This window comes from Paenibacillus dendritiformis (assembly GCF_015845845.1).
GTDB classification, from domain to species: domain Bacteria; phylum Bacillota; class Bacilli; order Paenibacillales; family Paenibacillaceae; genus Paenibacillus_B; species Paenibacillus_B dendritiformis_C.
The window spans coordinates 1-57671 of record NZ_LDIG01000153.1; the positions used below are offsets into that span (position 1 = coordinate 1).

At 57.0% G+C, this 57671-nt stretch carries 49 protein-coding genes, 1 pseudogene and 2 CRISPR repeat arrays (1 of these 52 running past the window's edge); of the genes and pseudogenes, 46 read left to right on the top strand and 4 right to left on the bottom strand.

The annotated features are described in order from the left end of the window. Positions 1 to 211: pseudogene (locus ABD76_RS14890) on the bottom strand (IS1380 family transposase); the annotation flags it as partial. Between the two features lie 128 nt (positions 212 to 339). On the opposite strand from ABD76_RS14890, the gene ABD76_RS14895 reads away from it, so the two are divergent. From ABD76_RS14895 to cmr6, 35 genes are all read left to right on the top strand, one after another. Continuing rightward, positions 340 to 1020 (top strand): CPBP family intramembrane glutamic endopeptidase, encoded by a 681-nt coding sequence (locus tag ABD76_RS14895; protein WP_197258055.1) that lies wholly within the window; start codon positions 340 to 342, stop codon positions 1018 to 1020. Beyond that, on the top strand, positions 1020 to 2528 hold the full coding sequence (locus ABD76_RS14900; RefSeq protein ID WP_197258056.1) for an LTA synthase family protein: 1509 nt from the start codon (positions 1020 to 1022) through the stop codon (positions 2526 to 2528). Before ABD76_RS14895 ends, ABD76_RS14900 begins: the two co-directional genes overlap by 1 nt. Beyond that, positions 2521 to 2685, top strand: coding sequence for a hypothetical protein (locus tag ABD76_RS14905; RefSeq protein WP_197258057.1), 165 nt, complete (start codon positions 2521 to 2523; stop codon positions 2683 to 2685). Before ABD76_RS14900 ends, ABD76_RS14905 begins: the two co-directional genes overlap by 8 nt. Then, positions 2658 to 2990 (top strand): sensor histidine kinase, encoded by a 333-nt coding sequence (locus ABD76_RS14910; protein WP_197258058.1) that lies wholly within the window; start codon positions 2658 to 2660, stop codon positions 2988 to 2990. The genes ABD76_RS14905 and ABD76_RS14910 overlap by 28 nt, the downstream gene beginning before the upstream one ends. Further along, the gene (locus ABD76_RS14915; protein ID WP_197258059.1) at positions 2990 to 3625 is read left to right on the top strand and encodes a response regulator transcription factor; all 636 of its coding nucleotides are present in this window, start codon (positions 2990 to 2992) and stop codon (positions 3623 to 3625) included. The genes ABD76_RS14910 and ABD76_RS14915 overlap by 1 nt, the downstream gene beginning before the upstream one ends. A 654-nt stretch (positions 3626 to 4279) precedes the next feature. Continuing rightward, a complete protein-coding gene (locus ABD76_RS14920) occupies positions 4280 to 5284 on the top strand; it encodes an ABC transporter substrate-binding protein (protein ID WP_197258060.1) in 1005 nt (334 codons plus the stop codon). A 27-nt stretch (positions 5285 to 5311) separates the two neighbouring features. Further along, the gene (locus ABD76_RS14925; RefSeq protein WP_197258061.1) at positions 5312 to 6262 is read left to right on the top strand and encodes an ABC transporter permease subunit; all 951 of its coding nucleotides are present in this window, start codon (positions 5312 to 5314) and stop codon (positions 6260 to 6262) included. Continuing rightward, complete coding sequence (locus ABD76_RS14930) at positions 6249 to 7037, top strand: ABC transporter ATP-binding protein (RefSeq protein ID WP_197258062.1); 789 nt, start codon at positions 6249 to 6251, stop codon at positions 7035 to 7037. Before ABD76_RS14925 ends, ABD76_RS14930 begins: the two co-directional genes overlap by 14 nt. Positions 7038 to 7123: 86 nt before the next feature. Next, the gene (gene pdhA / locus ABD76_RS14935; RefSeq protein ID WP_242069586.1) at positions 7124 to 8212 is read left to right on the top strand and encodes a pyruvate dehydrogenase (acetyl-transferring) E1 component subunit alpha; all 1089 of its coding nucleotides are present in this window, start codon (positions 7124 to 7126) and stop codon (positions 8210 to 8212) included. Beyond that, positions 8209 to 9192: an alpha-ketoacid dehydrogenase subunit beta gene (locus ABD76_RS14940; RefSeq protein WP_197258064.1), complete on the top strand. Its 984-nt coding sequence runs from the start codon at positions 8209 to 8211 to the stop codon at positions 9190 to 9192. Before pdhA ends, ABD76_RS14940 begins: the two co-directional genes overlap by 4 nt. Positions 9193 to 9214: 22 nt before the next feature. Beyond that, positions 9215 to 10510: a dihydrolipoamide acetyltransferase family protein gene (locus ABD76_RS14945; protein ID WP_197258065.1), complete on the top strand. Its 1296-nt coding sequence runs from the start codon at positions 9215 to 9217 to the stop codon at positions 10508 to 10510. Continuing rightward, on the top strand, positions 10511 to 11953 hold the full coding sequence (gene lpdA / locus ABD76_RS14950; RefSeq protein WP_197258066.1) for a dihydrolipoyl dehydrogenase: 1443 nt from the start codon (positions 10511 to 10513) through the stop codon (positions 11951 to 11953). Beyond that, entirely contained in the window at positions 11946 to 12929 is a 984-nt protein-coding gene (paaA, locus tag ABD76_RS14955) for a 1,2-phenylacetyl-CoA epoxidase subunit PaaA (protein ID WP_197258067.1), read from the top strand. Before lpdA ends, paaA begins: the two co-directional genes overlap by 8 nt. Beyond that, positions 12926 to 13267, top strand: a complete 342-nt coding sequence (gene paaB, locus ABD76_RS14960) for a 1,2-phenylacetyl-CoA epoxidase subunit PaaB (protein ID WP_197258068.1) — start codon at positions 12926 to 12928, stop codon at positions 13265 to 13267. The genes paaA and paaB overlap by 4 nt, the downstream gene beginning before the upstream one ends. A 1-nt stretch (position 13268) precedes the next feature. Further along, entirely contained in the window at positions 13269 to 14102 is an 834-nt protein-coding gene (paaC, locus tag ABD76_RS14965; RefSeq protein WP_197258069.1) for a 1,2-phenylacetyl-CoA epoxidase subunit PaaC, read from the top strand. A 15-nt stretch (positions 14103 to 14117) separates the two neighbouring features. Next, positions 14118 to 14618, top strand: a complete 501-nt coding sequence (gene paaD, locus ABD76_RS14970) for a 1,2-phenylacetyl-CoA epoxidase subunit PaaD (protein ID WP_420901950.1) — start codon at positions 14118 to 14120, stop codon at positions 14616 to 14618. 131 nt (positions 14619 to 14749) lie between these two features. Continuing rightward, positions 14750 to 16210, top strand: a complete 1461-nt coding sequence (locus ABD76_RS14975; protein WP_197258070.1) for an NAD-dependent succinate-semialdehyde dehydrogenase — start codon at positions 14750 to 14752, stop codon at positions 16208 to 16210. Positions 16211 to 16263: 53 nt separating this feature from the next. Next, positions 16264 to 16566: an EthD family reductase gene (locus ABD76_RS14980; RefSeq protein WP_087443198.1), complete on the top strand. Its 303-nt coding sequence runs from the start codon at positions 16264 to 16266 to the stop codon at positions 16564 to 16566. Next, entirely contained in the window at positions 16563 to 16994 is a 432-nt protein-coding gene (locus ABD76_RS14985; protein WP_197258071.1) for a hotdog fold thioesterase, read from the top strand. The genes ABD76_RS14980 and ABD76_RS14985 overlap by 4 nt, the downstream gene beginning before the upstream one ends. 178 nt (positions 16995 to 17172) lie before the next feature. Next, entirely contained in the window at positions 17173 to 17967 is a 795-nt protein-coding gene (locus ABD76_RS14990) for an enoyl-CoA hydratase-related protein (protein WP_197258114.1), read from the top strand. A gap of 11 nt (positions 17968 to 17978) precedes the next feature. Beyond that, positions 17979 to 19334: an AMP-binding protein gene (locus ABD76_RS14995; RefSeq protein ID WP_197258072.1), complete on the top strand. Its 1356-nt coding sequence runs from the start codon at positions 17979 to 17981 to the stop codon at positions 19332 to 19334. Continuing rightward, complete coding sequence (locus ABD76_RS15000) at positions 19331 to 20110, top strand: enoyl-CoA hydratase-related protein (RefSeq protein ID WP_197258073.1); 780 nt, start codon at positions 19331 to 19333, stop codon at positions 20108 to 20110. The genes ABD76_RS14995 and ABD76_RS15000 overlap by 4 nt, the downstream gene beginning before the upstream one ends. Before the next feature lie 14 nt (positions 20111 to 20124). Beyond that, entirely contained in the window at positions 20125 to 20916 is a 792-nt protein-coding gene (locus ABD76_RS15005) for an enoyl-CoA hydratase-related protein (RefSeq protein ID WP_197258074.1), read from the top strand. Positions 20917 to 20918: 2 nt separating this feature from the next. Further along, on the top strand, positions 20919 to 21797 hold the full coding sequence (locus ABD76_RS15010) for a 3-hydroxyacyl-CoA dehydrogenase NAD-binding domain-containing protein (RefSeq protein ID WP_197258075.1): 879 nt from the start codon (positions 20919 to 20921) through the stop codon (positions 21795 to 21797). Beyond that, positions 21787 to 22557, top strand: a complete 771-nt coding sequence (locus ABD76_RS15015; protein ID WP_197258076.1) for a 3-hydroxyacyl-CoA dehydrogenase family protein — start codon at positions 21787 to 21789, stop codon at positions 22555 to 22557. Before ABD76_RS15010 ends, ABD76_RS15015 begins: the two co-directional genes overlap by 11 nt. Next, on the top strand, positions 22535 to 23734 hold the full coding sequence (locus tag ABD76_RS15020) for a thiolase family protein (protein WP_197258077.1): 1200 nt from the start codon (positions 22535 to 22537) through the stop codon (positions 23732 to 23734). The genes ABD76_RS15015 and ABD76_RS15020 overlap by 23 nt, the downstream gene beginning before the upstream one ends. 59 nt (positions 23735 to 23793) lie before the next feature. Next, positions 23794 to 24216 (top strand): thioesterase family protein, encoded by a 423-nt coding sequence (locus ABD76_RS15025; RefSeq protein WP_197258078.1) that lies wholly within the window; start codon positions 23794 to 23796, stop codon positions 24214 to 24216. 129 nt (positions 24217 to 24345) lie between these two features. Next, positions 24346 to 25200: a phenylacetic acid degradation operon negative regulatory protein PaaX gene (paaX, locus tag ABD76_RS15030; protein ID WP_197258079.1), complete on the top strand. Its 855-nt coding sequence runs from the start codon at positions 24346 to 24348 to the stop codon at positions 25198 to 25200. A gap of 574 nt (positions 25201 to 25774) precedes the next feature. Then, positions 25775 to 27999: a CRISPR direct-repeat array (repeat unit 32 nt). Positions 28000 to 28358: 359 nt separating this feature from the next. After that, positions 28359 to 30984: direct repeats of the CRISPR family, unit length 32 nt; unit sequence GTCGCATCCTACGCGGATGCGTGGATTGAAAT. Between the two features lie 615 nt (positions 30985 to 31599). Then, positions 31600 to 32532 carry a DUF6602 domain-containing protein gene (locus tag ABD76_RS15035; protein ID WP_197258080.1) on the top strand — a complete coding sequence of 311 codons (933 nt, stop codon included), beginning with the start codon at positions 31600 to 31602 and terminating at the stop codon, positions 32530 to 32532. Beyond that, positions 32529 to 33470 (top strand): type III-B CRISPR module RAMP protein Cmr1, encoded by a 942-nt coding sequence (cmr1, locus tag ABD76_RS15040; protein ID WP_197258081.1) that lies wholly within the window; start codon positions 32529 to 32531, stop codon positions 33468 to 33470. The genes ABD76_RS15035 and cmr1 overlap by 4 nt, the downstream gene beginning before the upstream one ends. Next, positions 33467 to 35230 (top strand): type III-B CRISPR-associated protein Cas10/Cmr2, encoded by a 1764-nt coding sequence (gene cas10 / locus ABD76_RS15045; RefSeq protein ID WP_197258082.1) that lies wholly within the window; start codon positions 33467 to 33469, stop codon positions 35228 to 35230. Before cmr1 ends, cas10 begins: the two co-directional genes overlap by 4 nt. Further along, positions 35206 to 36360 (top strand): type III-B CRISPR module-associated Cmr3 family protein, encoded by a 1155-nt coding sequence (locus ABD76_RS15050; RefSeq protein ID WP_197258083.1) that lies wholly within the window; start codon positions 35206 to 35208, stop codon positions 36358 to 36360. The genes cas10 and ABD76_RS15050 overlap by 25 nt, the downstream gene beginning before the upstream one ends. Next, complete coding sequence (gene cmr4 / locus ABD76_RS15055; RefSeq protein WP_338125127.1) at positions 36348 to 37307, top strand: type III-B CRISPR module RAMP protein Cmr4; 960 nt, start codon at positions 36348 to 36350, stop codon at positions 37305 to 37307. Before ABD76_RS15050 ends, cmr4 begins: the two co-directional genes overlap by 13 nt. Then, positions 37297 to 37701 carry a type III-B CRISPR module-associated protein Cmr5 gene (gene cmr5 / locus ABD76_RS15060; RefSeq protein WP_197258084.1) on the top strand — a complete coding sequence of 135 codons (405 nt, stop codon included), beginning with the start codon at positions 37297 to 37299 and terminating at the stop codon, positions 37699 to 37701. The genes cmr4 and cmr5 overlap by 11 nt, the downstream gene beginning before the upstream one ends. Before the next feature lie 280 nt (positions 37702 to 37981). After that, complete coding sequence (gene cmr6 / locus ABD76_RS15065; protein WP_197258085.1) at positions 37982 to 38560, top strand: type III-B CRISPR module RAMP protein Cmr6; 579 nt, start codon at positions 37982 to 37984, stop codon at positions 38558 to 38560. A gap of 132 nt (positions 38561 to 38692) precedes the next feature. Here cmr6 and ABD76_RS15070 read toward each other — a convergent pair whose 3' ends face one another. The 3 genes from ABD76_RS15070 to ABD76_RS15080 form a co-directional block, all read right to left on the bottom strand. After that, the gene (locus ABD76_RS15070) at positions 38693 to 39673 is read right to left on the bottom strand and encodes an electron transfer flavoprotein subunit alpha/FixB family protein (protein WP_197258086.1); all 981 of its coding nucleotides are present in this window, start codon (positions 39671 to 39673) and stop codon (positions 38693 to 38695) included. A gap of 90 nt (positions 39674 to 39763) precedes the next feature. Then, entirely contained in the window at positions 39764 to 40522 is a 759-nt protein-coding gene (locus ABD76_RS15075) for an electron transfer flavoprotein subunit beta/FixA family protein (protein WP_197258087.1), read from the bottom strand. Positions 40523 to 40721: 199 nt separating this feature from the next. After that, the gene (locus tag ABD76_RS15080) at positions 40722 to 41306 is read right to left on the bottom strand and encodes a TetR/AcrR family transcriptional regulator (RefSeq protein WP_111153158.1); all 585 of its coding nucleotides are present in this window, start codon (positions 41304 to 41306) and stop codon (positions 40722 to 40724) included. Positions 41307 to 41514: 208 nt separating this feature from the next. Between ABD76_RS15080 and ABD76_RS15085 the strand changes: the two genes are divergently transcribed. From ABD76_RS15085 to ABD76_RS15135, 11 genes are all read left to right on the top strand, one after another. Next, positions 41515 to 43689 (top strand): (Fe-S)-binding protein, encoded by a 2175-nt coding sequence (locus ABD76_RS15085; RefSeq protein WP_197258116.1) that lies wholly within the window; start codon positions 41515 to 41517, stop codon positions 43687 to 43689. Positions 43690 to 43965: 276 nt separating this feature from the next. Beyond that, positions 43966 to 46362 carry a 3-hydroxyacyl-CoA dehydrogenase/enoyl-CoA hydratase family protein gene (locus ABD76_RS15090; RefSeq protein ID WP_197258088.1) on the top strand — a complete coding sequence of 799 codons (2397 nt, stop codon included), beginning with the start codon at positions 43966 to 43968 and terminating at the stop codon, positions 46360 to 46362. A gap of 35 nt (positions 46363 to 46397) precedes the next feature. Beyond that, positions 46398 to 47579: an acetyl-CoA C-acyltransferase gene (locus tag ABD76_RS15095; protein WP_197258089.1), complete on the top strand. Its 1182-nt coding sequence runs from the start codon at positions 46398 to 46400 to the stop codon at positions 47577 to 47579. A gap of 30 nt (positions 47580 to 47609) precedes the next feature. Continuing rightward, positions 47610 to 49394, top strand: coding sequence for an acyl-CoA dehydrogenase family protein (locus tag ABD76_RS15100; protein ID WP_197258090.1), 1785 nt, complete (start codon positions 47610 to 47612; stop codon positions 49392 to 49394). Between the two features lie 39 nt (positions 49395 to 49433). Beyond that, positions 49434 to 51113 carry an AMP-binding protein gene (locus ABD76_RS15105; RefSeq protein ID WP_197258091.1) on the top strand — a complete coding sequence of 560 codons (1680 nt, stop codon included), beginning with the start codon at positions 49434 to 49436 and terminating at the stop codon, positions 51111 to 51113. Positions 51114 to 51169: 56 nt separating this feature from the next. Beyond that, positions 51170 to 51598, top strand: a complete 429-nt coding sequence (locus tag ABD76_RS15110) for a PaaI family thioesterase (RefSeq protein WP_197258092.1) — start codon at positions 51170 to 51172, stop codon at positions 51596 to 51598. An 88-nt stretch (positions 51599 to 51686) separates the two neighbouring features. Next, positions 51687 to 52946 carry a cellulase family glycosylhydrolase gene (locus ABD76_RS15115; protein ID WP_197258093.1) on the top strand — a complete coding sequence of 420 codons (1260 nt, stop codon included), beginning with the start codon at positions 51687 to 51689 and terminating at the stop codon, positions 52944 to 52946. A gap of 196 nt (positions 52947 to 53142) precedes the next feature. Further along, entirely contained in the window at positions 53143 to 53697 is a 555-nt protein-coding gene (locus ABD76_RS15120) for a delta-aminolevulinic acid dehydratase (RefSeq protein ID WP_197258094.1), read from the top strand. Positions 53698 to 54497: 800 nt separating this feature from the next. Further along, positions 54498 to 55625, top strand: coding sequence for a mandelate racemase/muconate lactonizing enzyme family protein (locus ABD76_RS15125; protein ID WP_197258095.1), 1128 nt, complete (start codon positions 54498 to 54500; stop codon positions 55623 to 55625). A 228-nt stretch (positions 55626 to 55853) separates the two neighbouring features. After that, the gene (locus ABD76_RS15130) at positions 55854 to 57218 is read left to right on the top strand and encodes an ABC transporter substrate-binding protein (protein ID WP_242069582.1); all 1365 of its coding nucleotides are present in this window, start codon (positions 55854 to 55856) and stop codon (positions 57216 to 57218) included. A gap of 124 nt (positions 57219 to 57342) precedes the next feature. After that, on the top strand, positions 57343 to 57671 hold the 5' portion of the coding sequence (locus ABD76_RS15135; protein WP_197258096.1) for a carbohydrate ABC transporter permease. Its footprint extends 598 nt past the window's final position; 329 of the gene's 927 nt are visible here — the first part of the coding sequence; its start codon is at positions 57343 to 57345; its stop codon lies off the right edge, out of view.

Sequence of the window (57671 nt, forward strand, 5' to 3'; positions counted from 1 at the left end):
CAAAGTCACTTTTCCCTTGACAAAGTAGCCCCAGGTACGCGTAGACCACATCCGGGTGAGTGACCGTGGGTTGATGTACACCGGGAAGCGAGGAACGAGTCAAGCGCTTGGCAATCTGGGTATGGGAAAGGAGCAAGCCAATGAGGGCAAGACCGGAATGAGCGGTCAGCATCTCCACGGACTGATCCAGTTGAAAACGTACGGGTTTCATCAATGGCACCTCCGGGGTGAGTTAAAGAAATACGGGAATTCTTCCCTTTTTCCTTATTTTACTTTACCGGCGGCTCATTTTCTAACTTTTCTATGATTTCATTTCACGGATTCAGGTTTCCGTTGTTCATGCTACGATTTGCAGATAAGCTGACCTGGAAGGAAACTCTAACTTATCTGGGCTTCAGAAGGGAGTCTTTAAAAGGACTGCTGCTGGTCCTGCCGCTAATAACCCTGCTGTTCACCGCCTTATCCCTGCCTTACATGAAGTGGGTATTCCCGTCTTTATCCTCATTCCTGAACTCGATTCCGGCGCTTCATATGGGAGAGCGGCATATTTTCAACCAAGGATACTATGATTTTCCCTGGCCTTTGCTGCTGATTGGAATCATCGGGAATTTCATCGGAGAAGAAGTCTATTTCCGCGGTTATTTACTGAAGAAGATAGGCAGGCTGCGCTTTGATTGGCTGATCCTCAGCATTTTGTTCCAGTTCTATCATATGTGGCAAGCGCCGATGAACTGGGCTTTTATTCCGCTGGCGGTTATCATTCCTTGTGAAATCCTGGTCAAGCTGCGCAAAAACATATATGGAGCAATCCTGTTTCACATATTTGTTAATACGATATGGGGGCTATTACCCTTTATCTGGTCGGGGTGTAATTCGCCCTCATTGACATTATATTACCGGCGGACAAGCAATTTGCCGATATGTCGAAGGCGTCTCTGGTTAGAGCAAGCACGGCAGAGTTCATGCGCGGCGATGGCTCTGTCTATGAAATTCAGATCAAAACAGAAAGCAGAGATGTAATGCAAAGTGTATTCTCCATTGTGGCGGCAGCATTGTTGCAGATCATCGGCTTGCTGGCTTACTATAAAAATCCGGCTTCATCCACGGTTCGCCTATTTTGCTTGCTGAATTACGTAATGGCCATGGTTATTCTGACTGTATATTCTACCGAATTGCTTGTATCGGATTTGATTTTGTCGATCTGCTCGGTCTGGCTCCCTTATTTGCTGCTCTCTTTTTGCGTTTCGTTTGTACTGCGTGCGGTGCCTGCTTTGTGGTCAAAGGCCCTCTTTTTCTTCCGTCTGGCCTGCATTCTATTTTCTTGTTATACCATTTGGGCCGTAAGCCAGCATGAGATTCCCGGCTGGATTCGAGAAACGGTACATCTCGTTTTTATGATGACGCTGCTGTTTATCTTGCTCATGATCCGGCTATATTGGAGATCGCTGGATCGGGTGGAGAAAAATCATGCCCTGGGGCTGGGCGCCGGTCTATGCTTCAGCTTTCTGCCCTATCTGCTCCTGTATGCGATCCCGGATTTGCTGTGGAACGGGTACATTCTGGCTCCCGAATATGCGCTCATTGGTCTTGTGCCGTTGTCTGGCGTTTTTCTGTATATCCTTGACAAGCGCAGCATGGTGGATATGAACATCTATCTTCCCCGGCTGCTGGTTCACATCCTTTATTATGGAGGTGTCTTTCTTCTCATCGCCTTTGCCAATCGAATGGATCGTCCGGTTTGGACCGCAGTCTTATTTGGAGGCTTTGCTGCGGGGACCTTGGTGTACCGGAGAAGGCTTCGGCGGTCAAGACAACAGGCGGAAGGGCGCAAGGAGTGGTTGGAGCAGCAGAAGCTGAAGTTATCCATCCAGATTGCGGAGACCCGGAATATCCAGGATATTCTCAGCCTGATCAGCGACATGCTTCACCGTGTCGTAGATGTGGAAGGAGTCTGTATGGTCTGGCATGACGGGACTCGACTGGTTGTACACGGCACAGGCCGATACAAAGACATGATTGGCAAAGAACAAGACGCTCGCTGGATCGATCGCAGCTTCTGGGAAAGAGGCTTCGATTTCGAATATGTTGCCTCCATTTCCGACTTCGCCGGATTTTCCTGTACAGGATATTTGTGCATGGGTCCCAAGGGCAATTTGTCGCTGTTCTCCGTGGAAGAGAAGAGGCTGATCGACGAGATTGGCAGGGAAGCAGCACGGCTATTGACCAATGCCAGACTGCTGACCGGATTGCAGAAAGAGTTTCAACATACAAAAGAGCAGCACGCGTGTGATGCTCATCCTGTTCATGATGACATTCGGCAGATGAACTGTCTGTTAATGGAGGCTCAGCAAGCCGAGCGGGTTCGCCTTTCCTATTATCTGCATGATCGGCTGTTGCAGAATCTGATTTTCCTATCGAGAGATCTGGAGGAGATGGCGAATCACGGACGAGCTGATGACCGGCAGATCGCGTCCTGGCTGAAATGCCTCTATGAATCGCAGCAGGATATCCGGGCACTGTGTGGATGAGTTGTATCCGCATATTGTGGATAAAGCCGGGCTGGAGGAGTCCTTGCGCTGGCTGCTGCGGACTGCCGGAGAGAAGGGGGGCTGCGTGCAGCGCTATATTACGATTGGCCGGGAGAAGCGCCGGCCCCCTTGCTCAAGTCCAATCTTTTCCGAATGATCCGCGAGCTTGTCCATAATGTGCTGAAGCATGCCGAAGCCACGCAGCTTGATGTTCGCGTCAAGCGGGTAGAGAATGAGGGAATATGCTGCACGGTAAGCGATGACGGCAAAGGCTTCGATGCAGGTGCTTTTCAGGAACACATCGGATCCCGGGAAGGCGCGCATCTTGGACTTATCTCGGTCAACAGCCAGATCGATTATCTTGGCGGAGAGATGGAGCTTCATTCTGCACCGGGAGAGGGTGCCAGGATTACACTGCGGCTGCGGACTCCAGCTTCATGTGAAATAGGAGGGAACGCATAATGGCAACGGAAATCAAGGTTGTCTTGCTTGATGATCATCCCCTTGTGATAGATGCATTGAAACACCGACTGGAGCAGGAAGAAGATATTCGCGTAACGGGAACGTTTGCCGATCCGCGCCTCTTGCTGGAGCAAATCCGCCGGAATAAGCCGGATGTGCTGGTGATGGATATTTCCATGCCGCATATGGACGGCTTTCAGTTGGCTGTTCTGTTGAAGAAGGAATATGGTTCTGCTCTTAAAATCATCATGCTGTCTGGTTATACGTATGAAGAGTTTTATTTGAAGGCCTATGAGATTGGCGTGAACGCTTATTTGTCCAAGCAGGCTTCCTACGTGCAAATTATTAATGCGATTCGGCAGAGCCTGGCAGGTCATATGCTGGTTCCTGAACGTCTGTTCGGAGCTTATGGGCAGGATAAGCTGACGCCCACGGAGCGTGAGGTGCTGGTTAGGGTTTCACGGGAGATGAGCAATAAGGAGATTGCCAGAGAACTCGGCATCAGCCAGCGGACAGTGGAATACCATCTAACCTCCATTCTTCAGAAACTGCGGGTCAAATCGCGAGTGGGGGCGGTGGCCAAAGGATATGAGCTGGGGCTGATTGGAGCTGCCGGTTCAAATCATCAACAATAGAATGGGTGTACGAGAAACATTGCGGCATCATTTTGATGACGTGTTGGCAAGAGGATTTTGAAACAGGGGATACCATTCTAGTAGCCGAATCTTTGGAAACTCTGATCAGAGACTTACGAATCTGTATATAAGTATATGTTCAATCGACCTTGATTGGCTCTAAGCCTTTCAAGTTTTTTTGTTTTATAACGTATGCTATAACATAAATCACATTTTCTATTTTAAATGTGTCCAAATATTGACACTCATTATAACACCATGATATTATAAGGTTAAAATAACGCACCATCGAAAAAACGTATTATAATTTTGCGATGGACCTCATGAAGAACCTCGATATCCGATTGCAAGCTCCAGCTCGACAACGCGCATCTACGATAACTTTACACGTTTACGCAACATCACCGCATCTAAGCTATCAGGCAGCAGCGCTAAGCCTCGGAGGCAAGCGCAGTCACATCATCCTTCCATGCGAACGCGCACACAGACCTGCACGAACGAACTTTCCATGAAGCATCAGAGGAACACATTTCATGTCTCGATGACCGCAAGAGAGCTTTTACACTCAGACAACTCGCCAATACGCTTTTTTATCTATTTCTTATCTTGAAAGCGCAAACAATTACAATCCTTATTGTAAAGGAGCGAGATTGGATGAAACCGTTTTTTTCGATTGTTATGGTTTGTTCGCTCCTGCTGCTGGCGGCATGCGGGAACTCGAGCGAACCGAAGGACATGGGCAAGAATGACGACGGCAAGAAGATGGTCAAGATCGGCATTGCGCAGTACGCGAATCACCCTTCGCTGGATGGGGCGAGGGAAGGCTTTTTGCAGGCGCTGAAGGATGCCGGTTACGAGGAAAATGTCAATTTGCAAGTGGACTTCCACAATGCGCAGGGTGACATGAACAACAACCTCACGATAGCCCAAAAGCTGGTCGGCGACAAAAACGACCTGATCCTGGCGATCGCCACGCCGACCGCGCAGGCGGTTGCGAAGGCGACGAAAGACATCCCCGTTCTGTTCACGGCCGTGACGGATCCGGTCGCGTCGAAGCTGGTCGACAGTCTCGAGAAGCCGGGAGGGAATGTGACAGGGACGCGCGACACGAATCCGGACGCGATCAAGAAGACGATGGAGACGATCAAGAAATTTTTCCCCGAGGCCCGCAAGATAGGCGTCATTTACAATTCCGGCGAGCAGAATTCCGTCGTCAACATCGCTAACGTCAAGCAGGTGCTGCAAGAAGGCGGATTGGAGACGATCGAGGCCACCGTGACGAACAGCTCCGAGGTGAAGCAGGCCGCCGATTCGCTGGTAGGGCGCGCGGATATCATCTATCTCACGTCGGATAATACGGTCATTTCGGCGCTCAGCTCCGTTGTGTCGGTCGCGAATGACAAGGACATTCCGCTGATCTGCGAGAGCAGTGAATCGGTGGGGGAAGGCGCGTTCGCATCGATCGGATTCCAGTACTACGATCTGGGCTACACGACAGGCAAAATGGCGGTGGAGGTGCTGAAGGGCGCATCGCCGGCAGACATCCCCGTCCAGTTCTCCGAGAAGCTCGATCTGATGATTAATCCGAAGGCGGCGGAGGCGCAAGGAATTACATTGACGGATGAGATGACACAAGGCGCAATCCTGATTGAGAAATAAGTCGTTCCAAATTAGGAGGATGCTATCGTGCTGTATGCGCTGACGGGTTCTTTGGAAGCAGGGGTCATTTACGCGTTGATGGCCCTGGGCGTTTACTTGACGTTTCGGATTCTTGACTTTCCCGATTTGACCGTCGACGGCAGCTTTGCCACCGGCGGCGCCGTGGCGGCGCTCATGATTACGTCCGGCTATTCCCCGCTGCTCGCCACATTGGGCGCGCTGCTCGCGGGATGCGCAGCAGGAACCGTAACCGGCCTGCTGCATACGAAAGGGAAAATCAATACGCTGCTATCCGGCATTATTTCGATGATTGCTTTATATTCGATCAATTTGCGGATTATGGGCAAGGCGAATACGCCGCTTTTGGGAGAAACCACCTTGTTCACGCAGCTTGACTCCTTCTTGTCCAGCCTGCAGCCGCTTGCCATTTTGGCCGCTGTAGGAATATTCGTCCTGCTCATCAAATGGGCCATCGACTGGTTCCTGGATACGGAGATCGGCTTGGCGATTCGCGCCACCGGCGATAATGCGAAAATGATCCGCAGCCTCTCCGCGAACACCGACAATATGAAAATTATCGGGCTGAGCCTGTCCAACGGATTGGTAGCGCTATCCGGCGCTCTTATCGCCCAATATCAAGAATTTGCGGATGTCTCGATGGGGATCGGAATTATTATCATCGGCTTGGCTTCCGTCATTATGGGGGAAGCCGTCTTCGGCCACGCCTCCATTCGGCGGGCGACCTTCGCCGTAATCGGAGGAGCCATCGTCTATCGTCTCATTATTATGCTCGCTCTCCGCATCGGGTTGGATCCGAATGACCTGAAGCTGCTGACCGCCGCGATTGTGGTCGCCGCCCTTGTCATGTCGCGGGTTCTCGCTACATGGAAAGACAGACGGGTGAAGTCCTCTCCGGAAGATGTTCCGCATGTGGCCATCGACCAGGGAGCAAGGGGGGAAAGCCATGCTGAAACTTGACGGGGTTCGGAAAGTGTTCAACCGCAGGACGGCGAGCGAGAAAATCGCTCTGCAGCATATAAATCTGACGCTTCGCGAGGGCGACTTCGTGACGATTATCGGTTCCAATGGAGCCGGCAAGTCCACGCTGATGAATATTATCTCCGGCGGGATGGCGCCGGATAGCGGGACCATCGAAATTGACGGCGAGAACGTGACCGGTCTCTCCGAATTCGAGCGCTCGCGCAAGATCGGACGCGTGTTCCAGGATCCGATGGCCGGGACGGCGCCGACGATGACGATCGAGGAGAATCTGGCGGTCGCCTTCTCTCGCGACAAAAGACGCACCTTGCACCGGGGCGTGAACAAGAAGCGGAAGGAGTTGTTCCGGGAAAGCTTGGCTTCGCTGCATCTCGGCCTTGAGGACCGGCTGTCGGCCAAAGCGGGACTCCTGTCGGGCGGCGAGCGGCAGGCGCTCAGTCTGCTGATGGCGACCTTCACGCAGCCGAAGGTGCTGCTGCTGGATGAGCATACGGCCGCGCTTGATCCGGCCAGGGCGCAGTTGATTACGGCGCTGACGAAGGAGGTCGTCGAGCGCTCCAACTTCACGACGCTGATGGTTACCCACAATATGCAGCAAGCCATCGAGCTCGGCAATCGCCTGATCATGATGGACGCCGGGGAAATTATTTTGGATGTGCGGGAAGAGGAGAAGAAGCAGCTGACGATCGAGGTGTTGTTGAAAAAATTCGCCCAGTTGAAGGGAGTGGCGGATGACCGCTTGCTATTGGGATAGCTAAAAAGGGGAAGGGAGCGGTAATGATGATTCAAAGTCAGGGGCATCCGTCTGCCCCGCCAATCGAAGAGCAGCCAGGAGCGGAGATGCGGCATGAAGACATGCGCGGGCTGCTTGAGCCCTATCAGGTGCTGGCGCCGGACGGTGAGCTTCGCCACCCTATCGAGGGGGCCATTGACGAGGATCTGATGATACAAATGTACGAGAACATGGTGCTGACGAGAATGTTCGATCGGAAGGCGGTCAACCTGCAAAGGCAGGGCCGAATGGGCACGTACGCCCCTTATGAAGGCCAGGAAGCCTCGCAGGTGGGGAGCGCGCTGGCGCTGTCCCCCCATGATTGGCTGTTCCCCAGCTATCGCGATCACGCTGCCGCGGTGACGCATGGGCAGTCGCTTACCCGCGTCCTGCTCTATTGGATGGGGCATATGGAAGGCTCCATCAGTCCGGAAGGCCGCCATATTATGCCGCCGTGCGTGCCGATAGCCACGCATTTGACGCATGCCGTAGGCACGGCTTGGGCCGCCAAGCTGAAGGGGGAGAGGCAGGCGAGCATCGTGTACTTCGGCGAAGGGGCGACCTCGGAAGGAGACTTTCACGAGGCTTTGAATTTTGCCGGGGTGTACCAGACGGCCACCGTCTTCTTCTGTCAAAATAACGGCTACGCGATCAGCGTGCCGTTCCATGCGCAGTCCGCTTCCCGGACGATCGCCCAGCGCGCGGCCGCCTACGACATGCCGGGGGTGCGGGTGGACGGCAACGATGTGTTCGCCGTATGGCTGACCGTGCGCGAGGCGCTTGAGCGCGGCTTGAACGGCGGCGGGCCGACGCTTATCGAGGCGGTCACGTTCCGTTACGGGCCGCATACGACCAGCGACGATCCGCGCAAATACCGCGACCAGGCCCGGATCTCCGCCGAATGGAGGGAGCGGCGCGATCCGATAGAGCGTCTGAAGCTGTATCTCGTGAAGCGGGGCGCGTGGAGCGAGGAGCATGAGGCGCGCCTGATGGAGCGGGTCAGCGCCCTGATCGAAGCCGCGGTCGACGAGGCCGAGAGCTATCCGAAGTCCCGGCCCGAAGATATGTTCATGCACGTAAGCGCCGATATGCTGTGGCCTGTGGCCGAGCAGCGGGAACAGAGCGGCCTGTGTGCGGAAAGGCAGGGTGAAGCATGAGCCGGAGCTTAACGATACTGCAAGCGATTCATGAAGCGCTCGATCAGAAGCTGGCGGACGATCGGCGCGTCATGCTGACGGGCGAAGACATCGGCGTCAACGGCGGCGTGTTCCGGGCGACCGACGGGCTGATCGACAAGTACGGCAAGGAACGGGTCGTCGACACGCCGCTGGCCGAAGCCGGCATTATCGGCTCGGCTATCGGGCTGGCGCTGAACGGGTTCATTCCGGTCGTCGAAATTCAATTTTTGGCTTTCATTTACCCCGGCTTCGAGCAGATTGTGACCCATGCGGCCCGCATGAGGTACCGGACGCGGGGGCAGTACAGCGTCCCGCTCGTCATCCGCACGCCGTACGGGGCGGGTATCCGCGGGCCGGAGCTTCATTCGGAGAGCGTGGAAGCGTTCTTCGTTCATACGCCCGGACTCAAGGTGGTCGTGCCGAGCAATCCATACGATGCCAAAGGCCTGCTCATCAGTGCCATCGAGGCTCCCGATCCGGTTGTGTTTCTGGAGCCGGCCCGGATCTACCGCGCCTTCAAGGCGGAAGTCCCGGAGGAGATGTACCGCATTCCGCTGGGCAAGGCGAATATCGTCCGGGAAGGCGAAGACGTGACGATGATCGCATGGGGGGCCATGATGCGGGTGGCGCTGGAAGCGGCCCGGCAGCTGGAGCGGGAGAAGGGCTGGTCCTGCGAGGTCATCGATCTTCGCTCGCTCTATCCGCTCGATCGGGATACGATTGCGGCGTCCGTGAAGAAGACGGGGCGGGCCGTAATTGTTCATGAGGCGCATAAGACGGCCGGCGTCGGCGCGGAGATCGTCTCGCTGATCAATGACGAAGCCCTGATGTATTTGCGGGCTCCGATTCAGCGGATTACCGGCTTCGACGTGCCGGTTCCGCAGTTCTCGCTCGAGGACGTCTATGTTCCGACGGTCGAGCGGGTGAGAGAGGGAATCGCCGCAGCGATTCAGTTCTGACCGTTCAGGAGGAGGAACGCGAATGATAGAGTTCAAGCTTCCCGACGTGGGAGAAGGCATTCACGAAGGGGAGATCGGGAAATGGCTGATTAAGGAAGGGGAGCGGGTGGCCTGCGATCAGCCGATCGTCGAGGTGCTGACCGACAAAGTCAACGCCGAGCTGACCGCTCCGGCGGGGGGCGTCGTGCGCAAGCTGATGTTCGCCGAGGGGGACGCTGTCCGGGTAGGCGAGGTGCTGTTCGTTCTCGAAGCGGAGGGACGCATCCCTGTGGAGGAAGCGGGGAAAGCGGAGCAGGCCGCTTCCGCGGTCGCCGCCCCTCCGCCTCCGCTTGCGTCGTCCGTGCCGCCGGCGGCCCCCGCGGCCCCGGCAGGAAGAGTTCGCGCGGCCCCCTATGTTCGCCAGCTTGCGCGGCAGTTGAATGTCGACATTGAGCAGGTGAAGGGGGGCGGAGCGGACGGCCGCATTACCGAAGAGGATGTGCGGCGCCATGCCTCGGCCGGCACTGCCAAGGAAGCGGAAGGCCCTGATCTGCCGCAGGCGAATGCGGTTCCGCCTGCGCGGGAGCGGATGGAGGCCGCTGCCCGGCCGCAAGGTTCCGCATCGGCCTCCGCTTCCGCCGAGGAACGGATTCCGCTGCGGGGCGTGCGCCTGAAGATCGCCGAAAGGCTGGTCAAGGCGGCGACCATCATCCCGCATGTCACGCAGGTGGATGAACTGGAGGCCGATGCGCTGAAGGCGCTCCGGGAACGCCTTCAGCCGCTGGCGGCCGAACGGCAGGTGAAATTGACGTACTTGCCGTTTTTTATCAAGGCGATCGTCATCGCGCTCAAGGAATTTCCAACCTTCAACGCCTCGCTCGACGATGAGACGAAGGAAATCGTCTTGAAGCGCTATTACCATATCGGAATTGCGACCGATACGCCGGACGGCCTGATCGTCCCGGTCATCCGGGACGCCGACCGGAAAACGGTCTTCGAGCTGGCGGAAGAGATCGGGCGCCTGGCGGAGCGGGCCCGCGCCGGGAAGCTGGCGCTGGAGCAGATTACCGGCGGCACCTTCACGATTAGCAACGTCGGCCCGATCGGCAGTCTGCTCGCGACGCCGATCATTAATCATCCGGAGGCGGCCATTCTGGCGCTGCACAAGATGGAGCCGCGCATGGTCGTCCGCAACGGGGAAGGCGTCATTCGCCTCATGATGAATATGGCGCTCTCCTTCGACCACCGGCTGATCGACGGGGCGGAGGCGATTCGGTTCACGAACCGGATCAAGCGGCTGCTGGAGCAGCCAGAATTCCTATGGGCGGAGATGGTATAGATGGTCGTCGGCGAAATTGCAGTAGAAACGGATGTTGTTGTCATTGGCGGCGGCCCGGGCGGGTATGCGGCCGCCATCCGGCTGGGCCAATTGGGGAAATCGGTCGTGCTGGCGGAGAAAGAGGAACTCGGCGGCGTCTGTCTTCATTCGGGCTGCATTCCATCCAAAGCGTTGATTCATGCGGCCGGACTGTATGACGACGCCCGGTCGGCCTCCAAGCTGGGGCTGCGGCTGGACCCGGAGGCGCTTGCCTTCGATATGTCCGTCTGGCAGCAGTGGAAATCCGGCATCGTCGGCAAGCTGCGAAGCGGAGTGGCGCACTTGTGCGCCGCTAACGGGGTTACGGTCGTGAAGGGGAGTGCCGTCTTCCTGTCCCCCGACCGCGTCGGGGTGGAGACGGAATCCGGCTTCGAGACCTACAAGTTCCGGGAGGCGATCATCGCGACGGGATCGCGGCCATATATCCCGGCATTCGCGGCGGAGGGCGGTCCCCGTATCCTCACCTCGACGGAGGCGCTGGAGTTGGAGAATCTGCCGGAGCGGCTGGCCATTATCGGGAGCGGCTATATCGGCATCGAATTGGGCATGGCCTTCGCCAAGCTCGGATGCCGCGTGACGCTCATCGAGCGGGAGGAACGCATCCTCCCGCTGGTGGACGGCAGCCTCGCTGCGGAAGTGAAGCGGCGCGCCGGCAAGCTGGGGATGGTCATCAAGACGGGGACGGAAGTGCGCGCGGCTGTCGAACAGGACGATCATGTCGAACTCCGCCTCGAATCGCGGCGGCATGGAGAGGAGAGCGTCCTCTGCGACAAGGTGCTGGTAACGGCCGGACGCGTGCCGAACACGGAGGGGCTCGGCCTCAGCCAGGCGGGGGTGCAGGTGGATGAGCGCGGCTATGTTCCGGTCGATGCGGAGTGCCGGACGAATGTGAGCCACATCTTCGCCATTGGGGATATTACGCCGGGGCCCGCGCTCGCCCATCGCGCCGCGAGACAGGGCACGGTCGCCGCGGAGGTGATCGGCGGACTGCCTAGCGCCTTCGACTCGCCTTATGTGCCATACGTTATTTTCTCCGATCCGCAGATTGCGGGCGTGGGGCTGACGCGGGCGGAAGCCGAGCGGCAGGGCATGAAGGTGAAGACGGGCCGCTTCCCGTTCCGCGCCAACGGTTACGCGCTGGCGGCCGGGAAGACGGACGGCTTCGCGGAAGTAGTCGTCGAAGCGGATTCCGGCCTGCTGCTGGGCATGCACGCGGTCGGCGCGGATGCCGGCAGCTTAATCGGCCAGGGCGCGCTCGCCCTCGAAATGGCGGCGAGAGCGGAAGACGTCGCCATGACGGTACATCCGCACCCGACGCTTAGCGAAGGCTGGCTGGAAGCGGCCGCCGCCGCCTTGGGGCATGCCATACACATTGTGAACGAGAGGAGGCTGGAAGATGAGTAATCGGACGGACCCGGATAGAGCACCGGACGACGAGCGTCTGGCGCATTTTCTGAACCGAATTGACCGGGGCGACAAGATTGAAGCGGACGATTGGATGCCAGACGATTACCGCAACCAGTTAATCAAGCTGATATCGATGCACGGCGTGAGTGAAATTATGGGGGCGCTCCCGGAGAAGGAATGGGTCCCGAAGGCCCCGACGCTGCGCCGCAAGCTGGCGATCATGGCCAAGGTGCAGGATGAGATGGGGCATGGACAACTGCTGCTGCGCGTCGCGGAGGATCTGATGGCGCCGCTCGGCCAGACCCGCGAGGATCTGCTGCGCAATCTGTTCTCGGGGAAGCTGAAGTTCCACAACGTGTTCCATATGGAGGCGCCTACATGGGCGGATGCCGGCGTTATCGCCTGGCTCGTCGACGGCGCGGCGATCATTACCCAGACGATGTCGCTGGAGACGTCCTACGCGCCGTACGCCCGCGCGCTCCAGCGCATCTGCGCGGAAGAGAAATTCCATGCGCAGCACGGGGAGAGCATCGTGCTGGAGCTGGCCGAAGGGACGCCGGCGCAGCGCCGGATGCTGCAGGAGGCCGTGAACCGCTGGTGGCCTTCCTTGCTGATGTTCTTCGGCCCGCCGGAAGGAGGCACCGTGTCCAGCAATCAGCAGCTGAACATGCGCTACAAGATTCGCACGCAGACGAACGAGGAGCTGCGGCAGGCCTTTTTCGATAAATATGTGAACCGGATTTTTCATCTGGGCTTGACGCTTCCGGACGATACGATCCGCTATGACGAAGCGGAGGGTATCTGGCATTACCGGCAGCCCGACTGGGACCGGTTCGTGCAGATTGTGCGCGGGAACGGGCCCTGCTCGGCACAGCGGCTGCGGCTGCGGAAGACATCCTACGAAGAGGCGAAATGGGTGCGCGACGCGATGCTGGCGCCCCGCACACTCTATGCGGCGGGAGGGGCGATATGAACAGCGAACGGAAGGAGCAATTTTCTATTTACGAGGTATTCAGCCAGAAGAGCCCCTCTGCCGGCTTCGCGCACCAGTTCAGCTTGCTGGCGCCCAATCCGGAAGCCGCGCTCCTGATGGCGCGGGAGAACTTCATGCGGCGCGAGCCCTGCATCAATATCTGGGTCGTGAACCGCGACGATATTCACGGGCTGACGCCGGAGGAACGGGCGAGTCTCGAACGGTTGGACAACAAAAGCTACCGCGAGACGAAGGGCTACGGCGATGTGCAGTCGAGGTGGCGCCGCCACAAGGAAGCGTACGAGAGCAAGGCGGATATCGCACGGAAGGAGGGCTGACATGGCAGGGCATATTGGTGCAAAGTCGGCGGAAGAGGCCAAGCGCAGCCCGGAATATGCGCGGGCCTTGCAGGAATTGTTGTTTCAGATTGCAGACGATGACTATATTTTGGCTTACCGGGGATCGGAATGGCTGGGGCTGGCCCCTCACATCGAAGAAGATGTCGCCTTTTCGTCGATGGCGCAGGACATGATGGGGCATGCGGCGATGCTGTACGGGATGCTGGAGGAGCTGGGAGCCGGCAAGGCGGATGATCTGGCGCATTTGCGCAGCCCGGAGGCGTTCCGCAATGCCATTCTGGCCGAGCGTCCGAACGGACCGGGCGAATATGCGGATGAGCCGCATTATGACTGGGCTTACGCAATTGCCCGCTGCTGCCTGTACGGCCTGTTCAAGGACATCCGGCTGGAAGCGCTGACCCGCTCTTCGTATGTGCCGCTGGCGCAGACGGCATGCAAAATGCGGCGCGAGCATCACTATCACCGGCGGTATTGGCGCTCTTGGTTCATGCGGCTGGCAGACAGCACGGACGAGGCGCGTTTGCGCTTGAACGCGGCCGTGGCCCGGGTGTGGGGCGATGTCGGAAGCCTGTTCCCGCTTGGCAGCGAGGAAGAGGCGATCGTCCGCTTCGGGCTGAGCATAGGCGGGGACGAATTGGCCTGGCGCTGGAAGGCGGCGGCGCAGAGCTTGTTCGAAGCGAGCGGACTCGCTTGGCCGGGAGACTGGGCCATCCCTGCCAGGAATGGACGGGATGGGCAGCATACCGATGATCTGGCGCAAGCCGTCGCCACCTTGTCGGAGGTGTACCGGATTGACCCGGCGGCTGGCTGGTAAAGGAGGCGGTTCGTGGTGACGCAGCATACCCGGCAGATGCCGACGGGGCTCGAAGAACGAATCTGGACCCTGCTGCAGGAGGTTAAAGATCCGGAAATCCCCGTCATCAGCATGAGCGAGATGGGCATGATTCACAGGGTGGTGATCGGCGAGGGGGCGGTGGAAGTGGAGGTGCTGCCGACCTTTATCGGTTGTCCCGCTCTGGAGATGATGAAGAGCGAAATTCAGGAGAAGCTGCTCTCCATCGCGGGCGTGGGCGAGGCAAACGTCCGGTTCCTGCAGGAGCCGGCCTGGACCTCGGATCGGATCAGCGACGAAGGCCGGGAGAAGCTGCGTTCGTTCGGCATTGTTGCCCCGCCGCGCGACTGTGCGCCGGGCGAGGAGTGGGAAGTGCGTTGCCCCTACTGCGATTCGCCGCACACCCGCATGGACAATATGTTCGGTCCTGCGGCTTGCCGCAGCATTTTATATTGCAAGCACTGCAAAAATCCATTTGAAGCCTTGAAAGTGTTATGAGGATTAAGCGCAAACCTAGGCGAGTAACAGCCAAGGAAGGGCAAGCAACGGGCAAGAAAAATATCGCGCACGAATGCGCGGCCTCTGAAGCGCATCCGGCTGCAGAGGAAGAGGGAGGGTATCCGGTTACGATGGAAAAAAGCATGCAGACCGTGGAAGTGAAGTCGATGTTCATCAACGGAGAATGGATGCAGGCGCAGGGCGGCGGCACGCTCCGCGTCATCAATCCGGCCACCGGGGAGGAGGTCGGTACGGTAAGCTATGGCGACGGCACGGACGCGAGAGCCGCTATTGAGGCGGCCCATCAAGCCTTCCCAGGCTGGTCCCGTCTGACCGCCCGCGAGCGATCGAAATATTTGTATCAACTATATGAATTAGTGCGGAGCCACCGCGATGAGCTGGCAGGCATCATCTCGGCCGAGATGGGCAAGCCGCTGCGGGAGGCCAAGGGCGAAGTGCTGGGGGCTGCCGACAACTTCATGTGGTATGCGGAGGAAGCGAAGCGGGTGTACGGCGAGACGATTCCGTCTTCCGTGCCGAACAAGCGGATTATGGTCAGCCGTCAGCCGGTCGGCGTCGTCGGGGCCATCACGCCATGGAACTTCCCGGTCAATATGGTGGCGCGGAAGATTGCGCCCGCGCTGGCCGCAGGGTGCACCGTCGTCTTGAAGCCGGCGGAGAGCACGCCGCTGAGCGCGATTCGGCTGTTCGAGCTGATTGCGCAAGCCGGCTTCCCTGCCGGAGTCGCCAACCTGGTCATCGGCCAGCCGGAGGCGGTCGGCCAGGAACTGCTCGACAATCCGAAGGTGCGCAAAATCGCCTTCACCGGCTCGACGCGCGTCGGCAAGCTGCTGATGGAAGGGGCGGCCAAGCACGTCAAGCGGGTGAGCCTGGAATTGGGCGGGCATGCGCCATTCATCGTGTTCGAGGATGCGGATCTGGATGCGGCGGTGGCGGGCTTGTTCGAAAGCAAGTTCCGCAACTCGGGGCAGATGTGCATCTGCACGAATCGCCTGTATGTGCACGAATCCGTGGCGGAGGCGTTCAGCGCCAAGCTGGTCGAACGGCTGAGCAAGGCGAAGGTCGGCGACGGCCGCAGCAAAGAGACGGAAATCGGCCCGCTCGTCAATCAACGGGCGCTCGATAAAGTGCTCCGCCATATCCAGGATGCCCGGGACAAAGGCGGGCAGGTCGTATTCGGCGGCAAGCGCTTGACGGAGGGCGAATACGGCAAAGGCTTCTATTGCGAGCCGACCGTGATTGCCGGCGTGACCAAGGAGATGGAGATTGCAGCCGAGGAGACGTTCGGTCCGGTGGTGCCGATGATGACGTTCACGGACGAAGCCGCGGTCATCGAGCTGGCGAATGACACGCCATACGGCTTGGCCGCCTATGTGTATACGCGTGACAACAGCCGCTGTTTCCGTCTCGCGGAGGCGCTGGAATACGGCATCGTAGGCATTAACGACGGTTCGCCGACGCAGACGCAGGCGCCGTTCGGCGGCTGGAAGGAGAGCGGGCTCGGCCTGGAGGGCGGACGATACGGGATGGACGCCTTTTTGGAGACGAAGTTCGTCTCGTTCGGGATGTAAGGAGATTGATGGATTTGATGAATTGATTTCGATAGATAAGGGAGGACAAATTCATGGTCAAATTAATTGCTATTTATCGCAAGCCCGAGGATGTCGAAGCGTTTAACGAGCATTATTTCCAGACTCATGCCCCGCTGGCGGCGAAGATGCCCGGCCTCGTGAAGATGGAGGTGGGAACGATTTATGGAACGCCTATGGGCGAGAGCGATCTGCACCTGATTTGCGAGATGTATTTCGAATCGAAGGAGGCCTTGAAGGCAGCCTTGTCGTCCCCGGAAGGCAAGGCGTCGGGCAAGGATCTGATGGGATTCGCCGGCAAAGTGGTGTCGATGCATATGGCGGAGGTTCACGAGTGAGCCAGCCGACGCATCGCAACCGGTTCAACGATCTGCTCGGAATCGAGGTCGTTCAGCTTCAGCGCGACGGCTGCGTCATGCAATTGCATATCCGCCCCGATCTCCATAATAGTCTCGAAGGCGTCGTGCATGGCGGCGTGACGAATACGCTGGCCGACGTCGCCATGGGCCATGCGGCTGTGCCCCCGGTTGATGGGGTGCAGCAGTGCGTGACCGTGGAGAGCAAAATCAATTATTTGTCCCCGGCCATCGGCGAACTGCTCGTGGTGGAGGCCCGAGTGCTGAAGCGAGGGCGCAATCTGATCGTGACGGACGCGCGCATCACCTGCGACGGGAAGCTTGTCGCCGTCGCTTCGGGAACCTACGCGCGGGTCAACCCGGAACGGTGGGGACGGGGCGGGGAAATGCCGGCCCCGGATCAGACATAGGGCGAGGGGACAGAAGGAGTATACCGAGCCGATGGAGCAGCGGGAAGAAAGGGGGCTGAACGAATCGATGGAGATGCAGGAGCAAGCGCGGGAGCAGGAACGGGAGGCAGAGCAGTCCATGAAGCAGGCCATGGCTCACTCCACGGATCAGTCCAAGGATCAGTCCAAGGATCAGTCGATGGAGCAGTCCGTGGGGCAGTCCGTGAAGCTGGAGCGTCACGGTCAGGTCGCCATCATTACGCTGAACCGGCCTGGCGAACTGAATGCCTTCAATTATGAGGCCTTGGTGCGGCTGGGCGGGATCGTCGAGGAGATCCGGCAGGCCCGCCAGCGGATTCGGGCCGTCATCGTGACGGGCGCGGGCCGCGCCTTCAGCGCGGGGGCGGATCTGAAGGAGCGGCGCACGCTGAACGAGCAGCAGGTGCGCCGCAACGTGCGCGCAATCCGCGAAGTGTTCACCGCCGTCGAGGAGCTTCCGCAGCCGACGATTGCGGCGGTGAACGGATATGCGTTCGGCGGCGGCTTCGAATTGACGCTGGCCTGCGACTTCCGCTTTGCGGTCCGGGATGCCCGCATGGGACTTACCGAGGTGAGCCTGGGCATCATTCCCGGGGCGGGCGGAACGCAGCGGCTGCCGCGGCTCATCGGACCGGCGCGGGCGAAGGAGCTCATCCTGACCGCGCGGAAGATTACCGCCGAAGAGGCGCTTCAATACGGGCTGCTGAGCGGAATAGCCGAGGATGCGGAGCAGCTCCGCCGGATGGCGCTCGAATTGGCGAATGAGATTGCCGCCAATGCGCCGCTCGCGGTCTATCAGGCCAAATACGCGGTGAACCGGGGCGGCAGCGTTGATCTGCACTCCGGCCTGGAGGTTGAGGCGCAAGCCTACGAGATGATTATCCCGACGAAGGATCGGGCAGAGGCGTTGGCAGCCTTTGCGGACAAACGAAAGCCTGTCTTCCGTGGGGAGTAGGAGGGTAGCGCGTGATATTCAATGTCGAAATGGAAACGATGCCGCGCGAGCGGATGCGGGCGCTCCAGTTGGAGAGACTCCGGCAGACCGTCAAGCGCGCATATGACCGGGTGCCTTTTCATCGTGCCGCGCTGGATCGGGCCGGCCTGGCGCCGGAGGACATTCGCGTTCTGGAGGACCTCCGCCGTCTGCCGTTCATGCAGAAATCCGATCTGCGCGATCATTATCCGTTCGGATTGTTCGCGGCCGAGATGAGCGACATCGTGCGCATCCATGGCTCATCCGGCACGAGGGGCAAGCCGATTGTTGTCGGTTACACGAAGCGGGACATTGAAGCCTGGGCGGACATTGTCGCGCGCGCCATTTGCTGCGCGGGCGGCCGGCCCGGGGATATTTTTCACAACGCGTACGGTTATGGCTTGTTCACGGGCGGATTGGGCCTGCATTACGGCATCGAGCGTCTGGGCGCGGTCGCCGTGCCCGTGTCGGGAGGGAATACGCCCCGCCAGATTACGCTCATTCAGGATTTCAAGCCGCGCGGCCTGTCGGGCACGCCGTCCTATATTTTGAATCTGGTGGAGGAGATGCGCAAGCAGGGCATCGACACGCGGGCGACAAGCGTCGAGTACGGCATTTTCGGCGCGGAGCCGTGGTCGGAGGAAATGCGCCGCCATCTGGAGGATGCCTTAGGCATCAAGGCAATCGACATTTATGGCTTGAGCGAGGTGCTCGGGCCCGGGGTCGCGATCGAATGTCAGGAAGCGCAGGATGGCCTGCATATTGCGGAGGATCATTTTTTGGCGGAGGTGGTCGATCGCGATACGGGCGAACCGCTGCCGTACGGGCAGGAAGGCGAGCTGGTGTTCACCTCGCTGACCAAGGAAGCGTTCCCGGTCATCCGGTACCGGACGGGCGATATTGCATCGCTTCACCCCGGAACATGCAAGTGCGGCCGTACGACGATGCGGATGTCGCGGATTAAGGGAAGAGTGGACGACATGCTGATTATCCGCGGCGTCAACGTCTTCCCGACCGAGCTGGAGGCGGTGCTGCTCAACTTCTCCCAGCTCGCTCCCCATTATCAAGTCGTTATCGAGCGGGACAATGCCCTCGATCGCTTCGAGGTTCATTGCGAGCTTACGCCCGAATTCCGGAGCCGGGTAGGCGGAGTGCGGGAGAGCCGGGAAGTGGACGAATTGGTGAAGGAGATCGGCAAGGCGATCAAATGCTCGCTCGGCGTCTCGGTCCTGCTTCATGTGAACGAGCCGAATTCGATCGCGCGCAGCGAAGGCAAAGCCGTTCGCATCGTCGATAACCGCAAGCGGGCGGCAGCCGTTCAAAAAAGCGAAGGAGTGGAGGCGGGATGACGAAGCCTGGAAGCTATGTGACCGTGTCGTCGGACGGAGCGGTGGGCGTGCTTGCCCTGAACCGGCCCGACGTGCTGAATGCCTTGAATCGCGAGCTGATGCAGGAGCTCGTGGCGGAGCTGGAGCGAATGGACCGGGACGATGCCGTGAAGGCGATCGTCATTACGGGAAATGATCAGGCCTTCGCCGCCGGAGCGGATATTAAGGAAATGGCGGATGAATCCGCCGTATCGCTGCTGCTGAAGCGGCAGTTCGATGTCTGGGATCGCATCGGCGGCATTGCCAAGCCGATCATCGCCGCCGTGAGCGGGCATGTGCTCGGCGGAGGCTGCGAACTGATGATGAACTGCGATCTCGTGGTCGCCTCGGATACGGCGCGCTTCGGGCAGCCGGAGATTCGGCTTGGCGTCATGCCCGGCGCCGGCGGGACGCAGCGGCTGACGAGGGCCGTGGGGCTGCGCAAGGCGATGGAGCTGCTGCTGACCGGGGACACGATGCCGGCGGAAGAGGCCCTGCGGTGCGGCTTGATTAACAAGGTGGCGCCTGTCGAGCTCTATCTGGAGGAGGCGCTGAAGCTGGCGCGCCGCATTGCCGCCCAGCCGCCGCTGGCGGTTCGCCTCATCAAGCAGGCGGTCCGCAAGGCGCAGGATCTTCCGCTGGCCGAAGGGCTGGATTATGAGCGCCAGTGCTTCCATCTGCTGTTCGCGAGCGAGGATCAGAAGGAAGGCATGCGCGCTTTTCAAGAGAAACGAAGTCCCCAATTCAAGGGCAGATAGGAGGAGACATGGCCGTGTACGAGACGATTCTGTATGAAGTAACGGCGGGCGTGGCCCGGATTACGATGAACCGGCCGGATAAGTACAATGCCTTCACCGGGCGGATGATCGCCGAGCTGATCGATGCGTTCCGCCAAGCGGGCAAAGACGCGGCGGTGCGCTGCGTAGTCCTGACCGGGGCGGGTAAAGCGTTCAACGCAGGCCAGGATCTGGGCGACGTGCCGGGAGCAGACGGGCAAGCCGCGGCCGGGAATCATGGCGACATGCTGCGTTCGCGCTACAATCCGCTGATTCGGCAAATCCGCAACACGGAACTGCCGGTGATTGCGGCCGTGAACGGGGTGGCGGCAGGAGCGGGGATGAGCCTCGCTCTCGCTTGCGATCTGCGCGTGATGTCCGAGCGGGCTTATTTCGTCAGCGCGTTCGTCAATATCGGGCTCGTCCCCGACTCGGGGGGCTGCTACTTCCTGCCCCGTCTCGTGGGCCTGGCCAAGGCGATGGAGATTGCCACGATCCGGGATCGCGTCACGGCGGAAGAGGCGCATCGAATCGGTCTCGTCAATCGCATTTGCTCCGCCGAACGGCTGGACGAGGAAGCGGACGCGCTTGCGGCCAAGCTGGCACAGCTTCCGACGCGGGCTATCGGGCTGATGAAGCGGACGATGAACCGGGGGCTGGAGACGGATCTCGCGCAGACGCTGGAGCAAGAGGCGTATGCCCAGGAGATCGCCGGGCGCACGGAGGATCACCGGGAAGGCATGCAAGCTTTTCTGGAAAAGCGGCCGCCCGTGTTCAAGGGGGTGTAGCGGTGGAAGGCCATGTTCCCGGGGGCAGCCCCAGCCCGGTCGGCATTGTCGGCGCCGGCACGATGGGAGCGGGAATCGCTCTCGTCTGCGCCCGGCGGGGCCGCCGCGTCTATTTGCAGGACATTAAGCCGGTGGTGCTGGATGCCGCGCAAGCCTATATCGACTCCATCCTGGCGAAGGACGTCGCGAAGGGGAGGATCTCCGAGGAGGAGAAGCGGAAGACGTATGAACTCGTCGAGCCGGTGCAGGATATGGCAGCGTTAAGCTCATGCCCGATCATCATCGAGGCGGTTCCCGAAAAGCTGGAGCTGAAGCGTTCCGTGTTCGCCCGCTTAACGGAGCTGTGCGGCAGCGATGCGCTGCTGCTGAGCAATACGTCTTCCCTCTCCATTACGGAGCTTGCGGCAGGCTTGCCCCATCCGGAGCGCATCATAGGCTTTCACTTTTTCAACCCCGCGCCGGTTATGCCGCTCGTTGAAGTCATTCGCGGGCACAAGTCGGGGGACGCTTGCGTCGCCGCCGCGCGCCGGTTCGCGGAAGAGCTGGGCAAGGCGCCCGTGCTGGCGGAGGATTCGCCCGGCTTCATCGTGAATCGGGTCGCGCGTCCTTACTATAATGAAGCGCTGCGCATCATGGGCGATCGGGTGGCCTGTCCGGAGCAGATCGACCGCATTATGAAGCAGGCCGGCGGCTTCAAGATGGGGCCGTTCGAGCTGCAGGACCTGATCGGCCTCGACGTGAATCTGGCGACGACGGAATCGGTCTACACCCGCTTTTATCACGAGAGCCGCTTCAAGCCGAGCCGCATCCAGCAGCGCATGGTGCAGGCGGGGAGTTTGGGCAGAAAGACAGGGGAGGGATTTTATCCATATGACCAATAATGCGGTCCTGTTGGCTGGAGTCAGCCCCTTGCGCGACGGCCTGTACGCGCTGCTGGAACGAAGCGGTTACCGGGTCGTGTCCCTGGCGGAGGCGGAGGAGAGCGGGGGTTCCCTGCCGGTGCGGTATGGCGTGGAAGTAACCAATGATGATGCGGCGGAAAAGCAGGCCAACATCATGAGGATGGATCGGCTGCTCGGCCCGGCGGTGCCGATCGCGGCCACCTCGCTCGCTCTCGCGGCCACCGAGATTGCGTCATGGGCTGGACGGCCGGAGCGCATATGCGGCTTCGGCACGTTCGCTCCGCTGGAAGAGCGCGACCTGATCGAAGTGGCTCCTGCCCTGCAGACGTCGCAGGAAGCGCTCCGAGGTTTGGAGGAGCTGTTCCGCACCCTGGGGAAGCAGGTGGAGATCGTGCAGGATGAGGCGGGGCTCGTCTTTCCGCGCATTCTCGCCTTGATCGTCAATGAAGCCGCCTTCGCCCTGATGGAAGGGACGGCTTCCGCCGCGGATATCGATACGGCCATGAAGCTGGGAACCGGTTATCCGCACGGACCGCTCGAATGGGCCGACCGCATCGGGCTGGACGACGTGCTGGCGGTCCTGCGCGGGCTGCACCGCGATCTGGGCGAAGAGCGGTATCGCCCGGCGCCGCTGCTGCGCAAGCTGGTGCTGGCAGGGCGGCTCGGCCGGCGCAGCGGCCAAGGCTTCTATTCCTATGATATTGGGGGGGAACGAGATGGGAACACCCGTAATCATTGATGCGGTGCGGACGCCGATCGGACGCTACGGCGGAGCGCTCAAAGATGTGCGTGCCGACGATCTGGGCGCGCTCGTCATTCGCAGCCTGCTGGAGCGGAATCCGGTCGGCCCGGAGCGGATGGATGGCGTCATCCTCGGCTGCGCGAACCAGGCGGGGGAGGATTGCCGCAATGTGGCGCGAATGTCGCTGCTGCTGGCCGGGATGCCTGTAGAGGTGCCGGGCGTGACGGTGAACCGCCTGTGCGGCTCCGGCATGGAGGCTGTCCATCAGAGCGCCTATGCGATTATGGCGGGGGCGGGACACGCTTATATTGCCGGCGGAACCGAGAGCATGACGCGTGCTCCGTATGTAATGATGAAGCCGGAAGCCGCCTTCCAGCGGGGGCATCAACAGATCTATGACACCACTTTGGGCTGGAGGATGACGAATGACAAACTGGCCGTCCTCTATCCGCCGATCAGCCTGGGGGAGACGGCGGAGAATGTCGCGGAGCAGTACGGCATCAGCCGGGAGGCACAGGATGAGTTCGCGCTCTCCAGCCAGCGGAAATATGCCGAAGCCCAGGCGGCGGGAAAATTCGCGGCCGAGCTCGTGCCCGTGGAAGTGACCGGGCGCAAGGGCGAGATCGCGCGGTTCGAGCAGGATGAACACCCGCGCCCCGAGACGACGCTGGAGCAGCTCCGGAAGCTGAAGCCGGCCTTCAAGCAAGGGGGAACCGTGACGGCCGGGAACTCGTCGGGGCTGAACGACGGGGCGGCGGCGCTGCTCATAATGGAACAGGAGACGGCGCATTCGCTCGGACTTCGGCCGCGCGCCCGCGTGGTGGCTTCGGCGTCTGCCGGGGTCGATCCGTCCGTGATGGGTATCGGACCCGTGCCGGCCGCGCGCAAGGCGCTCCAGCAGGCGGGGCTGACGATCGGGGATATCGATCTGTTCGAGCTGAATGAAGCGTTCGCCGCACAGACGGTGGCCAGCCTGCGCGAGTTGAACATCGAGCCGGAACGGGTGAACGTGAACGGCGGCGCGATTGCGATCGGCCATCCGCTCGGGTGCAGCGGGGCCCGGATTTTAACGACGCTGCTCTATGAGATGGAGCGCCGGGAAGCCCGTTACGGCTTGGCCGCGATGTGCATCGGCGTCGGTCAAGGCATCGCCACCATCATCGAGCGGGTCTGAACCTGACCCGCAATGCGAATGGACACGTTTGATTTTTGGCCAGGCGAGGAGGAATCGAGATGAAGCCAGGATTGATTCCGGGCGCCGAAATTTCTTTTGTCGTGACCGTCACCCCGGATATGCGCCCGGCATTTGACGGTATCGTCATTCACGATGTGATGTCCACCGTCACGATGATCTACTATATGGAGAAGGCAGGCCGCGAGATGATTGTCCCTTTTCTGGAGGAAGAGGAAGAAGGCTCGGGGTTCGCCCTCAATATCAAGCATGTAGGGCCGGCCGTGGTCGGGCAGGAGGTGACGTTCCGCGCCGTCTGCACCGAGGCGGGACCGAAGCGCATCATCTGCGAGGTGACGGCGGAGACGACGTTCAATCTGGTCGGGACGGGATCGTTCACGCAGGCGATTTTCGACAAGAGAACGATGGCGGACCGGTTCGCGGCCCTGCGCCGCAAGGTGGAAGAAGAGCAGAAGGTAACCTGACGGCATAAGCGGCGGTTCCTCCACTCCGGCGGGCGTCCCCCATTTTGCTTGAGCTATGGAGGGGCAAGTGATACAATTTGACAAAGATGCAACATTTGGCAATCATACGAACGACTAGGAGTGGTGAACATGAGGCCGCAATCCATGCTGTTTACCATATACGGCGAGTATGTACGTCATTATGGCAGTGAAATCTGGGTCGGGAGCCTGACCGGCCTGATGGGAGAATTCGGATTGACTGAACAGGCCGTACGGGCCGCCATCTCGCGCATGCTGCGCCAAGGCTGGCTGGAATCGCGCAAAGTGGGGAACCGCAGCTATTATTCCATGTCCCCGCGCGGCAAACGGCGCTTGAACGAGGCGGCGGCCCGCATCTATAAGCAGGAGACGGATACGTGGGACGGCAAGTGGTGCATTGCCAGCTACAACATTCCCGAGAAGGAGCGGGGCATACGGGATCAGCTTCGCAAGGAGCTGGCATGGCTCGGCTTCGGCATGCTGACGACAAGCACCTGGATTAGCCCGAATGATCTGACCGACAAGGTGAGGGATATCGTGGAATCACGCGGCATTTCCGCCTATGTGGAAATTTTCAGGGCGGACCATGTCGCTTGGAGCGAGCCTGGTCAACTGGTGCAGAAGTGCTGGGACATCGATGAGATCAATGCCGCTTACGCCGAGTTCATTGAGGCGTACCGTCCGAGCTATGAGAGATTGCGGGCGATGATGGAGCAGGGGGAAGCCGTGCCCGATGGCTATTGCTTCGTGGAGAAGACCAAACTGGTCCATCAGTACCGGAAGTTCCTGTTCATCGATCCGGACTTCCCCGAAGAGCTGCTGCCGAAGGTATGGCTGGGCAAGGAAGCGGATCAATTGTTCCAGAACTACTACGATTTGCTGCATCCGGGCGCCAGCCGCTTTTTTGAGCAAGTCTATGAACCTTCGCCCGATGCGCTACCGGTCCGCGACAGGGAGCATGCATGAATGAGGTCCGTAAGGGGATATGACCGAAATTACGGCCAGGCGGCCCTCCCGGATTTACTTTTTATCCGGCCCTTTGCAACATTTTTGCTTCCATGCTTTAACGTAGGGTCGCATTAGTGCCGGATAATTTTATGAAGGCTTTTGCTAACCATAGCAGGCATACGCCAGGATATCCGACCGAATGCACTCTTTCTCTTTATTGATATGAGATACTGCATGTTCTAACTGTCTGAAAAGTTACCCATCACGACGAGCGGCTGATCTGCTGCCTGATCGATTCTATCGGGAATTGCGTATAGCCAGGCTGCACAAAAGTATCTTCTTAGCACACTTGTCCGTGATATACTAAGAAGTATGGTGGCGAAGATGCCAAAGTTGGCCGAGACATTCGCACGGCCACTTCGGTGCGAATGTGAAGTGCACATGAAATCCCCGGGAGATTCGCACCAGATTTATTCAAATATTATCCAGTGAAGTTATTTTATTCTTGTTTATTGAAGCTAAACTGATTTATTTTCTTGAAGTTTTGAACCATGAAACGATAGTTTTGGTATAATTTGAGTCATTTTTCGCTGTCGCATCCTATGTGGATGCGTGGATTGAAATATTGCGGTGTAGTGCGACCCCCAAGGCCGGTCGGGTCGCATCCTATGTGGATGCGTGGATTGAAATATCGACTGGAATCCGCAAGTCTTCGTAAACAACATGTCGCATCCTATGTGGATGCGTGGATTGAAATATCGAATACCCCGCTTACTCTCGCCTACAAACGATGTCGCATCCTATGTGGATGCGTGGATTGAAATGCGATATTCAACGCTCAGCTCCGCTAGTTCATCGGTCGCATCCTATGTGGATGCGTGGATTGAAATGTACCCTCCGCGCTTGAAGTTCGATCCCCATCGGTCGCATCCTATGTGGATGCGTGGATTGAAATCGCCGCAACAGTCGTTCGCAGTTTGCGCACAAGTCGCATCCTATGTGGATGCGTGGATTGAAATGGAAAAGCTCACGAGTAATGGAGATCGCATCCTCGTCGCATCCTATGTGGATGCGTGGATTGAAATTTTAGAGGGGGCCGTAGGCCCCACATGTGTTACTTGTCGCATCCTATGTGGATGCGTGGATTGAAATCAAAAAGGCGGCATAGAACCTTGCCTTCTCGGCATAGGTCGCATCCTATGTGGATGCGTGGATTGAAATGTCTCGCACTCGACAAGCCTGCGCATGATATCGAGGTCGCATCCTATGTGGATGCGTGGATTGAAATTGTGTAGATGAATTGCGCCGTGTCTCGGTCGAACGTCGCATCCTATGTGGATGCGTGGATTGAAATTGTTCAATCCATTTCGCAAGTCCTACGATTATTGTCGCATCCTATGTGGATGCGTGGATTGAAATCAGGTCTGCGATGATGTCTTGATAATCGCGAAGCGTCGCATCCTATGTGGATGCGTGGATTGAAATCGGATCCAGTCCAACGAAGAGACGAACGCGCAAATGTCGCATCCTATGTGGATGCGTGGATTGAAATAAACTCTAAACGGGAGGTGATGGGCCATGTCGAAGTCGCATCCTATGTGGATGCGTGGATTGAAATGCGCAAGGTTGGACGAATTGATTGAGCGTGAGGAAGGTCGCATCCTATGTGGATGCGTGGATTGAAATCACACGCCGATGAGCAAACGAAATTGATATTCCGTCGCATCCTATGTGGATGCGTGGATTGAAATTCGTTGGTACGATGGTATCCGCGACCGGTCTACTGTCGCATCCTATGTGGATGCGTGGATTGAAATTTCTTCCCGGAAAGCTACGGATATTACCGATTCGGTCGCATCCTATGTGGATGCGTGGATTGAAATTTGATGCGTTGTGTCTGTTTCTCGCACCATTCGCGTCGCATCCTATGTGGATGCGTGGATTGAAATGCGAAGTGCTTGGCGTTGATATTTCGGATATAATCGTCGCATCCTATGTGGATGCGTGGATTGAAATGCCTTTTGCTGCTCAATTTTCGCGTTGACGTTATCGGTCGCATCCTATGTGGATGCGTGGATTGAAATCGTGCGCGCGGCCAGGTCTTTAATATCGTCGCGTGTCGCATCCTATGTGGATGCGTGGATTGAAATGTCAGCAGTGTGATACGCTCCATGAGGCCGGCTGGTCGCATCCTATGTGGATGCGTGGATTGAAATACAACCGGATGAAAAAATTACTGACCATCATCTCGTCGCATCCTATGTGGATGCGTGGATTGAAATCGGGAGTGTCGATCGGCTGTCGCTCAACTGGAACCCGTCGCATCCTATGTGGATGCGTGGATTGAAATTGGAGCTGCTAAGGGGAATGCAAAGCAGCACGAAGTGTCGCATCCTATGTGGATGCGTGGATTGAAATCAACTCCATGGCAGCCGACATATCCGACGAATACAGCGTCGCATCCTATGTGGATGCGTGGATTGAAATAAATCTTTTGTTGAGTCTAAGCAACCGACAATTAATGTCGCATCCTATGTGGATGCGTGGATTGAAATAGTTTGCGCGAGGGGAGGTGAAGAGGCATGTCGGTCGCATCCTATGTGGATGCGTGGATTGAAATATCGGGAGGTGACGAGATGGACGATAAAGAGCGTCGCATCCTATGTGGATGCGTGGATTGAAATCTTGTGTGGATACCACCGATGAACATTCCCGCTGTCGCATCCTATGTGGATGCGTGGATTGAAATGATCATCCCGCACGCCGCTTTATACACCAGTTTAGGTCGCATCCTATGTGGATGCGTGGATTGAAATTTGCTCAATCCGCGCAACCACACCATGCTCGTCCCGTGATCCCTTGCTCTCTTCTTGAGTCAGTCAGGCCGATTAGTTGGAATACTCTGTTTGCCTGTGATATATTGGGCAAAGGAATGGTAAGGCAGCCAACTAGAGTGAAGAGGGGATGCCCAAACACGAAATAAGAACGACAGTGCATTAACGACAGGTGCGAATGTGAAGTGCACATGAAATCCCCGGGAGATTCGCACCAGATTTATTAAAATATTATCCAATAAAGTTAATTTATTCTGGTTTATTGAAGCTAAACTGATTTGTTTTCTCGAAGTTTTCAACCATCAAACGGCTTTTTTGGTGTGTTTTGTGTTATTTTTCGCTGTCGCATCCTACGCGGATGCGTGGATTGAAATGTAATCGAGATAATAAAACGGATCAATCACGACAAGTCGCATCCTACGCGGATGCGTGGATTGAAATCACAAGATGTAGTCGATCTGCACAAGTCGGTCGTGTCGCATCCTACGCGGATGCGTGGATTGAAATCAATCCGGGCTTTTGTTTTTTGAAGGCAGGATGGAGTCGCATCCTACGCGGATGCGTGGATTGAAATGCGCGTCGTTCGAGCGCGTGCCTCGCCAGATGATGGTCGCATCCTACGCGGATGCGTGGATTGAAATGCTTGTTTTTACCGCAAGATTTACGGCGATTTAGCCGTCGCATCCTACGCGGATGCGTGGATTGAAATCACAACGCCGTTTCCGCTCGCCCCCGGATCTTTAGTCGCATCCTACGCGGATGCGTGGATTGAAATCTTCTATGATTACCTCCCCAAGCGCGAAAGCGTAGTCGCATCCTACGCGGATGCGTGGATTGAAATGTCCCTTCTAACTGAATTACCTTACACTAATATTGTCGCATCCTACGCGGATGCGTGGATTGAAATAGTATCTGGACAATGAAACCTTCTGCAAGAAGGTCGCATCCTACGCGGATGCGTGGATTGAAATCGTCGCTCGCTCAATCGGATAACCTTCAACTCCCGTCGCATCCTACGCGGATGCGTGGATTGAAATCGGCTGGGCTGGCCGCACGGATGAGCGACGATGCGCGTCGCATCCTACGCGGATGCGTGGATTGAAATATTTGAGGGGGAACATGTAAATGGTGGACAAATGTCGCATCCTACGCGGATGCGTGGATTGAAATCACGCTCATGATACCGTCGAGAGCGTGTTGCTGGGCGTCGCATCCTACGCGGATGCGTGGATTGAAATGCCATCTATATCCGGTGATGACTGGGTACACGTTGTCGCATCCTACGCGGATGCGTGGATTGAAATCATTTGGTCGAGAAGCGTTTCATTCCAACCCCCGTCGCATCCTACGCGGATGCGTGGATTGAAATCATCGATTGTTTCCTCCATCCTATTTCAAGTAGTGTCGCATCCTACGCGGATGCGTGGATTGAAATCGTACATCTATTACATCCTCCCCGCGTACGCCCGCGTCGCATCCTACGCGGATGCGTGGATTGAAATAGCTGAGCCCGGCCACCGCCGAGAAGTACCGGGCGGGTCGCATCCTACGCGGATGCGTGGATTGAAATGTGGTAAGCGTCACGGTTCCTACCGTCCGGATCTCGTCGCATCCTACGCGGATGCGTGGATTGAAATAGCGTCGAGACGATCAACGCACAGCACGAATTTTAGTCGCATCCTACGCGGATGCGTGGATTGAAATCGTGAGCCAGCTCCGGGAATACAATCGAGGCGTCCAGTCGCATCCTACGCGGATGCGTGGATTGAAATGTCAGAACGGATACGTCGATTCACAAGCACTTTTCGTCGCATCCTACGCGGATGCGTGGATTGAAATCTGCAAGGAGGAATCCGATCATGCAAGCAACCATCGTCGCATCCTACGCGGATGCGTGGATTGAAATATCAATGAGCATCTGCGCCCGGTGATAGATGAGTGTCGCATCCTACGCGGATGCGTGGATTGAAATTAATCATCTCGTCAATAAACTGACGCCGAAGGGTCGCATCCTACGCGGATGCGTGGATTGAAATCCCCAGCGCCGTAATGCCCCAACCAACAGGGCCAGTCGCATCCTACGCGGATGCGTGGATTGAAATTTCAGCTCGGCAAAAAGATGGAGACCGCGCTTGGTAGTCGCATCCTACGCGGATGCGTGGATTGAAATGGCTCCTTTTTCTCGTAGGTCGACTCGTCGAATAGGGTCGCATCCTACGCGGATGCGTGGATTGAAATCCGTTTGCAACCTTGATCCCAACGCCCTCCTTTGCGTCGCATCCTACGCGGATGCGTGGATTGAAATGGGAACCTGAAGGGCAAGGTCTGGAAAGGCAGCGTCGCATCCTACGCGGATGCGTGGATTGAAATTTTCTGGACGGAATTTGCTCAATATCATATTTTAGTCGCATCCTACGCGGATGCGTGGATTGAAATTTCTGGGCTCCGGCACGGGAAAATTAGCCAATGCCGTCGCATCCTACGCGGATGCGTGGATTGAAATCGGCCCCAAATGGTATGGAAATAGAACCCTGCCCAGTCGCATCCTACGCGGATGCGTGGATTGAAATTTGATCCCTCGGTATCGATAAATACCGGATTAGGGTCGCATCCTACGCGGATGCGTGGATTGAAATACCTGCTATGACAAACTGGTATGGGGCGATGTGCGTCGCATCCTACGCGGATGCGTGGATTGAAATTCGTCCGCTGCCGGTCCCTCCGAATGTGGATGGATGTCGCATCCTACGCGGATGCGTGGATTGAAATTCTTTACGCCCAGCAAGGTACCGTTCCCGCTGCAGTCGCATCCTACGCGGATGCGTGGATTGAAATCGCCTCAAGCCTATTTTCGATGTAGTATTCTCGCCGTCGCATCCTACGCGGATGCGTGGATTGAAATATCGTCGCGCTGAAGCTTGTCCAGTTCACGTTGCGTCGCATCCTACGCGGATGCGTGGATTATTCTTTAAACGCTGTTGAAGCACCGTGAAGGGGAAAAATGTCACATTCTAAGTAAATCCCTGCTAAACTGACTTGACGATGTTTATTTCTAATCGCTTGGTACAAAATCGTTGTTTTGAAATGATATGGGTTTAAGGGATGAAGGGATGAAGCGGGAATCATGGGGATCTATGGCGAGAGCCGTAGAGCAAGAATCTTTCCAGTTCTCCTGCTTTTGTGATCGCTTTATTTCCTTGGTTCCTTATCCGTGCCTATAAGGAATATTTCTTATATCGCGTTGAATACCCTGTGCCCCAACCCATCCCCAGCGGGATGGGTTCGTTCGCTGCGGAACGACGACTTATCCGCAGCTATTTCCCAACCTTGAATTAGTTGATTTTTCGCATTTCTTGGATGCTTCCCTCCTCTCCCTCCATTGTGTGCGGAACTTGTCGAATCTCAACGTTTCACGTTATCGGTTCCTTCTCTCCCGACTATTTTTTAAGCCTTATGTTCCTTCACTCTTTCATATGTCACAATTTAGCGAAATTTTTACAATTATAACTCTCACTCTCTCCACAATATGGTATTATAATATTGTTTGATAAGTTAATTTCAGGTGTGAATGGGAGGAAGAAGGATGCCAACCGAAGTAGAACGCCGTAAACCCGAAACGGAGATCAAAACGATAAACGACATTATTCACAACTATGTCGAAACCGAGCGTTCCATGGTGAGTCAATTATTTTTCAAGCATCAGCATGGAAGTTCAATTGGGGGATTTCGTGAGGAAATATGGAAGGAGTTTTTCCAGCAGGTCGTTCCCCGCAAATTTGTTGTTGAACAATCTGTGTTTATTATTGACTCGTTTGGACAAGTGTCGAATGAGGTCGATCTTGCCATCTTTGATGAAACGTATACGCCCTATATTTTTCGCAAGGGGAAATTAAAATTTGTTCCGATTGAAGCGGTTGCGGTAGCAGTTGAGTGCAAAAGTTTATCGGCTAACTATGACAATTTGAAAAAATGGAAAGAGAGCATGACAGATCTGAAGACGTCCCGCAATGCCATTGCGAGAATGCATAGTTATATCGCCACCGAAAATCTTGAACATAAATCAACCCAAACAGGTACAAGACCGTTGCTTGTTTATTGTTATATGGGCGAAGAGCAGCCTAAAAATGCCGGGCTGTTCGATTTTGCCTTGCGGGCTGATAAGGAGCATTGCCGCATCTCGATCCATCGTAATGATGAGCTATGCACGCTAAAGGAATGGTTTAATTCATTGAACCATAGTGATCCCGAAGTGAAAGATAGCTTGGTTAATGAAGGAACAGGGTTCGAGAACGAGTCGAGTGAACAAAAACGGAGAACAAACTATTCCCTGGATGAATATCGGGTTTTTGCTGGCAATCAACAGGAAGTCTCGTTGTTGTCGTTCAACTTCCAGCTTAACCAGCTTCTGATGCTGATCAATAATCCTATGCTGTTTCCGCACAAAGCGTATGTGGATTTGTTTAACAAGAACACATGGATGGCTACCAAGGCAGGCGTTGGGGAGGCTGCTCCATGAAGACATGCACTTTGAATTGTACGATTATCAGTCCCATGTTCAGCTATGGGAACCAGCGTGCCGAATTGCGGCCTACCGAATTGAAGGGCCTTATGCGTTACATGTTCAGAGCGGCGATTCTTGAGCCGGATACAGAGGAATTGTATGAGTTGGAATCGAAATATTTTGGCAACGCTGAAAAAGTTGCTTCTCCCGTTCGGCTGCAGTTCAAACCACCAACGCTGCCGGTGATTAGCCAAGATTTTTTGTTACATAGAAAAAATAAGCAGGACGGTTTCCTGCGCGATACCACCTTTCAGCTTGTAATTCGAACAGGGCAAAAAACGAATATCAAGGAATATGAGGAATGGATAGCCCTGTCTCTTGTATTGGGAGGAATGGGCAAGCGAACCCGCCGAGGGAGAGGTTGTGTCGCGCTCGATGAACATCATCAACATAGTGTCCCCAAGGACCAGTTGCTGACTTGGATTGCCAAGAAACTGAACAATTGGAACCACAAAGCAGGCATCACCAACAGTGCGGCTTGCGGCTATTTTCCCTATCGAGTCATGGACGATCATACAATAGAAACGGCTGAAACGGTCGATCTGAACGGGTTCTGCCGCCCTGTCATCGAAAAAATTATCCTTGGCAAGGAAATCAAGGACATAGATAAATTTCTGGGAGTTGTGGACGGAGCAACTCATACTCATCGCATAAATGAGCTTAAACTTAAGCCGCACAAGAAGAGATTCGCTACAGGATTTGCCGCCGGGACGTCACGATTCGCTTCCTCTGTCATTGTCAGTGTAACGCGAACCGCCGATCAGATACTGCTGCCGGTGTATACGTATGTCAGGGCCATCTATCAGAAAGACGATCAGAAAAACGATGTTTTTGATACCGATTATAAAGAGCGCGATACATTCATCTCAATTATCGAGGGGGGAGAATATTGAGCGACGCATTGTTTTTGTTCACGATCGGTCCGGTAAAATCATTGATCGAGCAATCCAGAAAAACAAGGGATCTGTATGCGGGAAGCTTCCTGCTATCTTATCTGCTATCCGGGGCGATAGAGGAGCTGGACAAGCAGAGCGAAGATGTGGACATCATTTTTCCCTCCCGTCACAAGGATACGAATATACCGAATCGACTTGTTGCTATTGTGAAGGGCTACGGTCCAGAGGAGCAAAAGAAGCTCGGACGAATGCTTGCCCGGAACGTCCAGGATCGTTTCATGGACATTTGCAGAGATGTTTTTCGCAGGGCGGGCGTGACGCCGAATCGCTGGGCGCTAGAGCAATTAGAACGGTTTCTGGAAGTTTATTGGGTGTTTGAACCGCTTGAACGGTATGAATCATCTTATAAGCAGTTGATCCAGAGCATGAATAGCATCAAAAGATTGCGCGTCTTTACGCAAAGCAACGAGCTTTACGGCCGCAAATGCGCGATTTATCCGGAATACAATGCCATTTTTATTAAGAGAACAAGAGAAGGCAAGCTTCCTGATTTTGTAGTGCCGGATCATGCAGTGGACGTGTCCAGCGTTCCGGCTTGCATGTATGCGCTAAAACCGGGGGAAGGCCTGTCGGCCATTGCGTTCGTCAAGCGAATGCTGCATCTGTTGACTGAGCCTGAAGCCGGGGAGAAGGCGGCATTAAGCGGATATCGGTTGAACATCTCATCGGTCGCTTATATGCTTCTGCACAGCCGACTGGGTTCGTCTTACGCGGACAAGCTGGCACGGTTGAAGGATGAAGCATCGGAAGCGCTTTTTGATCTGCAAAATGGGCAGACGCTTTCCACCGAAGAATACAGTCCGGACAGTATCGACATCGCACTAAAGTTATACCGCGAAATACATAACCAGTACCGCATCAGTCCCTACTATGCTCTCGTTAAATTTGACGGCGACGGCATGGGCAGATTGTACCAGGATTATGCGGATAGAGCTGCGCATCGGCAGTTGAGTCAGGATATCAGTCATTTTGCTTCCAATGTCAGGGCAATCATTGCCGAGCATCGCGGCATATGCATCTATGCAGGCGGCGAAGATTTTTTAGGCTTCCTTCCTTTGGATACGCTATTCTCCGCGCTATTGAAATTGCGCGAGGAGTTTTCTCTTCAGGTAAGGGCTCCTTTGGGCCACCCGAAGCCTTTAACGTTTTCGGCGGGCATTGCCATTGCCCATCTTATGCAGCCGCTTCAGGAGGTTCTTGCCCGAACGGGAGAACTGGAATCGCTGGCTAAGGGGATTGATGAGGATAAGGATTCGTGTGCGTCGTCCAACGATGCCTGTACGGCGGCCAAAAATGCGTTTGCGATTGAACTGATGAAGCGCAGTGGAGAAAATGTAACGATCAAAAATAAGTTTGGCGAGAAAGGGGAAAACCTGCAAGTTTTGCAACATGCGCTGGCCGCGATAACGAACAAGCAGGATTCCAAAGCGTTCATCCATAACTTATCCAGAATGCTCGCCCGGTTGCAAGACAAGGACGAGCACCCTCTGGATGCTGTCGTTCGGGTGCTGATTCGGCAAGCGTATCAGCGTGCCAATCCGGGCATGGGACGGGATGAGCGCGATCAGCATACGGAACGATTTTATGCGCTGTATCAGGCGTTCGGCGCCAACATTTCCCGCTTTATCCCGGTGTTGCAAATGACGGCATTTTTATCACGGGAGGTGGATCCATGTTATATGCCATCGATGCGGTAGATACGCTGTTTTTTCGAAATGGCGCACCTTTTGACGCAGGGCTGAATCATGCAGCATCAAGCGCATTTCCTCCTTTGCCATCCGTCTATGCGGGAGCTTTGCGCATAGGGGGACTGTCCCTGGACCGAAGCGATCAGAATGCCGCAAGGCGAATCAAGATTGGCTTCAGCGGATTAATGGCGGGGAATCAATTCCTGTTCCCAAGGCCATTGGATAGTGTCGTATGGAAGCAAGAGGGCTCGAAATTGTTGCTAAAGCTGTTGCGACTGACTCCAGCGCCGATAGGCAGCGCTCCTCTGGAATGGGGTTTATCGGCAGAACCTTCCGGTTCGAAGGAAGTCGCTCCTCGGGGCGGGGGATATATAAGCGAAAATGAGCTGCAAGCTTATCTGGAAGGGAATGAGTGGAATTGCTCCGTTCAAGCCCTTGCCGATTATATTCATGATGAACGCCATATCGGAATTCAGATCGATCCTGCGTCAGGCGCCGCTCGTGATCGGAGATGGTATTCCATTCACAAGGTGCGGCCCGCAGACCAACAGAATCGCAAGTGCAGTCTCGTCGTGGAGGCCGAAGGACTGTCGATAAGTCAACCGACGGTTATTAAAATAGGCGGCGAATCGAAAACGGCCAGCCTCTATCCGATAGAACAGCGTTTTTCTCTTCCCCCGGTCGCGGATACGGGACGGTTGTTCAAGCTCTACCTGGCTACGCCGGCTATTTTTAAGCAGGGATGGCTTCCGTGGTGGATTGATCCGGCCACGATGGAAGGGTGGTTTGCCTATAAAAAACGCCGGATCCGGGTGCGGCTGCTCAGTGCTGCGGTTGGCAGGTATGTGCCTGTTGGCGGCTTCGGAACTTTCGAGCATAACGGCAAGTTCAAGTCGAAGCCTCGGGAAATGCGCTATGCGGTTCCGGCCGGGAGCGTTTATTTCTTTCAAATTGTAGATGGAACCTTCGAGGATGCGAACAAACTTTTTCATCAAAAATGTATTAGCGATTATCGGGAAAACTTGGGGTTTGTCTACGATAACTGGGATCGGCTGCGCTATTGCGACAGAGGCTTCGGATACAGTCTGATTGGAAGAATTGGAGAAGAACAAGGAGGCATGATACCGTGTACAAAATAAAGAAAGCCATGTTTCTGAACGTGTTGACTTCCATGCATGTCGGCGGAGGCAGCGAGTTAAGTGTCGTGGATTTGCCCATTCAACGAGAAGGGCACACTGGTTTTCCCAAGATCGAAGCATCCAGTCTAAAAGGAAGCCTGAGAAGTGTTGCCCGGCATAGCGTCGAGAACAGTACGATGGATCAAATATTTGGTTCAGACGATACGGAAAAAAGAGAGGAAAACAGGGTCGCGTCGGCTGTCGCCTTCTCGGACGCCCGCTTGTTGTTTTTCCCGGTTCGTTCAGCCAAAGGGGTGTTCGCCTTTGTCACCTGCCCGATGGTGCTTCGCCGTTTTTTCGATGATATGGAATTGGCGGGGCTCGGCGAATTGGCGCAGCGTTTTGCGTTAACGCCTTGTCCCCTCGTGGCAAAGGGAAGCGCCTTGATGCTGGAAGACAAGAACAAAAAGACCGTGATGTTGGAGGAATATGTTTACGATGTTACGGAGGAGGACGGGGATGAGGCGCCTTTTGGAGCTTTCTTGGATCGGTTGTTGAAGGTCATGCCATGTAATGAGTTGCTCCGGGATCGGCTAAAGACCAATGCGATTGTGGTGCCGGATGATGACTTTTCCGATTTTGTCCGCATGTCAACCGAGGTCATCACTCGGATTAAGATTGATAATACATCAGGTACGGTACGAGGTGGGGCTCTTTTTAATGAAGAGTACTTGCCGTCCGAAAGCGTCCTGTACAGCCTGCTCTTCATCGCGGACGCGTATCAACCCCAACACGGGCGCCTGCAAGCCGAAGAGGCGGTTGTACCGCCACGCAAAAAGGCTGAGGAAATTGACGCAGAATTGGAAAAATGCATTCCGCCGACATTCCAGATCGGAGCCAATCAGACTTTAGGGAAGGGCTTTGTCGCATGCCGGCTTGTAACCGGAGGTGGGGCAGGTGTCCAATAAATTGGAAAACGGCAGAGCGCTGTTTGCCTATGAGAAAGTAAGCCTGGCTGCGAAAAAGAAGTATGCCAAGGAGTATCGGGCACTCATTCGGGCGTTGCCGACCTTGATACATACGAACGGATTCGGAGCTGCAGTCGGATTTTTATTTTCCAAAAGCAACAAAAAAGACGGGAAGGATGCAGACAATCATCACCGAGCAGTGTATGCAGCGCTCTCTCAGTGGTTGTGGAGACAAGGGATGATCGCGGATCGAAACCCGGACTTAATGAAGGCCATTACCGAACAATCGAGAGACGGCTATAAACGGATGACGCGAGAAACGATGAGTCTGGTGATGTGGATGAAACGCTTTGCAGAAGGGATGATTGAAGGTGACGAGGGATCAGTCGAATAACCGGAATCATAAAAGTCATAAAGATGAAAAGCGTAAAGATGAAAACCATAATGTTGGCAAAGGGTTTCTTCCAAAGGATACAGAGGAATATATTAAAAATGCAAAAATCGATAACCTGTTCTTGAGTCTCTATCGGTTGCCTCGCAAAAAAATAACGAATAAGGGAGAGATCGCCATTGAACCGTATGGATATTATGCTTTGCGGAACGGATTTCAATCGCGTGGCGATCAGACCATTGAGTCTATCCTGAAGTCTCTTCGTAGCCGGATGAAGCGGTTTGTGATACAGTTTCCCAGTGGGATCCAATTGCAATATGAGCCTGCCGACAAACTGTTGCTGGGCATCGGAGCGCTGTCGCCCTATAGCAATATATTGCTGATGACGCTTCATCCCGTCTACGGGATTCCTTATATCCCGAGCAGTTCCTTGAAGGGAGCCGTTCGCCATTGCTGGATACAAGAGGAGCATCAAGGCAATGAAAGCGAAGCGCTGAAGGATGATCTGTTTGTGAGATGCTTTGGCACGGGAACAGATAATGATCTGTCCGCATCGGCCGGACAACTCATTTTTTTCGATGCGTTTCCTACGACATCTTACACGATCGTTCTCGACGTGCAGACGCCGCATTTCAAAGACTATTATGAAACCAAAGGGGCGAATCAGCCAACGGACGCGATATCTCCCGTCCCTATCCTCATTCCGGCGGTAACGAAAACGAAGTTTTCGATTTTCATTGGCGCTGCGGAGGGGCGGCTTTCAGAGGAAGAGAGAAGCAAAGTGCGTGAGATGGTCTCGACGACGCTAAGCGAATATGGCTTGGGGGCAAAGACAGCCCTCGGTTACGGACTGGGAAAATAGCAAGGGCTAGCGATTCAGGACACAAAGCAGCTGCTGCCAAGGCGCTGCGGATAGTACAGCAGTACATCTTTCAATCATAAGAGGGGCATTCCAGCCGCATCGTGCCGGCTCGAATGCCCCTTAGTTGCTGCGCTACGCCTGCAGCGCCTGCTTGAACTGCTCGGTCAGAAGCGGCACGACCTCGAACAGATCGCCGACGATGCCATAGTCGGCGATCTGGAAGATCGGCGCTTCCGGATCCTTGTTAATCGCGATGATGACACGCGATTGGCTCATGCCGGCCACATGCTGGATCGCGCCGCTGATGCCGCAGGCGATGTACAACTCCGGCGTAACGACCTTGCCGGTCTGGCCGATCTGCAGCGCGTAATCGCAATAGCCCGCATCGCAGGCGCCGCGGGAGGCGCCGACGGCGCCTCCCAGCACCTCGGCCAGCTCCTCCAGCGGCTTGAAGCCGTCCGCGTTGCGGACGCCCCGGCCGCCGGAGACAATAATTTTCGCTTCGCTTAAATCCATCTTGCCAGCCGTATTCTGCACCACCTCGCGAATGACGGCTGCCAGCGGCGGCTCGGGGTACGCGATGGCCGATACCGGGGCGGTCCGGCCGGCTTCGGCTGCCGGCGGCTGGATATTATTTGGACGGATGGTGACAATCCATGGTCCCGCCAGGAACTTTTTCTTCTCCATCGCTTTGCCTGCATACAGAGGGCGAGTGAATAACAGCTCGCCGCTGCCGTCCGCCTCAATGGCGATGACATCGGAGATCTGTCCCGCGCCTAATGCGGCGGCCAATTGCGGAGCCAAATCTTTGCCCTGCGCGGTATGGCCGAAGAATACGCCATCCGGCTTCGCTTCCTGCACGACGGCCTGCAGCGCCGCAAAATAAGCTTCCGGATGATAATGAATAAGAGCGGAATGCTCTACGGTATAAATATGATCCACGCCATATGGGGCCAGGTCGGCTGCATGGCGCGCGGCGTCCGCCCCTATCACGGCTGCGTCCACGGTGCCGCCATCGCCTGCGGCCATGCGGGCCGCGCTGATCGCTTCATAGGATACCTGCCGGAGAACGCCGCCTTTCGTCTCGGCTACGACAAGAATCGTTTTGGACATAGTATATCCGCCTCCTCGGGAATATGGGTCTGCTCAAAAAAACTTTTTGAACAGGGTACTGTCACTGGCAATTTAGCAGAAGACGCCGGTCTATATGACCTTGGCTTCCGTGCGCAATAGCCGGAACAGCTCCTGCGCCTGCGCCGCCGGCTCGCCGGAGATCAGCTTGCCCGCCTGCCGCTGCGGAGGCAGGAACAGCTCCGCCTGCGCCGTGCGCGCCTCGGCGGTGATGCCGAAATCGTCCAGCGTCATCTCGCGAAGCGGCTTTTTCTTCGCCTTCATAATGCCCTGCAGCGAAGGGTAGCGCGGCTCGTTCAGCCCTTGCTGGGCCGTGAACAGCGCCGGAAGCGGCAGCTCGACGACCTCGGTGTCTCCTTCGGCATCCCGGGAGCAGACGGCGCGCCCGTCGGCGATCTCCAGCTTCGTAATGGCCGACACATGCGGAATGCCCAGGAGCTTCGCCAGCCGGACAGCCACTTGGCCCGCGCCGTTATCGACCGAGAAGTTGCCCCCCAGCACGAGATCGGCGGATTCCGTCCCGACGAAGGCGGCCAAAGCCTGCGCGACGGCATGTTCGTCCGTGCCGATGCGCTCGTCGTTGATCAAGACCGCTTCGTCGGCGCCCATGGCGAGCGCGGTGCGAAGGGCCTCGGTTGCCCGGTCGGACCCCACGGAGACGACAGTGACTTTGCCCCCTTGATCATCGCGGATGCGAATCGCTTCCTCGACCGCATACTCGTCATAGGGGTTAAGCACGAATTTGACATCGTCGTCCATGACTTTGCCGTTTTCGATGACGATCTTTTCCTCCGTATCGAAGGTCTGCTTGACTAATACGATGATATTCATCGTTCATTGCCCCTTTCGCTTGATTACCATGAAGGAAAGTGGAAAGTGCAATTCTGGATGAAGGGATGCAGCGCGCGTGGCGATTTTTCCCCATGGCGGATAATTATAAGTATTGATTTGATGGTGCAAAAAGTTCAAAAAGTGCGGTTTTCAGAATCGAAAGGTTGAAAACCTGACTTTTTCATACCCTCTAAAAAACTTAGGCCTCCAGCCCTTTGAGGAAGAAGCCTACCATACCATCCAACTGGCCGATGAGCGAATATTTCTGCCCGGAAATAAGCCAGGACGTCACGACTTCGTCCATGGAGCCGAAGATAAGCAGGCGGGTAAGCTTGACGTCGAGATCGGCGCGGAACACTTTCTCTTCGATGCCTTGCACGATAATTTTTTCAATGAGCACAATGTATGGCTTAATGATCTTTCCGATTTCTTTGCGGAGCTCGAGCGAGCTTTGTCTCAGCTCGATTTGGGTGACGAAGGCAAGGTCCGGGTTGTTCCCCAGTTCGGTAAAATGAATTTCACACACTTTGCGCAGCGCTTCCTTGGCTCCGGTCGTTTCTTCGAGGCTCGCGTGAAACTTGCCGATCAGCTCGCCAAGCTTCTCGCGGAACAAAGAAATAAGGATATCCTCCTTTCGCTTGAAATAAAGATAGATCGTACCGTCAGCGACTCCGGCCGTTTTCGCAATCCTGGAAACTTGCGAACGGTGAAATCCGTGTTCGGCGAATACTTTGACCGCAGCTTCGAGGATTTGGGAATATTTTTCTTTTTTCTGACTTGCCATGGAATCACCTCGGTGCTAAAATGTGAATCACGAATGAATGAACACTCATTCATTTTCTGCTGATATCATAAAATAGAACCGGATCCTTGTCAATCATTGGATCGGGAGACGGGGGTTCGCCCAGCGGAGGAGCGGCGGTATGAGCGAGCTGACAGCGCTTGCCGCAATGAGTTCATTCATTTGCAAAAGGGGAAAGGAGATGGTTCCGATGCCGGGAGCGATCGTGCAGCTCGTCCTGTTTTTGGCCGTCACGGGACTCGGCGTCTACGCGTTCGCCAGAGCGGTCATTCACCGGTATATGTATGTGAAGCTGGGACAGCCCGTGGAATGGGGCGGGCGCGCGAAGCGCAATTTGCGCGACTTTGCGGTTCAAGTGTTCGGTCAGACGAAGCTGCTCAAGGACAAGAAGAGCGGTCTGATGCACATTGTCATTTTTTATGGGTTCATCATTTTGCAAGTCGGTGCGCTGGATATTATCTATAAAGGATTGTCCGGCCGCCCGCTTCCGATTCCCGGCTATGAGGCCTTCGTGCTGCTGCAGGAAGTGACGGTGGCGCTGGTGCTCGTCGCCATGGGGTATGCCGCTTACCGCCGGTACGGCGAGAAGCTGGGGCGGTTGAAGCGCGGATGGAAGCCGTCCATCGTCGTCTTCTTCATTTTCTCGCTGATGCTGTCGGTGTTGCTGACGATGGCCTTCGAGCGTCTTGTCGAAGGGAAGGGCTTCTCGGCCTGCGCGCCGATTGCTTCTCTCATCGCGATGCCGCTTCAGGGCATGTCCCAGACCGCCGCAGAAGTGCTGTACATGGCATGCTGGTGGGCGCATCTGCTTATATTGCTCGCATTTCTCGTTTATGTGCCGCAGAGCAAGCATTTTCATCTGTTATCGGCTCCGGTCAATCTGCTGCTGCGCCGCACCGAGCCTGTCGGCCGCTTGCGGAAGCTCGATCTGGAGGATGAAGAAGCGGAATCATTCGGCGCCGGCAAAGTGGAGGATTTCACCCAAAAGCAGTTGCTCGATTTGTACGCTTGTGTCGAATGCGGGCGCTGCACCAACGTTTGTCCGGCTGCGGGCACGGGCAAATGGCTGTCGCCCATGCACATGATCGTCAAGCTGCGCGATCATTTGACAGAGAAGGGAGCGGCCGTCACCTCGCGTTCGCCCTGGATTCCGTCCTTCGTCTTCTCATCGAACGGCACGCACGGCATGCGGGCGGACGGATTGGATCTGGGCGATTGGCAGGGGGAGGGCGTGACCGACATCGGACCGACGATGCGGGCGCAAACCGCGGCATGGCAGACGGCGGCAGATCGCGCTCCGGGCGAACTGGAGCTGATCGGCGACATCATGTCGGAAGCCGAGATCTGGGCCTGCACGACGTGCCGCAACTGCGAAGACCAATGCCCTGTCGGCAACGAGCACGTCGACAAAATCGTCGATATGCGCCGCTATCTCGTGCTGACGCAGGGAAGCATGCCGCATGATGGACAGCGGGCGCTGCAAAATATCGAGCGCCAGGGCAATCCTTGGGGCATCAGCCGCAGCGACCGGGCCAAATGGGTGCGCGAGGTCGATCCCGAAGGCGTGCTGCATGTGCCGACCGTGAAGGAGAACCCGGAATTCGACATTCTGTTGTTCGTAGGCTCGATGGGCTCGTACGACAACCGCAGCCGCAAGGTGACGCGCTCGCTCGTGCGGCTGATGAACGAGGCCGGCGTGAACTTCGCCATCCTCGGCAACGAGGAGAAGAACTCGGGCGATACCCCGCGGCGGATGGGCAATGAATTTTTGTTCCAGCAGCTGTGCGAGGAGAATATCGCCACATTCCGGAAGTACAACGTGCGCAAGATCGTTACAGCCTGTCCGCACACCTACAACACGTTAAAAAATGAATATCCCGAATTCGGCCTGGAAGCCGAAGTTCTGCATCATAGCGAACTGCTTGACGAGCTGGTTCGCACCGGGAAGCTGGTTCCGCGCCATAAGGTGGAGGAACGCATTACGTATCACGATTCTTGCTATCTGGGGCGTTACAACGGCGTCTACGAACAGCCGCGCAACGTATTGCGTGCCATCCGGGGAGTCACGCTGCTGGAGATGGAGCGCAGCCGCGAGAACGGCATGTGCTGCGGGGCCGGCGGCGGCATGATGTGGATGGAGGAGACGGCGGGCAAGCGCGTCAACCTGGCCCGCACGGAGCAGGCGCTGGCCGCGAAGCCGACCGTCATTTCCTCGGCTTGCCCGTACTGCCTGACGATGATGGAAGACGGCACGAAGCTGCTGGAGGCGGAAGAAGCGGTGCAGACGCGCGACATTGCCGAAATTTTGGAGCTGGCCGTGTTCGGTTCCGTGAAATCGGACGACAGGCAGCCAGTTTCCGTGTAAAGGGATAACGCCAAGCATTTTTTACCCTAGTAAGTCATGAGTAAGCCAGCAAACAACCTCTTCTTATGTAATCGCAAAAAAACAACCTCCAAGATGCAACACCGCAATGATTATCGCCAACCAAGACCTACCCAATATAACCATTCATCTATGCGTCAACATCAAGCATACCCAAGTACCTGCTCAGCAGGGGCATCCAGAGCAAGCCAACCGCATATATAACGTTGTTCTCATCATGTGAAAAACAGACCATTTCAATTTGGGAGGGACTCGCATATGGTTCAACCGATTCAACGCGCCGCCGTCATCGGCTCCGGCGTCATGGGCGCGGCCATCGCCGCCCACTTGGCAGGAGCGGGCATACACTGTCTCTTGCTTGATCTCGTGCCGGCCCGGCTCACCGAAGCAGAGGCGAAGAAGGGACTCACGCTTGAGCATCCCGCCGTGCGCAACCGCCTGGCCGTTGACGCCATCGCGCGCTTGAAGAAAACGAAGCCGGCGCCGCTGTACAGCGAGGCATTCGCGGCACGGATTACGCCGGGCAATCTGGAGGACGACCTGCCGAACCTGGCCGGCGTCGATTGGATTATCGAGGTCGTCGTCGAACGGCTCGATGTCAAACGAGAGCTGCTCGGACGCATCGAAAAAGTATGGAAGCCGGGCACCATCGTGTCGTCCAACACCTCGGGCATATCCATCAATGAGATGGTTTCCTCCTGCGGCGCGGAATTCAAGCGGCATTTCTTAGGCACTCATTTCTTCAATCCGCCGCGTTATATGAAGCTGCTTGAGATTATTCCGGGAGAGACGACCGATCCGGAGATCGTGTCCTACATGCACGGGTTCTGCGAGCGCCGGCTGGGCAAAGGCGTCGTCGTGGCCAAAGACACGCCGAACTTCATTGCGAACCGCATCGGCACGTACGGCCTGCTCGTGACGCTGCGCAACATGATGGAACTCGGCTACACGGTAGAAGAAGTCGATGCCGTCACCGGGCCGGCCTTGGGGCGGCCGAAGAGCGCCACCTTCCGCACCCTCGATCTGGTCGGGCTCGACACGTTCGTTCATGTGGCGGCCAATGTGCATGGACAGACGGCGGCGACGGCGGAGAAGGACGTGTTCAGCGCTCCTGACGTGCTGGGCCGCATGGTGGACCGGGGCTGGATTGGCGAGAAGCAGGGCCAAGGCTTCTATAAGAAAGTGAAGACGGAATCCGGCACGCAAATCCAGGCGCTCCGCTTCGACACGATGGAATACGAGCCGGTGCGCAAAGTCTCTTCCGCTTCGCTCGAAGCGGTCAAGGCCGTCAAGGGAGCCGGCCATAAAATCAAGGCCCTGCTCGGCACGAAGGATCGTTATTCCGAGCTGGCCTGGAATACGCTCAAGCCGGTGCTGCTCTATTCGGCGCACAAGCTGGGCGAAATCGCCGATTCGATCGCCGACATCGACAACGCGATGAAATGGGGCTTCAATTGGGAGCTCGGCCCGTTCGAGGTATGGGACGCGATTGGCCTGGTCAAGGCAGCCGAGCGGATGGAGGCCGAGGGCGACGTGCTGCCGGAATGGGTCCGCGCCTGGATTGACGCCGGGCATACCAGCTTCTACGAGCAGCGGAACGACCAGCGATTCTACGCCCATGGCGGGGCGTGGAGCGAGCTGGAGACGCCCGCGGAGCATATTTCGCTGCGGCGGCTCAAGCAGCAGAACAAGGTCGTGCTGTCCAACCCGGGCGCGAGCTTGATCGATATCGGCGACGGGGTCGCATGCCTGGAATTCCATTCGCCGAACAACGCCATCGGAGCGGACATCCTGACGATGATTCAGCAGAGCGTGGAAGAAGTGCGCCGGAACTACCGCGGGCTCGTCATCGCGAATGAGGGGCGCCACTTCTGCGTCGGCGCGAATGTGATGCTGCTTCTCATGGAGGCCCAGGAAGAGGAATGGGATGAGATTGATCTCATCATCCGCCAGTTCCAGAATACGATGCTGACGCTGAAAAGGCTGGAAAAGCCGGTCGTGGCGGCGCCGCATCAGATGACGCTCGGCGGAGGCGTGGAAGCGTGCCTGCCGGCCGACAAAATCATATTCTCGGCGGAGACGTACTTCGGTCTCGTCGAGACGGGGGTCGGCCTCATTCCGGCGGGCGGAGGCTGCAAGGAGATGGCGCTGCGCTCCAGCCGGATGGCGGGCAGCACGGACGCGGACCTGCAGGCGTTCGTGAACAGCTATTTCGAGACGATCGCGATGGCGAAGGTCTCGACCAGCGGCCACGACACGAAGCGGCTCGGGTATATGGGACCGCGCGATTCGGTCATCATCAATCCAGACCGCCGCGTCTATGAGGCGAAGATGGCGGTGCTGGAAATGGATCGCGCCGGATACGAGCCGATGGAAGAGGAGCGCATCCGCGTCGTCGGCGAACCGGGCAAGGCGGTGATGCAGCTTGGCGCCTATACGATGCAGCTTGGCAACTACATTTCGGATCATGATCGGCTGATCGCCAACAAGCTGGCCCATGTGCTGGCAGGGGGCAATGTGCCGGCGAACAGCCTGGTCAGCGAGCAGTACATGCTCGATCTGGAGCGCGAAGCCTTCCTGAGCCTGTGCGGCGAGCCGAAGACGCAGGCGCGCATGCAGCATATGCTCGCCAAGGGCAAGCCGCTGCGCAATTAATGTCCTTCCACACTATGAAATGAGGGGAGATCGCAATGAAAGAGGCAGTCATTGTATCGATGGCGCGCACGCCGGTCGGCAGAGCCAAGAAGGGGAGCCTCGCGCAGACGCGCGCCGAGGACCTGGGCCGCATCGTATTGGAGGAGGCTGTCCGGCGCGCGCCGGGCTTGAACAAGTCGGACGTCGAGGACGTCATCCTCGGCTGCGCCATGCCGGAGGGCGAGCAAGGATTGAATATGGCGCGCATCATCTCGCTGTATGCCGGCTATCCGGATACGGTGCCGGCCGTGACGATTAACCGGTTCTGCGCCTCGGGGCTGCAGTCGATCGCGTTCGCGGCGGAGCGAATTATGGCAGGGGGCGCGGAGACAATCGTGGCTGGCGGCGTGGAAAGCATGAGCGCGGTCCCGATGACCGGGTTCAAGCTGGCTCCGCACCCGAAGCTGGTGTCCGATATGCCGGAGGTCTACATGGGCATGGGCTACACGGCGGAAAATGTGGCGAAGCGGTTCGGCATCAGCCGCGAAGAGCAGGATCGATTTGCGGCGAACAGCCACCGCAAAGCGGCGGCCGCCATCGCCGCAGGGAAATTCCGCGACGAGATCGTGCCTGTCGCCACGGTGCAGAAAGGGGTCGGCAGCGACGGGCGTCCGTGGGAGAAGGAGATCTCGTTCGACATGGATGAATGCGTACGCCCGGATACCACGGAGGAGGTGCTCGCCAAGCTGAAGCCCGCCTTCGCTCTGGGAGGCAGCGTCACGGCAGGCAACAGCTCGCCGATGAACGACGGGGCGGCGGCCTGCGTGCTGATGAGCGCCGAGCGCGCGCAGGAGCTAGGGCTGAAGCCGCTCGCGGCCTTCCGCGGCTTCGCGCTGGCCGGCGTGGCGCCCGACATTATGGGCGTCGGCCCTGTCGAAGCGATCCCGAAGGCGCTGCGCAAGGCGGGGATCACGCTTGATCAGGTCGATCTGATCGAGCTGAATGAAGCGTTTGCCTCGCAATGCCTGCAGATTATCCGCCAACTGGAGCTGGATGAGAGCAAGGTCAATGTGAACGGCGGCGCGATTGCGCTCGGCCATCCGCTCGGCTGCACGGGCTCGAAGCTGACGGCGACGCTGGTCCATGAGCTGCGCCGCCGGGGCGGCGGCTACGGCGTCGTCTCGATGTGCATCGGCGGCGGGATGGGGGCCGCCGGCGTGTTCGAAGTATTTGCCTAATCACAACTTTAAAATGAAAGGAAGATCTCGATGACTGTGTTGGATCAGAAAGTCAAAGGCGGCAGCTTTGTTATTGATGATATCGCGCCGGATGCGATCGTCACGCCGGAAGATTTCACCGAAGAGCAGCGCATGATGATGGATACGACTCGCGATTATGTGGAAGGCGAGGTGCTGCCGAACGACGAGGCGATCGAGAAGCTGAACTATGACCTGACGGTGAAGCTGATGCGCAAGGCCGGCGAGCTCGGCCTGCTCGGCGCCGACATTCCGGAAGAATACGGCGGCTTGGGGCTCGACAAGGTCAGCTCCACGCTGATCGGCGAGACGCTGACGAAGGCGTCCGCCTTCGCGCTCTCCATCGGCGCGCATGTCGGCATCGGCACGCTGCCGATCGTGTTCTTCGGCACGCCGGAGCAGAAGAGCAAATATTTGCCTGACCTCGCGACAGGGGCCAAAGTCGCCGCTTATTGCCTCACCGAACCGTCATCCGGCTCGGATGCGCTGAGCGCCAAGACGACGGCGAAGCTGTCGGAGGACGGCAGCCACTATGTGCTCAATGGCTCCAAAATCTTCATCACGAACGCAGGCTTTGCCGATATTTTCATCGTGTATGCGAAGGTGGACGGCAAGGACTTCACCGCCTTTATCGTGGAAAAAGGCATGGAGGGCTTTACGATTGGACCGGAAGAGAAGAAGATGGGGATCAAAGGCTCTTCCACTTGCCCGCTCTTTTTCGAGGATGTCAAGGTTCCGGTGGAGAACGTGCTCGGCGAGATCGGCCGCGGACACGTGATTGCGTTCAATATTTTGAACATCGGCCGCTTCAAGCTGGGCGCGGGTTGTCTCGGGGCGTCGAAGGAGGCGATCGAGCTGAGCGTGAAATACGCGAGCGAGCGCAAGCAGTTCGGCAAGGCGCTTACTTCCTTCCCGCTTATCGGCCAGAAGCTGGCGGATATGAACATCGCCACCTATGTGACGGAATCGATGGTGTACCGGACATCCGGGCTGGTGGATTCTGCGCTCAAGGATATCGATTATAAACAGCCGGATTCGGGCCAACTGATGGCCAAGGCGATTGCCGAGTATGCGCTGGAATGCTCGATTAACAAAGTGTTCGCCTCCGAGGCGCTTGATTTCGTCGCGGACGAAGGCGTGCAGATCCACGGCGGCTACGGCTTCACGCAAGAATACAAAATCGAGCGCATTTACCGCGACTCGCGCATTAACCGCATTTTTGAAGGCACGAACGAGATCAATCGCCTGCTCATTCCGGGCATGCTGCTCAAAAAGGCGGCCAAAGGCGAGCTTCCGCTGATGCAAAAGGCGCAGGCGCTGCAGGCCGAGCTGATGTCGATCGTCACGATGCCGGATTCGGGCGAAGCGATGGCGCTGGAAGGACATCTGGTCTCGATGTCGAAAAAGGTATTTCTCATGGTCGGCGGTCTGGCGGCGCAAAAATACGGAACGTCGCTTGAGCAGCATCAGGAAATCTTGAGCAACCTCGCCGATCTGATGATCCTCGTCTATGCGATGGAGAGCGCTCTGCTGCGCACGCGCAAGCTGATGGCGAAGAGCGGCGAGGAGAAGGCGAAACTCGCCATGCAGATGACGTCCGTCTATGTGCATGAGACGCTCGCCGATATCGAGCGCATCGCCAAGAGCACGCTGGCGGCGATGGAATCCGGCGACATGCTGCGCACCCAGCTCTCGATTCTGAAAAAACTGACGAAAAGCTCGCCGATCGATGCGATCAGCATCAAGCGCGATATCGCGGCACGTGTCATTCAAGCGGAAAAATACGCGGTCTCGTAATACGCGGGGGCACTCTCCGCGAGGAAGGGATGGTTAGGTATGCCATTGGAGAAGCCATGGCTCCGTCATTACCCGCAGGAAATTGACCCGACGTATCAGTACCCGCGACATAACGTCGCTCAATTTTTAATCGATGCGGCGCGGGATTGTCCCAATCGTCCCGCGCTCGAATTCATGGGTAAGCAGCTGCGGTACGAGCGGCTGCTTGAGGAGAGCTGCCGCTTCGCCAATGCGCTTGCGCGCCTTGGCGTCGGCCGCGGGGAGCGGGTGGCGATTATGCTGCCCAACTGCCCGCAGACCGTCATCGCCTATTACGGCACGCTGATGGCCGGCTGCATTGCCGTGCTCACCAATCCGCTCTACAAGGAGCGCGAGGTGGAGCTGCAGCTGGCCGATTCCGGCGCCGCGGCGATCGTGACGCTTGACGCCCTTTATCCGCGGGTGCGTGCCGTAATGGCGCGTACCCGGCTGCGTCATGTCATCGTGACGTCGATTAAGGATTACTTGCCGTTCCCGAAAAACATGCTCTACCCGATCAAAGCGAAACGGAGCGGCCATGCGGTGGAAGTGGAGTATGGGGAGCAGGTCCATGCCTTCGCTTCGCTGCTGAAAAGCGTACCGCCCTGGTTCACCTGCGTCGAGGTCGACCCGGAGCAAGATCTGGCGCTGCTGCAGTATACGGGAGGCACCACGAGCACGCCCAAGGGCGTGATGCTGACTCACGGCAACCTGGTTGCCAATACGATGCAATCGCGCGCCTGGTTCTATAAGGTGAAGCAGGGGGAAGAAATTTTTTTGGGAGCGCTTCCTTTTTTCCATGTGTTCGGCATGACCGTATTAATGAATCTGTGCACGCTCTGCCGGGGAATGAACGTGCTCGTGCCGAAGTTCGAGCCTGCCGAGGTGCTGCGCAGCATCCATCGGCTGCGCCCGACGGTGTTCCCGGGAGCGCCGACCATGTACATTGGGCTCATCAATCATCCCGATCTGCACAAATATGATCTGTCTTCCATCCGCACGTGCATCAGCGGCGCCTCTTCGCTTCCGGTTGAAGTCCAGGAGCGATTCGAGGAGCTGACCGGCTGCGTGCTTATCGAAGGCTATGGCCTGACCGAAGCGTCGCCGATTACGCATGCGAATCTGTTGTGGGGCAAGCGCAAGCACGGATCCATCGGGATTCCGTTCCCGGACACCGATGCGAAGATCGTGGATGCGGAGACGGGAGAAGAGGTGGCCGAAGGCGAGGTCGGGGAACTGATCGTCCGCGGTCCGCAAGTGATGAAGGGGTACTGGAACAGGCCGGAAGAGACGATGAAGCAGCTTCGGGACGGCTGGCTGTTCACCGGCGACTTGGCGCGGCAGGACGAGGACGGATTTTTCTCCATTGTCGATCGGAAAAAAGATCTGATCATCGCCGGCGGCTTCAACATTTATCCGCGCGAGGTGGAGGAAGTGCTGTTCGAGCATCCGAGCGTGCAGGAAGCTGTCGTGGTCGGCATGCCCGATGCGTACCGCGGGGAGACGGTCAAGGCTTATATCGTGCCGCGCGCCGGAAGCGCGCTGACGGCGGAAGAGCTCAATGTCTGGTGCCGCGAGCGGCTCGCTTCCTTCAAGGTGCCGCGCCAATACGAGTTCCGCAGCGAGCTGCCGAAGACGATTGCCGGCAAGGTGCTGCGCCGCAAGCTGCTGGAGGAAGAAGAGATGCTGCTGAAGCGGTAAATGCCGGCCGGCCGCCGCAGCGGCATTGAAGGAAGGAACGGCGGAGGTGAGAAAAGATGAAGCGACAATCGGCAGCTCCCGCGTCCATCGGCGGCGTGCCGCTTGAACAGTTGTTCGAGCAAGCGCGGGGCACCTTCTGGGAATATCTCGGCTGCGAGGTGGTTACGGCCGAGCCGGGCAAGGTCGTCCTGAAGCTGGATGCCGGGCGGCATCATCTGAATGCTATCGGCATCGTGCATGGCGGCGTGCTGTCCTCCCTGCTCGACAACGCGATGGGCTTGGCCACGATGCTGGCTCGTCCCGGGGAGAATACGGTGACATCGAATTTGAACGTTCACTTCGTTGCCCCGCTGCATGAGGGCGAACTGCGCGTCACGGCGGACATTGTGCATGAGACGCGCCGATCGATAACATGCACCGGGCAAGTATTCGGCGCAGACGGCCAGCTTGGCTCGCTTGCGACGGCGACGTTCCGCGTCATTTGACGCCGACGGCGGCCGGCAACGATGATTTGGAGAAACGCCCCTGGCAGCTTTGTGCCAGGGGCGTTGTTGCGATCTGGCGCAGCGGCGCTTGATCCGGCTGGCGCATCAGCATCGGATCCGGGTCTTCCTCGACATGCATCAGGATCTGTACAGCACGCTGTTCGGCAACGGCGCTCCTGCCTGGGCGACCTTCACCGATGGAGAGCGGTATGAGCCGGGACAGGTATGGAGCGATGCGTATTTGTTCAACAAAGCGGTCCAGAAGGCGTTCGATCATTTCTGGCGGAATACGCCGGCTTCCGACGGAGCCGGGATTCAGGATCATTTTGCGCAGGCGTGGGGGCATCTGGCGCGGAAGCTGCATGCGGAGCCGAATGTTATCGGCTACGATCTGATCAATGAGCCGTTTATCGGCAGCGGGGCGGAGCAGGCGATGGCCGCGATCTTGGCCAAATATGCGGAGCTGTACGCCGCCCGGTACGGGGAGACCGATCCGGCGGAGATGGTCGCGGCCTGGATGGATCCGGAACGGAAGCAGGCGGCCCTCCGCCTGCTGGAGGACGCGGATCTGTTCCGGCAGGTGATCGATGCCCCAAGCCCGGTGCTGCAAGCGTTCGAGGCCACGGCGCTCTCCGCGCTGTACCGGAAGGCCGCGGCGGCGATTCGGGAGTCGGACCCGCACGGCATGCTGTTCCTGGAGACGAATTATTTCTCCAATCTGGGCACCCGAAGCATGATTGAGCCGGTGACTGACGCGGACGGCAGTCGCGACGAGCAGCAGGTATATGCTCCGCACGCCTATGATATGGTGACCGATACGGAGCTGGCGCATACGGCGAACGACGCGCGGCTGGAGCTGATTCTCACCCGCCACGAAGAGACGCGGCAGCGGCTGGAGATGCCGCTGCTTGTCGGCGAATGGGGCGCGTTCTACGGCTCGCGCGACACGGGGCATGTGTCGCTTCACATCCAGCGCCTGCTGGAGAAGCTGCTCTGCAGCGACGCCTATTGGGATTACACGCCGGATATGGATCGCAGCCCGTCCTTCCTCGGCGTGCGGCGCGGCTATCCGATGGCGGTCGCCGGCAAGCTGAAGCAGTACCGCTACGAGCATGCGATCGGCTCCTTCAGCATGCGCTGGGAGGAAGCGGGCGAGAGCGCGGCGCCGACGATCGTCTATTTGCCGGATATTCGCCATGCTGCGCCCGGGACCGTGACGCTGCAGCCGGAGGGCGAACGCTATACGCTCCAGCCCATCGAAGGCTCGCGTGCCGGATACATGATCATCCCGCCGGTTCAGCGCGGGAACCGCAGTTTGATCATTGCGGGCAAGCCGCCGGAATGCTGATTTTGACAGCGGCAGCGCATGTATGATAGGATGTTAGATATATTTACCATCATTACGATTATAGAAGGAGTTATTTTTCAATGAAACGATCGATTTACCTCTAACGCATTGCTTCCGCAGACCGGGCCCGGGCTCCTCCTGCTATTCGGCAAGATATTCCGGATAGATGGGTAACATATTTGAGGAGGAGATAAGCATGAGTAGACCGGAAATGAACGTCGCCTTGGTGTGCGGCCCGGATTGCGATATGGACACGCAAGCGATCCGTGCGGCTTTGGAATATTTCGGAGCACGGGTATTTACGTATTGGATTGGAAGACCGAGTGATTTCAATGCGGTGCTGTCGGGAGAGGATCTGTATCCCGGCATGGACCTGATTATCCTCAACTTCCATGGCGATGAAGGACAATTCTGCATGCCCGAATTGGGAGAGGACGTCTATGAGGAGGACGAGCCGCGCGGGGATTACGGCCCGGAGGAGATTCGGCGGTATGCGAAGCTGGATCATCAGATCGTCATCGGCAACGGGTGCTCCCTGGGCAATCCGGCATTGGCGCAAGCCTTCCTGGACGCGGGATGCAAGATGTATATCGGACCGGACGACTACCCGGAAGGCACCTCGGCGCTGATGTTCGTGCTGCGTCTCGCCTACGAGATGATTCAGAACAAGAAGGGCGTGCAGGAAGCTGTCGAGGTAGCCCGCGCGATGGATGAGGAGAACCTCTCGATGTACCGGATCTACACGGCTTAATGGATCCAATAGGGAAGAAGAAGAGTCTTGGCGGTATCCGCCGAGACTCTTTTTTTGGCAGGTCCGGGATTCTGCCTTATTTCGCCCTCATCCTCTTTCTGCTCATGGCTGGAATCCTGCATAAGTACAGTAATTTCTTGCTTTATAGCAAATAGTAGGAACTATTCCTGCAAATCTACATCATTTTCCTCGAAAAGTCCTCCTTCCAAGCCGAAGTAAGCGAAATTGCTGCGTTATTGCAGGCTTCACTTTGGTGAGAAGCGGCTTACCCGAAAAAACTGCATTATTGCAGTTTTCGACGGGTGAACCAGCAGCATACTGACTGTCAGACTGTGTACGCATCCCGCATTATCCGATCGAGAAGAACGAAAGCAAGAGGAACGAAAGCAAGAGGTACGCAAGTAATGAAACGCAAGTAAGATATACGCAAGCAATAGCTGCGCAAGCAAGGGGAACGCGATGAAGAGGTACTCAAGCGCCTAGCAAGGAAGCCGATTACGAAAGTGTCCCGCGGACGGCTGCTGATTCGGTCCCGGACTGGCCGGTCGAGAAGAACAGGGCTGCACTTGTCCTTCACTCCCCGGACAGCCGCTGCTTCGAGCTTGGTCTTGCCGGGGGGGAGCGGGGTGCAAGCGCGAGCACCCGACCGGACTGGAAGCAAGCCCGCTGCCAGCCCCTTTCCGAGCGCTCCCGGAGTGGAGAAAAATTCGTCTTTAAATAGGCAAACTGAAGATTTGTTCTCATGTATCGAGTATGATGTGATCAAGCATATGGCGGAACGAATCAAGGGGGATGATGATATGAAAATTGCCCGCATCGACGTGTTTCCTCTTCGCCTGCCGATGAGCCAGTCGTTCACGATATCCAATGGGGCCGTTGGGGAAGCCGGCATCGGGGCGCCTCATGTCTATGTGCGAATTACCGCGGACAACGGCGTATGCGGCTGGGGGGAGGCCAGACCGAGCCCCCGTTGGAGCTACGAAACTTTGCAAACGGTTACAAGCACAATCGAGCGCAATCTCCGTCCGGCGCTGATCGGCATGGAGGCCAAGGACTGGAAGACGATTCACCGGGTGATGAACCGGGAGATTCGGCCGGGTCCGGGCAGCGGCCAGCCGATTGCGAAGGCGGCCATCGATATGGCGCTGCATGATCTGATCGGCGCCGCCGAGCGGCGCACGCTGGCGGATCTGTGGTACTCGGCCCCGAATCCGGAGCTGAAGCTGTCGTATCTCATCAGCACGCCCAGCCCGGAGGAAGCGGCGCGCAAGGCGGCATACGCCGCAGCGAACGGTTACGAAGCGGTCGATGTCAAGCTTGGGCTTGACCCGAAGCGCGATCTCGCGGTTGTGGAGGCCGTGAAGAGCGAAGCGCGGGACCTGTTCTTCCGGGCCGATGCGAATCAGGCCTATAATCTGCCGCAGGCCGTCAAGCTGGCGAAGCAGATGGAGCGGATAGGAGTCGATGTATTCGAGCAGCCGCTGCCTGCCAACCAGCTTCACGGGCACGCCGAGCTGCGCCGCAAGACATCGCTTCCGATCGCATTGGACGAGAGCGTCTGGACGCCCGGGGATCTGATGCAGGCGATTCAGGCGGAAGCATGCGACACCGTCGTCATCAAGGTAACGAAGATGGGCGGATTGGCCGGGGCCAAGCGCTGCGGCGAGCTGGCCCGCGATGCGGGGCTGGATCTGCTGGGGGGCGGGCTGACGGAGTCGCGGCTCGGGTTGACGGCCAGCGGCTGGCTGTTCCAGTACCTGGACATCGCCTATCCGGCCGATTTGAACGGTCCGCTGTTCCTGAGCGATGATCCGGTCGAGACGGGCCCCGTTATCAAGGAGGGCCGTGTTCAATTGCCGGCGGCGCCGGGAATCGGATGCGTCATTTCCATGCAGAAGATAGAACAATATGCTGCCCGTGACGACTAGCGGATATTTTTTTATCGAAAAAGGAAGAGATATCCATCGTTTCTTCGTGATTGGGAAGCGGAATCCACTATTTCCGCAAAGACGATACTTGCGGCACTAGGGCACGAACCGGTGCATCTGAATACTGGGAGGAGGTGAGGCTTTTATCCATATGCCGACAAGCGAAGGAAGCGCATTCCGTAATTCGGCTTGTTCACCTAATCGAATCGATAAAGGGAGGCGTTCATGATGACACAGATGACAGAGAAGAGAAAAAAAGCGCTGGCGTTGCTCTGCTCCGTCGGAATGCTGCTGACGCTATTGGCGGGATGCGGCGGCAGCGGATCGGGCGCGAATGGGGCGAATCCGGCAGGTTCCTCCGGGAAAGCGGGCAAGGAACAGGGCGAGAAGGTGGAGATTGCCTTCTGGCACACCTACACCGATACCGATGCGGGGCCGATCAACAAGGTCGTAGAGAGCTTCAACAAGAGCCAGGATCGGATTTCGGTCAAAATTTTGGGCAATCAGGACAGCACGAAGCAGTTGACGGCGATCTCCGGCGGAGCGGCTCCGGATATTTTGCTGACATTCTGGAACAACATCGGGCCTTGGGCCGAAGCGGGGGCCGTCATGGATCTGACGGACAACATCCAGAAGGACGGCTTCGACGTGAATGCGTTTATCCCGGCCGCAGCGGAGCGCATGAGCATCCATGGCAAATATTACGGAATGCCTTTCACGATGAGCATGGCGAACTCGCTGATGTATAACAAAAAGGCATTCGAGGAAGCGGGCATTGCGGCCCCCCCGGAGACGCTGGAGCAAATGTTCGAGATGGCCAAGAAGCTGACGAAGCGGGACGGCAGCGGCAATATCAAGCAGATCGGATTCATTCCGGATTACCCGTGGATCGACAACGTGTTCTGGCCGATCATCTTCGGCGGTTCCTGGTATGACGAGAGGACGGGCAAAGTCACGCCGAACCATCCGGCCAACGTCGCGGCGATCGCGTACCAGCGTTCCTTCTATGACGAATTCGGCGCCGACCAGATCGCGAAGTTCAAATCCGGGATGGGCAAGCGCGGCACGCCGCAGGATCCGATGCTGACAGGCCAGTTGGCCATGTATATCGGCTGGGAGTACAATTTCCGCGACGAACGGGCGGAGGACGGCCCGATCGGCGTAGCTCCATTTCCTTATCCGGCCGCGAAGCCGGAGCTGAAAGGATCGGGGATGGTCAGCCCGCGCGCCATATTCATTCCGGCCAAGGCCAAGCATCCCGAGGAAGCATGGGAATTCATGAAGTATTTGATGACCCGGGATACGCAGGTCGAGTTCGCCCTGGAAGCGAAGGTCATTCCGACGATCAAGGCGGCGCTGGATGACGAGCGTCTCCGCGCGGACGCGAACAAGACGATGATCCCGTTCCTGGAAGCGGCGAAGAGCGAGAACCTGCAGGGCTTCCCGAACAGCTCGTACATTAACGAATATTTGCAAGCGCTGTCAGAGGAGACGGAGAAAGCGCTGAAGGGCACGCAGTCCCCGCAGGAGGCCATGGATAAAGTCGCGCAAAAAATCCAACCGCTTGCCGATAAGGCGGCCCGCAAGCAATAAATACGGCGCGGGCCGGACGATTCGGCCCGCTTCCCGCCCGGGCCTTGATTTAAGGGGCGATGCTCCTTCCAAGGTCCGGCAAGGGGGATTTGCGCACGGCAGATGACAGGAAGGAGGCGAGCGAATGGACAACAGCAGCAACATTGCCGGCATTCGCAGACGGGAACGGAAGACGTTGATTATCGGCTTGCTTTTTACCAGCCCGTGGATTAACGGTTTTTTGGTGTTTCAGCTTTATCCGATTGTGACCTCGTTCTATTACAGCATGACGGAATATAATTTGTTCTCGTCGCCGGCATGGGTCGGATTGCAGAACTACCGGGATCTGTTCCACGACGACAAGTTTTTCTTATCCATGTATAACACGCTGTATATTACGGTGTTCGGCGTCGTCCCGCATATGGCGTTCGCGCTTGGGATGGCCCTGCTGCTTAATATGAAAATAAAGGGCCA

What these genes read in the sequence shown, in the direction of transcription:
- cmr1 (WP_197258081.1), top strand. Translation starts at nt 32,529, where the DNA reads ATGAAGACATGCACTTTGAATTGTACGATTATCAGTCCCATGTTCAGC.
- ABD76_RS15130 (WP_242069582.1), top strand. Translation starts at nt 55,854, where the DNA reads ATGACACAGATGACAGAGAAGAGAAAAAAAGCGCTGGCGTTGCTCTGC.
- paaC (WP_197258069.1), top strand. Translation starts at nt 13,269, where the DNA reads ATGGCAGGGCATATTGGTGCAAAGTCGGCGGAAGAGGCCAAGCGCAGC.
- ABD76_RS15105 (WP_197258091.1), top strand. Translation starts at nt 49,434, where the DNA reads ATGCCATTGGAGAAGCCATGGCTCCGTCATTACCCGCAGGAAATTGAC.
- ABD76_RS14940 (WP_197258064.1), top strand. Translation starts at nt 8,209, where the DNA reads ATGAGCCGGAGCTTAACGATACTGCAAGCGATTCATGAAGCGCTCGAT.
- ABD76_RS15020 (WP_197258077.1), top strand. Translation starts at nt 22,535, where the DNA reads ATGGGAACACCCGTAATCATTGATGCGGTGCGGACGCCGATCGGACGC.
- ABD76_RS14900 (WP_197258056.1), top strand. Translation starts at nt 1,020, where the DNA reads ATGCAAAGTGTATTCTCCATTGTGGCGGCAGCATTGTTGCAGATCATC.
- ABD76_RS15000 (WP_197258073.1), top strand. Translation starts at nt 19,331, where the DNA reads ATGACGAAGCCTGGAAGCTATGTGACCGTGTCGTCGGACGGAGCGGTG.
- ABD76_RS15035 (WP_197258080.1), top strand. Translation starts at nt 31,600, where the DNA reads ATGCCAACCGAAGTAGAACGCCGTAAACCCGAAACGGAGATCAAAACG.
- ABD76_RS15070 (WP_197258086.1), bottom strand. Translation starts at nt 39,673, where the DNA reads ATGTCCAAAACGATTCTTGTCGTAGCCGAGACGAAAGGCGGCGTTCTC.
- ABD76_RS14980 (WP_087443198.1), top strand. Translation starts at nt 16,264, where the DNA reads ATGGTCAAATTAATTGCTATTTATCGCAAGCCCGAGGATGTCGAAGCG.
- paaA (WP_197258067.1), top strand. Translation starts at nt 11,946, where the DNA reads ATGAGTAATCGGACGGACCCGGATAGAGCACCGGACGACGAGCGTCTG.
- ABD76_RS15100 (WP_197258090.1), top strand. Translation starts at nt 47,610, where the DNA reads ATGACTGTGTTGGATCAGAAAGTCAAAGGCGGCAGCTTTGTTATTGAT.
- pdhA (WP_242069586.1), top strand. Translation starts at nt 7,124, where the DNA reads ATGCGGCATGAAGACATGCGCGGGCTGCTTGAGCCCTATCAGGTGCTG.
- ABD76_RS15085 (WP_197258116.1), top strand. Translation starts at nt 41,515, where the DNA reads ATGCCGGGAGCGATCGTGCAGCTCGTCCTGTTTTTGGCCGTCACGGGA.
- lpdA (WP_197258066.1), top strand. Translation starts at nt 10,511, where the DNA reads ATGGTCGTCGGCGAAATTGCAGTAGAAACGGATGTTGTTGTCATTGGC.
- ABD76_RS15075 (WP_197258087.1), bottom strand. Translation starts at nt 40,522, where the DNA reads ATGAATATCATCGTATTAGTCAAGCAGACCTTCGATACGGAGGAAAAG.
- ABD76_RS15080 (WP_111153158.1), bottom strand. Translation starts at nt 41,306, where the DNA reads ATGGCAAGTCAGAAAAAAGAAAAATATTCCCAAATCCTCGAAGCTGCG.
- ABD76_RS15110 (WP_197258092.1), top strand. Translation starts at nt 51,170, where the DNA reads ATGAAGCGACAATCGGCAGCTCCCGCGTCCATCGGCGGCGTGCCGCTT.
- ABD76_RS15095 (WP_197258089.1), top strand. Translation starts at nt 46,398, where the DNA reads ATGAAAGAGGCAGTCATTGTATCGATGGCGCGCACGCCGGTCGGCAGA.
- ABD76_RS14920 (WP_197258060.1), top strand. Translation starts at nt 4,280, where the DNA reads ATGAAACCGTTTTTTTCGATTGTTATGGTTTGTTCGCTCCTGCTGCTG.
- ABD76_RS14930 (WP_197258062.1), top strand. Translation starts at nt 6,249, where the DNA reads ATGCTGAAACTTGACGGGGTTCGGAAAGTGTTCAACCGCAGGACGGCG.
- ABD76_RS15090 (WP_197258088.1), top strand. Translation starts at nt 43,966, where the DNA reads ATGGTTCAACCGATTCAACGCGCCGCCGTCATCGGCTCCGGCGTCATG.
- ABD76_RS15120 (WP_197258094.1), top strand. Translation starts at nt 53,143, where the DNA reads ATGAGTAGACCGGAAATGAACGTCGCCTTGGTGTGCGGCCCGGATTGC.
- paaB (WP_197258068.1), top strand. Translation starts at nt 12,926, where the DNA reads ATGAACAGCGAACGGAAGGAGCAATTTTCTATTTACGAGGTATTCAGC.
- ABD76_RS14975 (WP_197258070.1), top strand. Translation starts at nt 14,750, where the DNA reads ATGGAAAAAAGCATGCAGACCGTGGAAGTGAAGTCGATGTTCATCAAC.
- ABD76_RS15125 (WP_197258095.1), top strand. Translation starts at nt 54,498, where the DNA reads ATGAAAATTGCCCGCATCGACGTGTTTCCTCTTCGCCTGCCGATGAGC.
- ABD76_RS14895 (WP_197258055.1), top strand. Translation starts at nt 340, where the DNA reads ATGCTACGATTTGCAGATAAGCTGACCTGGAAGGAAACTCTAACTTAT.
- ABD76_RS14945 (WP_197258065.1), top strand. Translation starts at nt 9,215, where the DNA reads ATGATAGAGTTCAAGCTTCCCGACGTGGGAGAAGGCATTCACGAAGGG.
- paaX (WP_197258079.1), top strand. Translation starts at nt 24,346, where the DNA reads ATGAGGCCGCAATCCATGCTGTTTACCATATACGGCGAGTATGTACGT.
- ABD76_RS15050 (WP_197258083.1), top strand. Translation starts at nt 35,206, where the DNA reads ATGTTATATGCCATCGATGCGGTAGATACGCTGTTTTTTCGAAATGGC.
- ABD76_RS14915 (WP_197258059.1), top strand. Translation starts at nt 2,990, where the DNA reads ATGGCAACGGAAATCAAGGTTGTCTTGCTTGATGATCATCCCCTTGTG.
- ABD76_RS15015 (WP_197258076.1), top strand. Translation starts at nt 21,787, where the DNA reads ATGACCAATAATGCGGTCCTGTTGGCTGGAGTCAGCCCCTTGCGCGAC.
- ABD76_RS15025 (WP_197258078.1), top strand. Translation starts at nt 23,794, where the DNA reads ATGAAGCCAGGATTGATTCCGGGCGCCGAAATTTCTTTTGTCGTGACC.
- ABD76_RS14990 (WP_197258114.1), top strand. Translation starts at nt 17,173, where the DNA reads ATGGAGCAGTCCGTGGGGCAGTCCGTGAAGCTGGAGCGTCACGGTCAG.